51 protein-coding genes and 1 tRNA gene (2 of these 52 running past the window's edge) are annotated in these 57,671 nt (G+C 73.1%); 29 read left to right on the forward strand and 23 right to left on the reverse strand.

What is annotated here, in order from left to right:
- Window positions 1-284 carry the 5' portion of an MFS transporter gene (locus O7546_RS00285; protein ID WP_194802029.1) on the reverse strand. 907 nt of this gene lie to the left of the window's left edge, so 284 of the gene's 1,191 nt are visible here — the first part of the coding sequence; it begins with the start codon at window positions 282-284; its stop codon lies off the left edge, out of view.
- A 153-nt stretch (window positions 285-437) separates the two neighbouring features.
- Between O7546_RS00285 and O7546_RS00290 the strand changes: the two genes are divergently transcribed.
- Window positions 438-1,220 carry a helix-turn-helix domain-containing protein gene (locus tag O7546_RS00290; protein WP_269698025.1) on the forward strand — a complete coding sequence of 261 codons (783 nt, stop codon included), beginning with the start codon at window positions 438-440 and terminating at the stop codon, window positions 1,218-1,220.
- A 118-nt stretch (window positions 1,221-1,338) separates the two neighbouring features.
- Here the strand turns inward: O7546_RS00290 and O7546_RS00295 are convergent, their stop codons facing one another.
- The gene (locus tag O7546_RS00295; RefSeq protein ID WP_281600338.1) at window positions 1,339-3,465 is read right to left on the reverse strand and encodes a PhoX family phosphatase; all 2,127 of its coding nucleotides are present in this window, start codon (window positions 3,463-3,465) and stop codon (window positions 1,339-1,341) included.
- A gap of 244 nt (window positions 3,466-3,709) precedes the next feature.
- Between O7546_RS00295 and O7546_RS00300 the strand changes: the two genes are divergently transcribed.
- The gene (locus tag O7546_RS00300) at window positions 3,710-4,204 is read left to right on the forward strand and encodes a sigma-70 family RNA polymerase sigma factor (RefSeq protein WP_030274508.1); all 495 of its coding nucleotides are present in this window, start codon (window positions 3,710-3,712) and stop codon (window positions 4,202-4,204) included.
- Window positions 4,201-4,890, forward strand: coding sequence for a zf-HC2 domain-containing protein (locus O7546_RS00305; RefSeq protein WP_269698027.1), 690 nt, complete (start codon window positions 4,201-4,203; stop codon window positions 4,888-4,890). Before O7546_RS00300 ends, O7546_RS00305 begins: the two co-directional genes overlap by 4 nt.
- Window positions 4,891-4,972: 82 nt before the next feature.
- On the opposite strand, the gene rarD is transcribed toward O7546_RS00305, so the two are convergent.
- The 4 genes from rarD to eccE form a co-directional block, all read right to left on the reverse strand.
- Complete coding sequence (gene rarD / locus O7546_RS00310; protein WP_269698028.1) at window positions 4,973-5,899, reverse strand: EamA family transporter RarD; 927 nt, start codon at window positions 5,897-5,899, stop codon at window positions 4,973-4,975.
- The gene (locus O7546_RS00315; protein WP_194802024.1) at window positions 5,896-6,384 is read right to left on the reverse strand and encodes a GNAT family N-acetyltransferase; all 489 of its coding nucleotides are present in this window, start codon (window positions 6,382-6,384) and stop codon (window positions 5,896-5,898) included. The genes rarD and O7546_RS00315 overlap by 4 nt, the downstream gene beginning before the upstream one ends.
- A 104-nt stretch (window positions 6,385-6,488) precedes the next feature.
- Complete coding sequence (locus O7546_RS00320; protein WP_013283623.1) at window positions 6,489-6,875, reverse strand: phage holin family protein; 387 nt, start codon at window positions 6,873-6,875, stop codon at window positions 6,489-6,491.
- Between the two features lie 67 nt (window positions 6,876-6,942).
- Window positions 6,943-8,745, reverse strand: coding sequence for a type VII secretion protein EccE (gene eccE, locus O7546_RS00325; protein ID WP_269698029.1), 1,803 nt, complete (start codon window positions 8,743-8,745; stop codon window positions 6,943-6,945).
- Between the two features lie 244 nt (window positions 8,746-8,989).
- Between eccE and O7546_RS00330 the strand changes: the two genes are divergently transcribed.
- Window positions 8,990-9,307: a WXG100 family type VII secretion target gene (locus O7546_RS00330; RefSeq protein WP_018787788.1), complete on the forward strand. Its 318-nt coding sequence runs from the start codon at window positions 8,990-8,992 to the stop codon at window positions 9,305-9,307.
- Window positions 9,308-9,327: 20 nt separating this feature from the next.
- The gene (locus O7546_RS00335) at window positions 9,328-9,621 is read left to right on the forward strand and encodes a WXG100 family type VII secretion target (RefSeq protein WP_135242906.1); all 294 of its coding nucleotides are present in this window, start codon (window positions 9,328-9,330) and stop codon (window positions 9,619-9,621) included.
- Between the two features lie 61 nt (window positions 9,622-9,682).
- Here the strand turns inward: O7546_RS00335 and mycP are convergent, their stop codons facing one another.
- The gene (gene mycP / locus O7546_RS00340; RefSeq protein ID WP_194802022.1) at window positions 9,683-10,906 is read right to left on the reverse strand and encodes a type VII secretion-associated serine protease mycosin; all 1,224 of its coding nucleotides are present in this window, start codon (window positions 10,904-10,906) and stop codon (window positions 9,683-9,685) included.
- A gap of 152 nt (window positions 10,907-11,058) precedes the next feature.
- Here mycP and O7546_RS00345 point away from each other — a divergent pair, with 152 nt between their 5' ends.
- On the forward strand, window positions 11,059-14,268 hold the full coding sequence (locus O7546_RS00345; RefSeq protein ID WP_281600339.1) for an SseB family protein: 3,210 nt from the start codon (window positions 11,059-11,061) through the stop codon (window positions 14,266-14,268).
- The gene (locus O7546_RS00350) at window positions 14,265-14,630 is read left to right on the forward strand and encodes a hypothetical protein (protein WP_281600340.1); all 366 of its coding nucleotides are present in this window, start codon (window positions 14,265-14,267) and stop codon (window positions 14,628-14,630) included. The genes O7546_RS00345 and O7546_RS00350 overlap by 4 nt, the downstream gene beginning before the upstream one ends.
- A 1-nt stretch (window position 14,631) precedes the next feature.
- Here the strand turns inward: O7546_RS00350 and O7546_RS00355 are convergent, their stop codons facing one another.
- The 5 genes from O7546_RS00355 to acs form a co-directional block, all read right to left on the reverse strand.
- A complete protein-coding gene (locus tag O7546_RS00355) occupies window positions 14,632-15,564 on the reverse strand; it encodes an alpha/beta hydrolase (RefSeq protein ID WP_281600341.1) in 933 nt (310 codons plus the stop codon).
- 132 nt (window positions 15,565-15,696) lie between these two features.
- Window positions 15,697-16,035, reverse strand: a complete 339-nt coding sequence (locus tag O7546_RS00360; RefSeq protein WP_281600342.1) for a hypothetical protein — start codon at window positions 16,033-16,035, stop codon at window positions 15,697-15,699.
- 168 nt (window positions 16,036-16,203) lie between these two features.
- Window positions 16,204-18,606, reverse strand: a complete 2,403-nt coding sequence (locus O7546_RS00365) for an immune inhibitor A domain-containing protein (protein WP_194802201.1) — start codon at window positions 18,604-18,606, stop codon at window positions 16,204-16,206.
- Window positions 18,607-18,962: 356 nt separating this feature from the next.
- The gene (locus tag O7546_RS00370) at window positions 18,963-21,746 is read right to left on the reverse strand and encodes an immune inhibitor A domain-containing protein (protein WP_228532548.1); all 2,784 of its coding nucleotides are present in this window, start codon (window positions 21,744-21,746) and stop codon (window positions 18,963-18,965) included.
- Between the two features lie 233 nt (window positions 21,747-21,979).
- Window positions 21,980-23,968, reverse strand: a complete 1,989-nt coding sequence (gene acs, locus O7546_RS00375) for an acetate--CoA ligase (protein WP_194802017.1) — start codon at window positions 23,966-23,968, stop codon at window positions 21,980-21,982.
- Window positions 23,969-24,190: 222 nt separating this feature from the next.
- Between acs and O7546_RS00380 the strand changes: the two genes are divergently transcribed.
- On the forward strand, window positions 24,191-24,937 hold the full coding sequence (locus O7546_RS00380; RefSeq protein WP_194802016.1) for an oxidoreductase: 747 nt from the start codon (window positions 24,191-24,193) through the stop codon (window positions 24,935-24,937).
- A 13-nt stretch (window positions 24,938-24,950) separates the two neighbouring features.
- Here the strand turns inward: O7546_RS00380 and O7546_RS00385 are convergent, their stop codons facing one another.
- The 3 genes from O7546_RS00385 to O7546_RS00395 all read right to left on the reverse strand — a co-directional run bounded on the left by O7546_RS00385 (window position 24,951) and on the right by O7546_RS00395 (window position 27,786).
- The gene (locus O7546_RS00385) at window positions 24,951-25,757 is read right to left on the reverse strand and encodes an HAD-IB family hydrolase (RefSeq protein ID WP_194802015.1); all 807 of its coding nucleotides are present in this window, start codon (window positions 25,755-25,757) and stop codon (window positions 24,951-24,953) included.
- A gap of 325 nt (window positions 25,758-26,082) precedes the next feature.
- Window positions 26,083-27,048 (reverse strand): aminoglycoside phosphotransferase family protein, encoded by a 966-nt coding sequence (locus O7546_RS00390; protein WP_269695947.1) that lies wholly within the window; start codon window positions 27,046-27,048, stop codon window positions 26,083-26,085.
- 42 nt (window positions 27,049-27,090) lie between these two features.
- On the reverse strand, window positions 27,091-27,786 hold the full coding sequence (locus tag O7546_RS00395) for a hypothetical protein (RefSeq protein ID WP_281600343.1): 696 nt from the start codon (window positions 27,784-27,786) through the stop codon (window positions 27,091-27,093).
- A 247-nt stretch (window positions 27,787-28,033) separates the two neighbouring features.
- On the opposite strand from O7546_RS00395, the gene ssd reads away from it, so the two are divergent.
- From ssd to O7546_RS00430, 7 genes are all read left to right on the forward strand, one after another.
- A complete protein-coding gene (ssd, locus tag O7546_RS00400; protein ID WP_194798947.1) occupies window positions 28,034-29,137 on the forward strand; it encodes a septum site-determining protein Ssd in 1,104 nt (367 codons plus the stop codon).
- Window positions 29,134-30,345: a TadA family conjugal transfer-associated ATPase gene (locus O7546_RS00405; protein ID WP_194798946.1), complete on the forward strand. Its 1,212-nt coding sequence runs from the start codon at window positions 29,134-29,136 to the stop codon at window positions 30,343-30,345. Before ssd ends, O7546_RS00405 begins: the two co-directional genes overlap by 4 nt.
- Window positions 30,342-31,244 (forward strand): hypothetical protein, encoded by a 903-nt coding sequence (locus tag O7546_RS00410; RefSeq protein ID WP_269695950.1) that lies wholly within the window; start codon window positions 30,342-30,344, stop codon window positions 31,242-31,244. Before O7546_RS00405 ends, O7546_RS00410 begins: the two co-directional genes overlap by 4 nt.
- The gene (locus tag O7546_RS00415; protein ID WP_269695951.1) at window positions 31,244-31,972 is read left to right on the forward strand and encodes a type II secretion system F family protein; all 729 of its coding nucleotides are present in this window, start codon (window positions 31,244-31,246) and stop codon (window positions 31,970-31,972) included. Before O7546_RS00410 ends, O7546_RS00415 begins: the two co-directional genes overlap by 1 nt.
- Before the next feature lie 23 nt (window positions 31,973-31,995).
- Window positions 31,996-32,163, forward strand: a complete 168-nt coding sequence (locus O7546_RS00420; protein ID WP_013283643.1) for a DUF4244 domain-containing protein — start codon at window positions 31,996-31,998, stop codon at window positions 32,161-32,163.
- A gap of 98 nt (window positions 32,164-32,261) precedes the next feature.
- On the forward strand, window positions 32,262-32,636 hold the full coding sequence (locus tag O7546_RS00425) for a TadE family type IV pilus minor pilin (RefSeq protein WP_194798977.1): 375 nt from the start codon (window positions 32,262-32,264) through the stop codon (window positions 32,634-32,636).
- 134 nt (window positions 32,637-32,770) lie between these two features.
- Window positions 32,771-33,157, forward strand: a complete 387-nt coding sequence (locus O7546_RS00430; RefSeq protein WP_194798943.1) for an Rv3654c family TadE-like protein — start codon at window positions 32,771-32,773, stop codon at window positions 33,155-33,157.
- Window positions 33,158-33,221: 64 nt separating this feature from the next.
- On the opposite strand, the gene O7546_RS00435 is transcribed toward O7546_RS00430, so the two are convergent.
- The 3 genes from O7546_RS00435 to O7546_RS00445 form a co-directional block, all read right to left on the reverse strand.
- Complete coding sequence (locus tag O7546_RS00435; RefSeq protein WP_194798942.1) at window positions 33,222-33,800, reverse strand: hypothetical protein; 579 nt, start codon at window positions 33,798-33,800, stop codon at window positions 33,222-33,224.
- Between the two features lie 115 nt (window positions 33,801-33,915).
- Window positions 33,916-34,122, reverse strand: coding sequence for a hypothetical protein (locus O7546_RS00440; RefSeq protein WP_013283647.1), 207 nt, complete (start codon window positions 34,120-34,122; stop codon window positions 33,916-33,918).
- A 256-nt stretch (window positions 34,123-34,378) separates the two neighbouring features.
- Window positions 34,379-36,910, reverse strand: a complete 2,532-nt coding sequence (locus O7546_RS00445; protein ID WP_281600344.1) for a DEAD/DEAH box helicase — start codon at window positions 36,908-36,910, stop codon at window positions 34,379-34,381.
- Between the two features lie 134 nt (window positions 36,911-37,044).
- Between O7546_RS00445 and O7546_RS00450 the strand changes: the two genes are divergently transcribed.
- The 6 genes from O7546_RS00450 to topA all read left to right on the forward strand — a co-directional run bounded on the left by O7546_RS00450 (window position 37,045) and on the right by topA (window position 44,827).
- The gene (locus tag O7546_RS00450; RefSeq protein ID WP_013283649.1) at window positions 37,045-37,395 is read left to right on the forward strand and encodes an STAS domain-containing protein; all 351 of its coding nucleotides are present in this window, start codon (window positions 37,045-37,047) and stop codon (window positions 37,393-37,395) included.
- The gene (locus O7546_RS00455; RefSeq protein ID WP_013283650.1) at window positions 37,395-37,832 is read left to right on the forward strand and encodes an ATP-binding protein; all 438 of its coding nucleotides are present in this window, start codon (window positions 37,395-37,397) and stop codon (window positions 37,830-37,832) included. Before O7546_RS00450 ends, O7546_RS00455 begins: the two co-directional genes overlap by 1 nt.
- Window positions 37,833-38,152: 320 nt before the next feature.
- Window positions 38,153-40,501 (forward strand): sodium-translocating pyrophosphatase, encoded by a 2,349-nt coding sequence (locus O7546_RS00460; protein ID WP_194798940.1) that lies wholly within the window; start codon window positions 38,153-38,155, stop codon window positions 40,499-40,501.
- Between the two features lie 101 nt (window positions 40,502-40,602).
- The gene (locus tag O7546_RS00465) at window positions 40,603-41,145 is read left to right on the forward strand and encodes a hypothetical protein (RefSeq protein ID WP_194798939.1); all 543 of its coding nucleotides are present in this window, start codon (window positions 40,603-40,605) and stop codon (window positions 41,143-41,145) included.
- Entirely contained in the window at window positions 41,136-41,744 is a 609-nt protein-coding gene (locus O7546_RS00470; protein WP_194798938.1) for a hypothetical protein, read from the forward strand. The genes O7546_RS00465 and O7546_RS00470 overlap by 10 nt, the downstream gene beginning before the upstream one ends.
- Before the next feature lie 269 nt (window positions 41,745-42,013).
- Window positions 42,014-44,827, forward strand: a complete 2,814-nt coding sequence (gene topA / locus O7546_RS00475) for a type I DNA topoisomerase (RefSeq protein WP_194798937.1) — start codon at window positions 42,014-42,016, stop codon at window positions 44,825-44,827.
- A 46-nt stretch (window positions 44,828-44,873) separates the two neighbouring features.
- Here the strand turns inward: topA and O7546_RS00480 are convergent, their stop codons facing one another.
- Together O7546_RS00480 and O7546_RS00485 are read right to left on the reverse strand one after the other, a co-directional pair.
- Window positions 44,874-45,794, reverse strand: a complete 921-nt coding sequence (locus tag O7546_RS00480; protein WP_194798936.1) for a DUF559 domain-containing protein — start codon at window positions 45,792-45,794, stop codon at window positions 44,874-44,876.
- 111 nt (window positions 45,795-45,905) lie between these two features.
- Entirely contained in the window at window positions 45,906-47,222 is a 1,317-nt protein-coding gene (locus O7546_RS00485) for a D-arabinono-1,4-lactone oxidase (protein ID WP_194798935.1), read from the reverse strand.
- A 219-nt stretch (window positions 47,223-47,441) separates the two neighbouring features.
- Here O7546_RS00485 and O7546_RS00490 point away from each other — a divergent pair, with 219 nt between their 5' ends.
- Entirely contained in the window at window positions 47,442-48,017 is a 576-nt protein-coding gene (locus tag O7546_RS00490; RefSeq protein WP_047893935.1) for a TetR family transcriptional regulator, read from the forward strand.
- Between the two features lie 78 nt (window positions 48,018-48,095).
- Here O7546_RS00490 and O7546_RS00495 read toward each other — a convergent pair whose 3' ends face one another.
- Complete coding sequence (locus O7546_RS00495; protein WP_194798934.1) at window positions 48,096-49,304, reverse strand: amino acid deaminase/aldolase; 1,209 nt, start codon at window positions 49,302-49,304, stop codon at window positions 48,096-48,098.
- A 307-nt stretch (window positions 49,305-49,611) separates the two neighbouring features.
- On the opposite strand from O7546_RS00495, the gene tmk reads away from it, so the two are divergent.
- From tmk to ricT, 6 genes are all read left to right on the forward strand, one after another.
- Window positions 49,612-51,678: a dTMP kinase gene (tmk, locus tag O7546_RS00500; protein ID WP_281601131.1), complete on the forward strand. Its 2,067-nt coding sequence runs from the start codon at window positions 49,612-49,614 to the stop codon at window positions 51,676-51,678.
- Window positions 51,675-52,946 (forward strand): DNA polymerase III subunit delta', encoded by a 1,272-nt coding sequence (locus O7546_RS00505; RefSeq protein WP_281600345.1) that lies wholly within the window; start codon window positions 51,675-51,677, stop codon window positions 52,944-52,946. The genes tmk and O7546_RS00505 overlap by 4 nt, the downstream gene beginning before the upstream one ends.
- Window positions 52,947-53,074: 128 nt before the next feature.
- Complete coding sequence (locus tag O7546_RS00510) at window positions 53,075-53,404, forward strand: YbaB/EbfC family nucleoid-associated protein (protein ID WP_013473591.1); 330 nt, start codon at window positions 53,075-53,077, stop codon at window positions 53,402-53,404.
- Between the two features lies 1 nt (window position 53,405).
- Window positions 53,406-53,711 carry a hypothetical protein gene (locus tag O7546_RS00515; protein ID WP_194798932.1) on the forward strand — a complete coding sequence of 102 codons (306 nt, stop codon included), beginning with the start codon at window positions 53,406-53,408 and terminating at the stop codon, window positions 53,709-53,711.
- Window positions 53,711-54,379, forward strand: a complete 669-nt coding sequence (locus O7546_RS00520; RefSeq protein WP_194798931.1) for a hypothetical protein — start codon at window positions 53,711-53,713, stop codon at window positions 54,377-54,379. Before O7546_RS00515 ends, O7546_RS00520 begins: the two co-directional genes overlap by 1 nt.
- Before the next feature lie 260 nt (window positions 54,380-54,639).
- Window positions 54,640-55,482 carry a regulatory iron-sulfur-containing complex subunit RicT gene (ricT, locus tag O7546_RS00525; RefSeq protein ID WP_269695958.1) on the forward strand — a complete coding sequence of 281 codons (843 nt, stop codon included), beginning with the start codon at window positions 54,640-54,642 and terminating at the stop codon, window positions 55,480-55,482.
- 125 nt (window positions 55,483-55,607) lie between these two features.
- Here ricT and O7546_RS00530 read toward each other — a convergent pair whose 3' ends face one another.
- Window positions 55,608-57,338: a metallophosphoesterase gene (locus O7546_RS00530; protein ID WP_281600346.1), complete on the reverse strand. Its 1,731-nt coding sequence runs from the start codon at window positions 57,336-57,338 to the stop codon at window positions 55,608-55,610.
- Window positions 57,339-57,471: 133 nt separating this feature from the next.
- On the opposite strand from O7546_RS00530, the gene O7546_RS00535 reads away from it, so the two are divergent.
- Window positions 57,472-57,545, forward strand: a tRNA-Thr gene (locus O7546_RS00535).
- A 52-nt stretch (window positions 57,546-57,597) separates the two neighbouring features.
- On the opposite strand, the gene O7546_RS00540 is transcribed toward O7546_RS00535, so the two are convergent.
- On the reverse strand, window positions 57,598-57,671 hold the 3' end of the coding sequence (locus O7546_RS00540; protein WP_194798928.1) for a hypothetical protein. It continues 595 nt past the right edge of the window; only the last 74 of its 669 coding nucleotides appear in the window; its start codon lies off the right edge, out of view — the gene reads right to left on this strand; its stop codon occupies window positions 57,598-57,600.

The following is a 57,671-nucleotide window of genomic DNA, read 5'->3' on the forward strand; positions in this document are numbered from 1 at the left end:
GCGGCGGAGAGCAGGATGGCGGCCCGGGCGACCGGAGCCGAACCGAAGCGCTCGACCAGGGCGCCGGAGGGCACCGAGGCGAGCGCGCTCACCCCGAAGTAGATCGAGACGGCCAGGCCCAGCCCGGCCGGGCTGAAGCGGAGTTCGTCAGCGAGCTGGACGGCGAGACCACCGACCAGGAAGACGGGCAGGACGCACACGATCGTGGTGAGGGTGGCGCCGGCGCCGACCGTGACGGCGTGCCGGGACGCCGGAGGGGCGGCTCGCGAAACTGTTTCAGTCATCGCGAGCACACCTTACGCCCGGACGTTTTGGCTGCTCATCGTGTCCGTCGACACACTGTCTGTGTCCGGTCTTCTGGCATCCTCCATCCGAACAGGCATTTCGCACTCGGCCGGTTTTTCATATGGTGTAAGTCCCCGGCGGCGGAGGTGGTTGTGCGCGACCCCTTGGCGGAACCTTCGGACCTGATCCGCAGCGTGTCCCGCGCGCTTCGAGTGCTCGAGTCGGTCGGCCGTGCGCCGAGAGGGCTCACCGTGAAGCAGATCGCCCGGCGCTGCGAGCTGACCGTCGCCACCACGTACCACCTGGTGCGCACGCTTGCGTACGAGGGCTACGTGATCCGGCGCGAGGACGGGACGTACGTCGTGGGGTTGGAGGTGGCCGACCGCTACCGCGAGCTGGTCACCGCGTTCCGGGGGCCGCCGGCGGTCGGTGAGGCGCTGCGCCGCGCGGCGTCGGACACCGGCTGGAGCCACTACCTCGGCCGTTTCGTCGGCGGGCAGGTGGCGGTGACCGCGTCCGCCGAGGGGCCGCGCTCGCCCTACATGGAAGACCTGGTGCCGGGCTTCGACGAGGGCGCGCACGCCACCGCGCTGGGCAAGAGCCTGCTCGCCACGCTCACCACCGAACAGCGCTTCCGCTACCTGCGCGAGTACGGCATGCGCCCGTTCACCACGGCCACCCTCACCACGGTCGAGGCGTTCGAGGCGGACCTGGCCGCCGGTGACCGGCGCGGCATGCAGCTGGAGCTGGGGCAGTTCCGGCAGGGCGTGGCGTGCGCCGCGGTGCTCGTCAACCCGGACAAGGACATCGAGCGCCGGGTGGTGCTGGCGTGCGCGCTGCCCGCGGGCGAGATGATGACCTCGGCCCGGGTGGTCCGCGCCAAGCTGCTCACCGCCGCGCGCGCCATCGCCGACGGCATCGCCACCGAGAACTGACCCGCCGCGCGGGCCGATCGCCTGCGGATCGCCTCAGAGCACTGACGAGGGGCCGCCGACCTGGTGGGTCGGCGGCCCCTCGCGAGGCGGTCCAGCGCCGGACCGCCCCCGGGGTGGGTCAGCTACCGACCGGGCCGCCGTCGAGGCGCCAGGTGACCACTACGCCGGGCTTGGCGAAGTCGCCGTCCGGCCAGGTGGAGGCGGGGTTCTCCACCGACGCGCCGGTGACCTCGCCCGGGTGCTGCACCGCCACGAACACCGAACGGTTGTCGCCGGTGATGAACGGGCCGCAGGTCTCCGCGCCGAGCGGCACGGTGAGGAACTGCTTCAGGTGGCCCCGCTCCGGGCCCTCGACGGCGGTGGCGAACAGGCCGTCGTTGCTGCCCAACGCGTTGCCGTCGGTCGAGATCCACAGGTTGCCGGTGGCGTCGAAGGCGACGTTGTCCGGGCAGGAGATCGGCGAGACCTTGGTCTTGTCGTACCCGGCGAAGTAGGTGGAGGCGTCGGCCGGGTCGCCGCAGACGATCGGCAGGGACCAGGCGAAGGTCTCCGCGGTGTTGTCGCCGCGGTCCTCGACCAGCTCCAGGATCTGCCCGTGCCGGTTGCTGTTGCGCGGGTTCGCCTCGTCGGCGGGCGCCTTGCCGGCCTTGCCCCGGTCGCTGTTGTTCGTCAGCGCCACGTAGACCTTGCCGGTGAGCAGGCTCGGCTCGACGTCCTCGGGGCGGTCCATCTTGGTGGCGCCGACCTTGTCCCCGGCCAGCCGGGTGAAGGTGAGCACGTCCGCGGCGGTCATGCCGTCGACGTACGAGCGGTTGCCGCTGACCAGCTTGATCCAGCGGCCCCGGCCGCCGAACCCGCCGTCGGCCGGGAGCTTGCCGGAACCGTCGATCTCGGCGGCCGGGCTGTCGCCCTCGATCTTCGCCACGTAGAGCGTGCCCGACTCCAGCAGCGTCAGGTTGTGCCGCCGGGCCACCGAGGACTTCCCCGGCATGAACTTCTTGTCCGAGACGAACTTGTAGAGGTAGTCGAAACGCTCGTCGTCGCCCATGTACGCGACCACCCGGCCGTTGCGCGCCACGATGACGTTCGCGCCCTCGTGCTTGAACCGGCCCAGCGCGGTGTGCTTGCGCGGCTTGGCCTGCGGGTCGAACGGGTCGATCTCGACGACCCAGCCGAACCGGTTCGCCTCGTTGGGGTGATCGGCCAGGTCGAAGCGCTCGTCCGCCCGCTCCCACTTGCGGCTGCCGCTCGGGTAACGCACGTCGGTCGGGATGCCGTACCGGGCCAGCTTCGGCTTCTGCTCGTCCGGCACGCCGTCGCCGCCGACGAAGTACTGGTTGAAGTTCTCCTCGCCGGAGAGCACGGTGCCCCACGGGGTGACGCCACCGGCGCAGTTGTTGAGCGTGCCGATCACGGTCCGGCCCTTCGGGTCGGCGGCGGTACGCAGCCACGCCGAGCCGGCCGCCGGACCGGTCAGCTCGAACTTGGTGGCGAGCGCGGTGACCCGGCGGTTGTACTCGCGCCGGCCGCGCCGTACCGGCCGCCACTGCCCGGTGTTCTCCACCCGCTCCAGCTCGACCACGGACATGCCGTGCGCGGCCATCGCCACCCGTACCTGCTCCACCGTGAGCGCGTCCTGGCTGGTGAAGCCGGGGAACATCAGATCCTCGTTCGTGTACTCGTGGTTCACCACGAGCAGCGCGCGCCGACGGTCGATCGGCAGTACCCCGACGAAGTCGTTGTTGTAGCCGAACTGCTTGGACTGGGCGGCGGCGGTCTGCCGATCCAGGCTGAAGGCGGGCGCACCGGGCACGACCTCGTCGCCCCAGCGGATCACCACGGAGTGGTCGTACCCGTTCGGGACCACCAGGGTGTCGAGCTTGTTCGGGGGAATCGGCTTGAAGGTCAGCGCGCCGCTGCCAGGGCGGCCCGCGCCGGCGGGCGGCACCTCGCCGCCGCCGGGAACCGGCGGGGCGGCGGGTGCCGCGGCGGCCGGTGCCGCGCCGGCGAGTGCGCCCGCGGCGGCGCCGCCGAAGCCGAGCACCAGCGCGCCGACCGCGCCGGCCCGGACCACGCCGCGCCGGGAGATCTCGGTGCCGACCACATCCCCGAAGTACGGGTTGTCGGTCGGGTTCGGCACCGGGTGGTCGCACGCGTTGCCGCACCGGTACAGACAGGTCATCGCGTCGCGGCTGCCGTGGCGGGTGCCGCCCAGCAGCGGAAGCAGGCGAGGCCGGTCGCTCATGAGGTGGAGCCTCCTGATCTCAACGTCGGAAGGCGCGCGGGTGATCGGCTCGCGCGCTCACCCGCCGGACGCTGCCAGGGCGCGGTGAGCGGGGATCGGCCCGGACCTGAACCGGACGTGAACAGCTCCGCGTTGACCTGCGGATGAACCGTTCGGCGTCACGGCACGTATGGAAGGGCGAACGCATCGCCGGTTTCCCCGCCGCCGGAAGCGAGGTACCGCCATCAGCGACCACGACGCCCAACTGCTGCGCGCGCTGCACGACGAGCATGCCGACGCGCTGTACGCGCACGCCCTGCGGCTCGTCAACGGCGATCGGCCCCGGGCCGAGGACCTGGTGCAGGAGACGCTTCTGCGCGCCTGGCGGCACCCCGAGTCGCTGGACCCGCGGCGCGGCTCGGTACGCGCCTGGCTGTTCACCACCGCGCGGAACCTGGCGATCGACGCCTGGCGGCGGCGCTCGGCCCGGGTCGGTGAGGTGTACACGGACGAGCTGCCCGAGACCGCGGAGACGGTCGACGAGACGGAGCGTGCGGTGGAGGCGTGGACCGTCGCCGAGGCGCTCAACCGGCTCAGCCCGACCCACCGGGAAGTGCTTGTCGAGTGCTTCTACCAGGGGCGTTCGGTGGCGGAGGCGGCGGCGCGGCTGGGCGTACCACCGGGGACGGTGAAGTCGCGTACCCACTACGCGCTGCGCTCACTACGGTTGGCGCTGGCCGAGATGGGGGTGACCGGGTGACAGGCTGCGAGTTCGCGCACGACGACGGGGCGTACGTGCTCGGCGCCCTCGCCCCGGCGGACCGGGTCGCCTACGAGCGGCACCTGGCCGGGTGCGCGCAGTGCCGGGAGGCGGTGGCCGAGATCGCCGTGCTGCCCGGCCTGCTGGGCCGGCTCGACCCGGCCGGGCTGGAGCAGTTCCTGGAGGTCGGGCCGGAGACGTCGCGGGTGCCGGCGCTGCTCGACGCCGCGCGCGAGCGCAAGCGCCGCGAGCGGTCCCGCTCCCGCCGACGGTACGCGCTGACGGCGCTCGCCGCCGCCGCGCTCGCGGTGCTGGCGGGCATCGGCGTGGGGCTCGTGCAGTCGCCGGCCGAACCGTCCAAGCCGCCGGTGGCGCTGGCCTCGATGCGGCCGGTGGCCGGGACGGTGCCGGTGCACGCCGAGGTGGGGCTGACCGAGACACCGTGGGGCACCGAGGTCACCATGCACTGCGGTTACGACAGGCGGGCCGGGCACCGGGAGGCGTACACGTTCCGGCTGGTGGCGCACGGCCCGGACGGCGCGACGGAGCAGATCGGCTCGTGGCTCGCCGCCCCCGGTGACGACCTGCGCTTCTCCGGCGTCACCCGCTTCACCAAGGGCGAGCTGGTCCGCCTGGAGCTGCTCCGAGGAACGAACTCCCCCGTCCTGGCCTACGACCTCCGCTGACCCTTTCCCTTCCCGTTGATCTTGCACTTGTGGCCCTCGTTCCGGGCGGTTCGCCCCTTTCGCCGGGGCGGAAAGTGCAAGATCAGCGAGACGGGGTGGGGGTGGGGACGGCTGGGGTGCGGGTGGCCCGGCGGGTGCGGTGGGAGTGGCGCAGGGCGTCGGCGGTGAAGACGACCAGGGCGAGCCAGACCAGGGCGAAACCGGCCAGCCGGGCCGGCGGCATCGGCTCGTGGAAGATCAGCACGCCGCAGCCGAGCTGGAGGATCGGCGCGAGGTACTGCAGCATGCCGACAGTGGACAGCGGCAGCCGGTTCGCCGCCCCGGCGAACAGCAGCAGCGGGATCGCGGTGGCGGCCCCCGCCAGCACCAGCAGCGCGGTGTGCCCGGCCGACACGTGCCCGAACGTCGAGTCGCCGCGCGCCGACAGCCACCCCAGGTACGCCAGCGCGGGCAGTGCCAGCACCGCCGACTCGACGAACAGCCCTTCCGTGGCGGGCAGCGCGAGCCGCTTCTTGACCAGCCCGTACCCGGCGAAGCTGAACGCCAGGGTGAGCGCCAGCCAGGGCAGGCGGCCGTAGTCGACGGTGAGCACCGCCACCGCGAGCGCGCCCACGCCCAGTGCCGCCCACTGCGCCCGGCGCAGCCGTTCCCGGAGCACCAGTACGCCGAACAGCACGGACACCAGCGGGTTGATGAAGTAGCCGAGCGCCGTCTCCACCACCCGGTCGGAGTTGACGCCGTAGATGTACGTACCCCAGTTGACGGCGATGAGCGCGGCGGCGAGCCCGATGCCGGCGAGCGCCCGCGGCCGCCGGGCCAGCTTGCGCAGGAAGCCGGCGTGCCGCGTGGCGGCCAGCAGCAACGCCACGAACGCCACCGACCAGAGGATCCGGTGCGCGAGGATCTCCACCGGCCCGGCCGGGCGCAGCAGCTTCAGGTAGATCGGGAAGAAACCCCAGATCAGGTACGCGCCGACGCCGTACAGGTAGCCGAGCCGGAGCTGGTTCACCGCTCCACCGTAAGTGGTGGATCCTTGTCTTGGTCCTTATCGGTGACCGGCGTCACCCGCTGATCCAGCTCCATCCACCGATCCGCCGCGACCGGCCGGAAGCCGATCTTCGCGTAGACCCCGTGCGCGTCGAGCGTGGCGAGCAGGATCCGGCGTACGCCCAGCTCGTGCAGGTGGTCGCGAACCGCCCCGGCCAGCCAGGTGCCCAGCCCGCCACCCCGCTCGGCCGGGTCCACGTACACGTCGCAGAGCCAGGCGAACGTGGCCCCGTCGGTGACCACCCGGGCGACGGCGACCTGCCGGCCGTCACCCGGCCGGTAGACGCCGAAGGCGATCGAGCCGGCGAACGCGCGCGCGACAGTCTCCCGCTCGCGCCCCAGTGCCCAGTACGCGTCGGTGGAGAGCCAGACGTGCACCCGGTCCAGGTCGATCCGGGCCGGGTCGGTGCTGATCTCGTAGCCGTCCGCGCGGGTCACTGTGAACACGCGGCCGAGGCTAGTACCGCCGCCCCGCCCTCTCGCCAGCCAATTCCCTCCTGCTGGCCTGGTGAGCCCGGCCGGCCGCCGGGGCGACCGGCCGGGGCCCGGCGTCAGTCGCGGTCGAGGACGGCGCCGAGGATCCAGGTGACGATGCCGACGAACAGCGCGCCCAGCACCGCCTCCGGCCAGAACCCGTCCACGTGGAAGGGCAGCCCGGCCTCACCGGCGATCCAGCTGGTGAGCAGGAAGAGCAGGCCGTTCACCACGAGCGCGATCAGGCCGAGGGTCAGCAGGTAGAAGCCGCACCCCACGGTCTTGATGATCGGCTGGAGCACCGCGTTCACCACGCCGAAGATGACCGCGACGAGCACCAGCGTGATCACCGTCTCGGTGGCCGAGTCGGAGTCGAGCGAGATGCCCGGGATGAGCAGGGTGGCGAGCCAGAACGCCACCGCCGTCGAACCCACGCGAATCAGAAGACCCTTCAGGAAATCCATGGCCGGGATCGTGCCACGGCCGTACCACCAGGGGAAGGCTCGACCTGGTACGCGGCGGCGCGGCTCGTCAGTGCCGGGCCGGGCGACCGACCAGTTGCGACTCGACGGGCGTGGGCGAGAGCAGCGCCCAGCGCAGGGCCCGCCGGTTGACCACCGCCACCATGTCGTCCCGGATCCGGGTCAGCCACTCCGCGGAGCCGCCCAGGCCCAGCGCCGCGCCCGCCAGCGCGGCTTCGTCCGGGTCGAGCGGCTGGAGGATCGCCAGGTCCGCGCGGGCCAGCGCCTGCGTGTCGGCCGGGGTCAGCTCGTCGCGGACCAGCAGGACCGACTGCCAGGCGGCGGCCGGGCCGGCCGCCGGCGGCACCGGGCCGGCGTCCACCACCACCAGCAGCGGGTGCAGCGGCGAACCGGGCGCGCCGCCGACCGGACGACCCGGCGGAAGCAGCGGTACGCCGCCACCGAGCGTCCCGACACCCCGTACGAACGGCTCCCAGAACCGGGGACGGCCGGTCTGCACCACCACGCGCGCGCCGAGCGCCAGTGCCCGCAGCACGAGCAGTTGCGCCGCTGCGACGCCGCCGACGAGCAGCACCCGGGTCGTGGCCGGACGGAACAGGCGGACGGTGAGCGCGGCACCGTGCCGGTTCGCGCCCACCATCAGGCCGGCGGTGGCAGGCGGCAGGTCCAGCGCGGGCGGAGGCGAACCGGCCGGAGGCGCGGCCCCGCCGGTCACCGCCAGCGGCAACGTAGCCGCCAGCCCGGCCAGGTGCTCACCGTCGAGCCGGCGCAGCTCGCCGCCGACGTCACCGGCGACCCGGCGCAGCGTGCGCTCCGCGGTCGACAGCTCGGCCGCGCTGCCGGCCGCCACCCGTACCGCCAGCTCGGCCGGGACCGGCGTCGCGCCGACGCGCGGACCGGCCGTGAGCGCGACTGTGGTGGCGGTGGCGGGTAGCGCGAGCAGCCGTCCCACCAGCCCGCGGGCCGCCTCGCCGCGCGGATCCGGCCACCGGCGCAGACGCCAGGTGGCCTGCGCCAAGCCACCGACGGCGAGCAGCGGCCAGGTCTCCCGCACCGGGGCGCCGGGCTCGTGGTGGGCCAGTTCGGCGATCACCCGCAGCGCCGCGTCGCCGCCGAGCGGCCGTGCGGTGAGCGGGCCCAGCCGGCGGACGAGCCGCCGCAGGGTGCCGGACAGCGCCCGCAGCAGATCCTTGTCCGGCCAGCCATCGGCGCGCAGCACCTGGACGGCCAGCACCACCCGGGTCCGCCCAGCCACCCGGCCGTCGGTGAGCTGACGGTACGACGTACCCGCCGGGCCCCCCGCGACGGCGGGCGCGGGTGCGGGCGACGCCGAGAACACCAGCTGCAACCGGATCGCGGGGGCGTCCGGGCCGGCCGGGGGAAGCAGGTCGAACGGCGTGGGCAGCTCGGGCGCGTGGTCGCCGAGCAGGTCGTCCGGGTCGCCCAGCTCCAGCAGCGCGGTCAGGCCGGCGGCGTCGTGCACCACTGCCGCGCCGCCGGGCGCCTCCGTCGCGCCGACCACCGCGCCCGGCCGGAGCAACTCCAGCAGCGCCGCCGGCCCGGCCGCCGCCGGCAGGGCGCGGCGCCGGGTCAGGTACGCGGCGGCGGTGACGAGCCACTCGTGCAGCCAGCGGCCACGCACCCGCACCCAGGCGCCCGGCAGCAGCAGGGCCGCGACCAGCAGCGAGACGGCCGTCGGCACGACACCTCGACCGGCGGCCGCTACCAGCACCGCCACCGCGACCTGGGTCGCCACGATCTGACCGGCGCGCAGTCGCGCTGCCGGGCGGCTCGTCCATTGTGGTGTCCGAACCGGGACGGACGCGGGCCGCTCCGGCGCACTGACGGTCACCGCACCTCCTCGCCGGGCCTCCGCGTGACGTTGCCGTGGCTCATCGTAGTGGCCGAGTTGTCCACAGGGGAGCCCGAAGGGGTAGCAGAACCGAAGTCGGACGGCTACCGTCAGCGACGAAATCGTCGAGTTGCGTGTCCGCCGCCGCCGGGCTTCCCCCTCCACCGGCCCCGGGCCCCGCCGACGAGTCCACGGTGGTCACACGGTGGCCAGCCACGACCGAGGAGACGAGGTGACGTCCGGGATGTCCCAGACCCAGGCAGAAGCCGCGGTGATGCAGCAGACCGCCGCGAAGTTCGAGCAGGTCGACCAGTCGCTCCAGACCATGCTCAGCGGCCTGATGGCCGAGCTGGAGGTGCTGCAGCAGGCCTGGCGGGGCGCCGGTGGGCGCTCGTTCGCGCAGGTCAAGCAGCAGTGGGCGCAGGATCAGGCCGCCCTTCAGCGGGCGCTGCGCGAGACCGCCACCGCGATCCGCAGCGCCGGCCGCCACTACGACGTCTCCGACACCGAGGCCGCCGGCCGGGTGGCGGGCACCAACCGCGGCATCCAGCTGCCTCTCTGACAACCGGAAGGATCGAATTCATGGAGCACGGTGTGCTGGTCGTCAACTTCGCCGCCCTGCAACAGGCCGGCGCCGACATCCAACGGGCCCTGTCCACCCTGGAGAGCCAGCTCGGTCAGCTCGAACGCGACGCCGCCCCGCTGGTGGCGAGCTGGAACGGCGAGGCCCGCGAGGCGTACGAGGTGCGGCAGTCCCGGTGGCGGGCCGCCTCGCAGGACCTCCAGGCGATGCTGCGTGACATCAAGCTCGCCGTGGAGGACTCCGCGGCCGACTACCTCGACACCGAGAAGCGCAACGCCAACCTGTTCCAGTGAACCGACGCCGCGCGGCCCGGGCAGGTGACCCGGGCCGCGCGGCTTCACACGTGACCTGTTGTCATCTCGGCGTGACAGTGCCGGCCGGGTCGGCGGCCCGCCAGCGTCGCCGCGCGCCGCGCGGCAGCACCAGAGTGAGCGCCGCCACGAGCACCACCGCCCCGCCCGCCACGGCGGCGGCCAGCAGCGCCCGGTCCCGGGCCGAGTCCCGGCGGGACTGACGGGCCAGCGCGGCCGGATCCGGGCGGTCCTCGGGAAGCGTGGCACCCGGCCGGGTGCGGGAATCCGTCGCGCCGGCCGACTCGGTCACCGCCCGGTACGGGTTCAGCACCCCCGCGCCGTAGCCCGCGTCCCGCCCCGGCGCGGGGTCGGCGGCGGCCACGATCCGCCCGGCCACCTCGTCCGCGCTCAGCCGTGGCCGGTACTGGCGCAGCAACGCCGCCGTACCCGCCACGAACGGGGTGGCGTAGCTGGTCCCCTCCGCCCGTTGATGCCCCGACCGGGGCGCCGCCATCAGCACCTCGCTACCCGGGGCGACCACGTCCACGTACGAGCCGGTCTGGGAGAACGCGGAACGTGTCCCGTCCCGCCCGATCGAGCCGACGCCGAGCACCCCGTCGTACGCCGCCGGATAGGGCCGGGGATCACCGTTGTCGTGCAGGTTCCCGGCGGCGGCCACCACCACCACGTCCCGCCGCACCGCGTAGGCGACGGCGGCGCGTACCGCCGGGTCGTCCGCGTACAGGACGACCGAGAGGTTCAGCACGTCGGCGTCGTGGTCCACGGCCCAGCGGATGGCGCGGGCGAACCCGGCCGCGTCGACAGTACGCCCCGACTCCCGTCCCTCGACCACCTGCTGCTCGCTGACCCGTACCGGCAGGATGCGCGCGTCCGGCGCGAGGCCGCGGAACGCGACGCCGGGCTGCGGGGCGGCGGCGATGATGCTTGCCACCCCGGTACCGTGCCCGGCGCAGTCCCGGGTGCCGTCCCCGCCGCCGTCGAGGAAGTCGGCGCCGTCGAGTACGCGACCGGCGAGCTGCGGATGGGACCGGTCCACACCCGAGTCGACGACCGCGACGACGACTCCGGCGCCCGTCGCGAGCGGGGTGAGCCGGTCCGGGGCGTACCGCTGCTGCGGCCACGGCTGGTCCGCGACCGGGCGGGCCGGCGCGGGCGGCGAGGCGCAGCCGGCCGGCGCGCGAGCCGCCGACGCGGTGGCCGGAACTCCGGTGACGAGGAGCGTCGCCAGGGCGGCCACGACGGGGTACGCGACTGGCCGAGACATCGACGACCTCCGTAGCGTGTCGGCTCCGGAACGGGATGTTAGCGCCTCTCTCACTCCGGGGCCGCCCGTCGATGGGCAGAAGTCCTGATCTTGCCGCCACCTTGTAGGTTGTATGCGATGCCTGTGGCCTGTTCGCGGAAGGAGAGGTGGCCGTGACCGGATGGGAGCCGGCCACCGAGGCCGAGGTGGCGATGCGGGATGCGCTGCGCGCGCAGGACCAGCAGCAGTACTTCCGCGTGCTGACCCGTGTCGATCTCCTGCTTCCGATCGCGAGCGGGCCGTCCGCCGGGTGGGGCACCTGGACCGCCGGGGGTCGCACCCACGTCCTGGCCTTCACCTCCGTCGCCGCGCTGCGCGCGAGCCTGGGGGAGAACGCGGGTGCCACCCGCCGCGTCCCCTACCCGGATCTGGCGGCCGGCTGGCCCAACCCCGAATGGTGGCTGGCGGTCAATCCCGGCCTGCCGATCGAGGGCTACCTGCCCGCCTGGTACGTGGCTCAGCTCTCCCGGGGCGACGTCCGCCTCCCCGGCCGCACCATGGGCGCCCGCGCCCGGCTGGAACGGGTGGAGAACGCCACCCGGGGGGCCCGGAACACGGTGCCCGAGGCCGCGCCCCGGCCGCCTGCCGTTCCCGTCCCCCCGGCCGCCGTCACGCCCGCGACCGTGCCCCATGCCGCCGTCCCGCCGGCCGCTGTTCCGCCACCGGCCGTGCCGCCACCCGCGATGCCGCCCCCGGCCGTGCCGCCACCCGCGATGCCGCCCCCGGCCGTGCCGCCACCCGCGATGCCGCCCCCGGCCGTGCCGCCGGTCGCCGGTGCGCCCGGCCGGGACGAGCGGCTGATGGAGGCCGGTGAGCCGCCCACGGTACCGATGCGGGCCGCCTCGGTCCTGGGGCGACGGCTGCCCACGGTGCCGCCCCGCCGCCGAGGGCCGGACGGCGACGTCCCGAGCCGGACCGCTCCCGGTGCCGAGCCGGACACGGACGCCCTCGACGGCTGGCTCACCGACCTGCGCCGCCGCCCGGACGAGCCGGACCCGTTCGCCGCCGCCCCGGAGGCAGCCGCCGACGAGCCGCCGCCGACGGCCGCCGCCGCTCCGCCGCCGGCCCGCTCCTTCTTCGAGCCCTCGTCCGGTGGCCGTTCGGCCCGTCGCCCGTCACCGCTGGATCCGTCGCGCCGGGCCGGTGAGCGTGCCGCCCCGCCGACCCGGTTCGCCGGCGGACAGCCGTTTCCGCGCCGGCGGCCGCTGAACGAGCCGGTACGCGAGGGCCCGACCGAGGCCTTCCCGACACGGACGGACGAGCCGTCGACCGTGCCCCGATCGGAGGAGGCCACCCAGGCGTTCCGGCCGACCCGCCCGTCCGAGGACGCGACCGAGGCGCTGCCCCGGCGGCACGCCGGCCCGGCCCCGGCCGCGCGGACCGCCCCGGCCACTGCGGCGCAGGCCGGACCGGCTACCGCCGCGCACGTCGGACCGGCCACTGCCGACGGGTGGGGGGCCGCGCCGGGCAGCACGGATGGTGACACCGCGCGGTGGGAGACGCTCGACGAGCCGATGGAGGAACTGCCGCCGTCGATCGCCGAACCGGTGTCCGCGCCGCCCGTGTCGCGCCGCGATTTCACCCCCATCGTCATCGAGGGCACCGTCATCGAGGCCCGCGACCTGACCGAGCCGGAGCCGGTCCGGTCCGCGCAGCCGACCGGCCCGATGCGTGCGGAACCGGCCGAGGGCGGGCCCTGGGCCGGCACCGCCGACCCGACGATGCCGCTCTCCGTGGACCGTCCGGTCGCCGACGACACGGTGAACCTCGCCGAGCCGGCGCCGACCCACCTCGGTGGACCGGACCGGAGTTCGGAGCCCGACGAGTCGACGGTGTCGCTCGCGTCCGCGTCCGAGCCCACCACGTCGCTGTTCGAGCCGTCGTCCTCGGCCGGCGAGGTCACGGCGCCGCTGTTCACGTCGTCATCGGCCGAGCCGACCGTCTCGCTGTTCGACCCGGCGCCCGCCGAGCCGACCGCGCCGCTGACCGGTCCGGCTGAGGGCGAGCCGACTGCGCCGCTGTCCACGTCGCCGGCTGAGGCTGAGCCGACGGTGTCGCTCACGTCGGCGCCCGAGCCGACCACGTCGCTGTTCGAGGCGTCGTCCTCGGCAGACGAGGCCACGACGTCGCTGTTCGCGTCATCGCCGGCTGAGCCGACGGTCTCGCTGTTCGACCCCGCACCGACCACGCCGCTGTCCGATCCCGCTCCGGCGGAGCAGCCGACCGTCTCCCTCTTCGAGCCGGCGGCCAGCGACGACGAACCTGTCACCACGTCGCTGTTCGCGTCCAGCGACGCCACCGTCGCGCTGTCCCCGCCGACGGCGGAGCCCGCGGCACCCGCCACGCCAGACGATCCGCCGGCCGCCGAGTTCGTACCGGCGAACGACGTCGAGGAGGACCTGCTGGCCGCCGCGGGCAGCGGCAGCACCGACGGTTTCCTCACCACCCTGCTGCTGGCCCGGGTGCTGCTGCCGGTCGCGCCCGACTCGGCCACCGGCAGCCGGCCGGGCGACGCCGGCTTCGTCTGGCATGCCGACCACGTCGACGGCGAGCGGTGCGTCTCGGTCTACACCTCGCCGGAACGCCTGGCCGAGCACACCGAGGGCCAGATCGAGACGGTACGGGTCAAGTTCGTGCAGCTCATCCGCAGGTGGCCGGACGCGGCCTGGTCGTTCCGGGTGAACCCGGGCAGCCCGGTCGGCGCGACGTACCCGGGGGAGCAGGTTCTGGCGCTCGCCAACTGGGCGGCCGAGGTGGGTCTCGGCGACGACCCGGAGCCGGCCGCCGCGCCGCAGCCGGCGGAACGACAGCGCCCGGAGGCGCCCACCATCGCCGCGAACCGGCCGGTGACCATGCAGAAGGCGATCGCGGCGAGCCAGCTCGCGTACTACCTGGAGCGTGGCTACGACCGGGTCTCCGGATTCGTGCACCGGGCCGGGGAGCTGGCGCATCTGCGTACCCCGGCGGAGCTGTACGGCGCGCTCGGGCTCGGCCACCCGGGCTCGCCGTTCTCCCCCGACGACGAGGAGATCTACCTGCTGCGCTGGCCCGCCTACCGGCCGAGCCTCTACCGGATCCCGTACGGCGGCCCGAACGAGGCGGCGATGCGGGCGATGGAGGGCTGGGTGATCGAGCGGCCCCCGTTCCGCGGCAACGGCTTCGCGCCGGGGGAGAGCAGCGACGTGATCGCCGAGTTCAAGGTGGACAGCGCCCGGCTCCCGCACGGCGCCGAGCTGTGGCGGGTCGGCGCCGACGGCGACAGCAGGCTGGCCGCGGTCCTTGACACCGACGAGCTGCTGTGGCGGAAGGCGGGCGAGGCGTGAGCCGCGACGGCTACGTGGCCCGCTGGCGGGGCCGGGAGTACCAGGCCAGCCCCGACGGCGACGACATCCGCCTCTACCAGCCCGGCCCGGACGAGGGATTCACCGAGGTACGCCCCGGCCGGTACGTCCGGGTGGTGCCGGCCGCCGAGGTCGACGATCTGGCGTACGTGCGGACCACCTGCACCTGGCAGGGGCAGCCGTTCATCGTGCTGGCCGAGCACGAGGGCTGGCTGCGGGTCGAGTACACCGGTGGGCGCTGGCCGGTGGCCGAGGCGATGGGGCTGGAGGCGTTCGACTTCGGCGTCTACCAGGGCTGGGCGCCGGCGGCCGAGGTGGCCGACCTGGGCGAGCAGCGGGTCTGAGTCAGGACTTCGCCCAGCGCAGAATCTCGCCGAGCACCAGGTCGCGCGCCTCCACGTGCGGGAAGTGGCCCACGTCGTCGAGCAGCCGCCACTCGTACGGTGCGGTGACGTAGCGGCCGGAGCCCTGGGCGGTACGGGGAAGTGAGGCCCGGTCGAGGGCGCCGTGCAGTTGCAGGGTCGGCGTGACCAGCGGCTTCTGCATCAGCTTCACGAAGCGGTAGCCGTGCAGCCGCAGCACCGAGCGGAATGCCCAGCGGTAGCCCTCCATCGCGCAGAACGCGGCCTGCGGTATCTGCATCGCCACCCGGCAGCAGTGCGCGTAGTCGGCGAAGTCGGGGCCGGACACCCAGCGCGGCCCGCCCCACCGGCGCAGGATCTCCTCCACCTCGGCGGCGTCGTCGCGGGTCAGCACGTGCTCGTAGCGGGGGAGCTGGAACTTCAGCGTCGCGGTGGCCGCGGTGAACTGGCCGCGCGGGTCGGCGAAGATGGCCGCCCGCAGCCGCAGCGGGTGCGGCGCGCCGAGCACCACGAGCCGCCGGACCAGGGTCGGGTGGAAGGAGGCGGCGGTCCAGCCGATCAGCCCGCCCGCGCCGGTGCCGACAACGGTCGCCGACCGCTCACCGAGCGCCCGGATCAGGCCGGCGACGTCGGCGGCGAGCGTGTAGCCGTCGTACCCCCTGGGTGGTTTGTCGCTCGCGCCGTAACCGCGCAGGTCGACCGCGACCGCCCGGAAGCCCGCGTCGGCGACCGCCGGCAGCATCTCGTGCCAGGCGTACCAGTATTCGGGGAAGCCGTGCAGGAAGAGCACCATCGGACCGGTGCCCGCCTCGACGACGTGGAACCGGCTGCCGTTGGCGCCGACGAACCGGTGCGTCCACGGCCCTTCGGGCAGGACGCAGGAGTCGTCGACGGGTCCGCCGCGCTGGTCGGTCATGGGGCACAGCCTAGGGCCGCCGGTCACCCACCGGACCCGCAGGTGACGAGGATCAGGGATTTCTCCGGGCGGTCACCTGGAACCGCGCACCCGGGCCGACTCCCGGCGTCGTCCGCGGCCTGCCACCGGCTGTCACTCCTCGATGATCCGCATGGGGATGCCCGGTCCGCAGTCGACGGAGCGGTCCCGTGCGGTGAGCCGCAGCGTGACCAGGTCGCCCTTGCGCAGCTCACCGGCGTTCGGGCCGTACACCGCGTACTCCGTGCCGTTCTCGTCGATCAGGCCGTAGCACGGCCCGGAGCCGGCCCGGGTGATCCAGCCGGCGACGACGCCCGTCGGCCGGTTGTCGGTCGGCGTCTTCGGCGGCCCGGTGGGCCGCCGAAGCGTCGGCAGGTCGGTCGCGGACAGCGGGGTGGGGTGATCGGCGGGCGAGGCGGGGCCGCTCGCGGCCGGCTGGTGGTCGTCGGACACGGATCCTCCGTCTCGGCCGCGCCGGCGATCAGCCCGTCGCGGGGCGGCCGGCAGCGTGGTGCGGGTGTCGAACGGATGGGACGCGGGCGGGGTACGCCGGGTTCCCGGAAAGGGCGATGCCCGGGCGGGTGAACCGCCCGGGCATCGTGTGGTGCGTCGATCAGTGGATCAGGAGAAGCGGACCTTCAGCGAGGTGCCGTTCTGCTCCAGAACCTTGATCTTGGTGCCGGTGGCCGGGAGCTTGACACCGTGGTTCGGCAGCTCCGGATACCAGTACTGCTTGGTGTCGTCGAACAGCGGCTGCGCCGCCTGGCCGCGGATGTACTGCGGCTGGCTGTTGAGGTGCAGCGTGAACGAGTCGGCCTTCTTCAGGCTGAACGGCGCGTCGTAGACCTGGACGCGGGCCCGCCAGGGCGCCCCGGTCAGGTTGTAGATCGGCCGCGGGTGCGCGTCGATGATCATGTTCCGACCCTCACCCGGGTGCGCGAACGTGTCGTTGTCCGCGAACCGGAGGTTCCAGTAGGAGATCAGCAGACCCTCCTGGTACGCGTAGTGGTCCACGTAGTCCGGGCGGGTGTTCGCGTAGCCGAAGAAGTACGGGCCGGTCTTGAGGTACTTGTCGTACGAGACGTACGACCGGTTGCCGGCGATGTAGTAGTTGTCGAACTTACGGGTGTAGGTCTCCTCGACGATGCTGAAGCCGCTGAGGGTCCAGCCGTTGGCACCGGCCTCGGCGCCGTCGGTGAGGAGGGTCTGACCGTCGGCGGTCACGGTGATCGCGTCACCGTAGAAGCCGCCCTCGGAGACACCGCCGTCCGTCTGGTAGCGCAGCCGGAACTGCACGACGTTGCCGGCGACCGCGTCCATCGGGATGTTGACGTCGACCCACTGGTCGTTGCTGGAGCCGTCCAGGGCGTAGCGCCCGGGGGAGATCTCCTTCAGCGGGGTGCCGTTGGCCGTACCGGGCAGCGAGGTCCAGGTCTGGCCACCGTCGGTGGACGCCTCGAAGAACAGGTAGTCGTAGTCCGCCTCGATGCTGTAGCGACCCTTCATCGACAGCGCGGCGCTGGTCTTCCCGGTGAGGTCGACAGTGCGCGTCATCGTGGTGTTCAGGTCGTCGTCGTTGCCCGAGAAGAACTGCTTCGTACCCTCGAACGGCTTGCCGTTCTGGAACGTGTACTCCCGCTGCGGCAGCACCACCACGGCGCCCTGGGCCTTATTGGAGTTGTACTCCTGCGGGCCCAGCTCCAGGGTGCGCTTCTGGCCGGCCACGACGACCTCGTAGTCGAGCCAGCCGAGCTGGAGCTTGTTCCAGGCGCCGAGGTCGCCACCGCGCTCGCCGATGCCGCCGTCGTTCTTGGCGCCGAGCCGGCTCTGGGCCATCAGGGTCCAGTGCTCGTTGTTGTTGTCCCCACCGCTGACCACGTTGTAGTCGTCCGGCAGACCGAGGTCGTGGCCGTACTCGTGGTAGAAGACGCTCCGGCCACCGTTCTCCGGCTGGATGGTGTAGTCACCGATCCAGACGCCGGTGTTGCCGATCTGGGTGCCGCCGGCCGGGAAGTTCTCCGGGCCGGTGTTGCCCTGGTCGCTGGCGAAGGCGTACCACCGGTGGCTCCAGATGGCGTCCTCACCCTGGTACGGGTCACCGTCGGCCTGGTCGCCGCCGGCGTGGACGATCTGGAAGTGGTCGATGTAGCCGTCCGGCTCGTTGAAGTTGCCGTCGCCGTCGAAGTCGTACCGGTCCCACTCGTCCATCGCCTTGACGTCCGCGGCGATCTCCGCGTCGGAGCGGCCCTGCGCCTTCTGGTCGGCGACCCACTGGTTGGCGGCGTCGCGGACCAGCGCCCAGGTGTTGGTGCAGACGTTCGAGGCGCACGGGTAGCCGTCGGAACGGCCGTAGCGAGCCTCGTTGTACCGCACCTTCACCCAGTTGGTGACCTCGCCGTCGACGCTGTACCGACCCGAGGACTGGGCCTCGTAGTACTGCTTCAGCGACTCGTCACCCGGGTTGGTGCCGAAGTACAGCTGCCGGTAGTGGTCGGCGCTGTAGTCGGCCTGCCAGACCGTGGAGTTGTCCACCGCCCGGTTGGGCTGCGGAATCTGGTTGCGGAGCGGGCCGTCGAACCGGGTCGGGCCCGGGGTGTCCGGGTCGGTGTCCTGGTCCGGGTAGCTCGGGTGCCGCTCGTCGCCGAACTCCGCGAGGATGACGAAGATCTTGTCGGTCCGTTCGCGGGAGAGTTCGACGTACTGGTCCTTGGTCGGACCCTTGCCGGCCTTGGTGCTCTTGGCGGACCTGCCCGCCGAGGGGCCTTCGGCAGCGCGCTCGCCGACCTTGACGACCGTGCTGCCGTTGATCTTCTGGGCCTTCGCCCTGCCGGACAGGACCTCGCTCAGGCCCTCCTGGCGCAGCGCGCGCCGCTTCTCCTCGAGCGGGTTGGGCAGGTCGTGCTCAGCCTGCGCAGGCTCGGCCACCGACGGAGCGGCGGCCGGCAGCTTCGGCGTCGGCGCGGCGCTGGCGGCCGTGCCTGCCACCAGCCCCGTCGCGGTCAGCGAAAGCCCGAGCAGACCCACTGCGACTTTGCGCACGTGGTACCTCCGGTGTGAGGGAACCGGCCCAACTGGGGGTACGGGCCGGTGGAACGTCCCACTAGTGGGACCAAGGGTGAACATAGACACTGCTGCGACTGGTGGGAAGATGTGTGCGTCGATTTGTAGCAACTTTTTGTTGGGGATGCTTTTCACCGTCACACGTCGCACCGTCTGCGAGGCGTTGACCAGCAGTGATGCGTGGATCATGTAGTGCAGTGACAGTCATGGATCAATTGGTTACGCGGAAGGGCCGGGAGCGCTCACGCTCCCGGCCCTTCCCTCATCGGCACCGTTCAGATCATTTTTCGGTCATTCCGGTTCCGCTTTGACCGTACCGTTCAGCTACGCGGCGGGACCACGTACACCTGGGCGTACGAGTTGTCCTTGGCGGCCCGCTTGATGATGATCGAGACGCCGTACTGCACGCCCGCGTCACCCGGGTTGCCTGTGCCGAGCACGATCGCCCCACCACCCAGCGTCGAACCGTAGTAGTCCGTCGCGGGAGTGCCGTCCGGGTTCACCACCCGGGTCGTGTACTGCTGGTTGCCCCGCGACGGGATGACCACCGAGGCGTCGTTGTCCCGCGAGTACGCGGCGCCGTCACGGATCTCGATGCCCGGGTACCAGCCCTTGGCGTCGGTGAAGCCGCGCACCGGAGCCTGCGGGCCGAACTTCGTGCAGTACTCGCTGTACGGCTCGTCCGCCGCCTCCAGGCACTCCTTGAACGGGTACGTCGGCTTCAGGCCGAACGCGGCGTTGGAGGACTGCGGCCGGCTGGGCAGGTTCTTCAGCACCGACGGGTCCTTCTCGGCCGCGACGCCCTTGCGGCGCAGCGGGTCGTTGTGCGAGTCGACGATCAGCAGACCGCCCTTGGCGCCGTAGCTGGGCAGCGCGGTCATCTGCGCGGTGACGTGGTTGACGTCGCCGAGCTGGGTGTCCCGGTACCAGACCAGCATGCCCGGCGCGTTGTACGCGATCCGGTCGACCTTCCAGGCCTCGTGCGAGTAGACGGTGTCGTAGGTGTACTTCAGGCCCTTGTCGAAGCCGTCGAAGTTACGCCACTCGGCCAGGTAGTAGTGCGACTTCACCTGGGTGCCCGAGTCGATGTACCAACCCGCGCCGCTGGTGTCGGTGAAGGTGCCGCCGGTCTGGGTCCAGCCCGCCGCGCCGCTCTCCACGTCGTCGCTCCAGGTGGTGGCGCCGCCGCCGGTCACCGAGAAGTCGTCGGCGAACCAGCCGCGCTCCACGAACGCCTCGTCGGTGGCGTACCGCAGCCGCACCTGCACGGTCTGCCCGGCGTACGACGACAGGTCGACGTAGTCGTGCCGCCAGCCGCCCGTGCTGCCGGTCAGGCCGTACTTCTTGTTGCCGAAGTCGACCATGCGGCCGTTCGGGTCGGCGTAGCCGTCGTTGGTGGAGACCAGCGCGCCGCCCTCGGCGTACACCTTCTGCTCGTTCCAGGTGGTGCCGCCGTCGGTGGAGACCTCGACGAAGCCGAAGTCCCAGTCCGCCTCGATGACGTAGTTGTTCCACATCCAGAACTTCGCGTCGGCGGCGTTCGGGACGGTCACCGTACGGCTGAGCTTGACGTCGGCCCAGTTCTGGTCGGCGCCGGAGTACCACATGTTCCCGCCGCTGTGCGGCGTCGCCAGTGAGATCACCTTGTCCGGCAGGTCGATCTTGATGCCGTCCTCGGTGCCGACCGGCGTACGCGACGTCTGCCCGAGGTTGACCAGCTTGGACCGGTCACCCGGTCCGAACGTCTTCGGCTCGGCCCAGCCCAGCACCCACTTGTCCCACAGGCCCATGTGGGTGGGCAGCGCCTGGAAGATCTCGCCGGAGTGCGAGCCGGACGCCATCAGGTCCCAGAAGTCCACGTCCGAGTCGGCGTTGCCGGACGTGTCGTAGAGGTCCGGCAGACCCAGGTCGTGCCCGAACTCGTGGGCGAAGACGCCGACGCCGGCGTCCTCCGGCTGCACGATGTAGTTCGACACCTTCAGGTTGGTGCCCGGGATCGTGTAGCCACCGGCCACCGTCGAGGAGTGCGCCCAGACCGAGTAGATGCCGACGTCGCCGCCACCACGGGACTTGCCCTGGTTGGCGTGCACCAGCACGAGGTGGTCGATCACGCCGTCCGGTTCGTGGTAGTTGCCGTCGCCGTCGCGGTCGCTCTGGTCCTCGATGTCGTAGTCGGCCCAGGGGAAGTCCGGGTCGGCCGCGGCCAGCGCGTCGATCGCGTCGGTGGCGAGCCGGCCGGCACCCTGCGGGTTGTCCGGGTGGCCGTTCATCGACTGCTCACGCCCGGCGACCCAGTTGCCGTTCTCGTCCTGGAAGCAGCGGGAGGCGGCGTACCAGCCCTCCGAGTGCGGCACCGTGATCCACGGGCTGGCCTGCCCGTCCACGGTGTACGCGCCCTTGGACATCTCCAGGTACATGTTGTGCATGGTCCGCCCGGCGAGGCTGATGCCCGGCTTGCCGTCCGGCCCCTTCAGGTCCTTGCGGACCCGCTCGGTGATGCCCTTCTTGCTGTAGAGCATCTTGTCGTAGTGGGCCGGGGAGAAGTCCGGCACCCACATCGAGTTGTTGTCCTTGTGCGGCAGCGTGGCCGGGTTCGGGATGGTGTTGTGCCGCGGCCCGTTCTGCACGGTGCCGGGAACGCAGGTGCGGTCCTCGAACACCGTCTTCGGGACCATCACGTTCGTGAAGTCGTCGTTTGCGTTGTCGTTGAACTCGACGAGCAGCGTCAGCAGCTTGGCGGTCTGCGTACTCTTGGCCTTCTTGATCTTGCGAGGGCTCTGGCCGGTCCGGATGGACTTGGCCTCCAGCTTGGCCAGCTCGCGCGCCGCGATCGGGTTGCCCCCGGCGTACTTGCGGTCGTAGGCGCGGGCCTCGTCCGCCGGCGAGGAGAAGATGCCGTCGCGGCCCTTGACCTCCTTGCCGCCGGTGTCCGGCTGGACCTCGGGCTCGGCGTAGTTGATGTAGTGCTCGTCCGCCCCGATCGTGACCGGTGCGGACCGGGCCGGCTGAGCCGCCGCGCTGCCCGTCACGGTCAGCGACGTGGCCGCGAGCGCGATGGCGGGCAGTGCGACGAGTAAGCGTCGCCGTGCCCTGTGCTGCGACATGGGGAGCATGCCACTCCGTTCGTAGGGAATGGTGAGGGACCGGCCGTCTCAGTGACGCTCGTCGAAATCCGCCGGCTGGCTGAACGTAACCGACGACGAGCGACATCGACAGAGTTGATCAGGCCCTCTGGCCGATCAGGTCAGTCCCGGCTCCCCCGATCGACCGGCGCGGATCCCGGATGCGACGAGGGGGCGGACCGCCCGGCGGCCCGCCCCCTCGTCATCGCTCGACGTCAGTCCTCGTCGGACTTCCCGCCGCTCATCCCCGACGAGATCAACTCCATCACCGAGGAGTCCTGGAGCGTGGTCACGTCGCCGAGCGACCGGTTCTCCGCCACGTCCCGCAGCAGCCGGCGCATGATCTTCCCGGAGCGGGTCTTCGGCAGCTCAGGCACCAGCATGATCTGCCGCGGCTTGGCGATCGGGCCGAGCGTCTTCGCCACGTGGTTACGCAGCTCGGCGATGAGCTGCTCGCCCGCGTCACCGGAGATCTCCGCGCTGCCGCGCGGGATGGCGAACGCGACGATCGCCTGGCCGGTGGTCGGGTCGGTCGCGCCCACCACCGCCGCCTCCGCCACCGACGGGTGGCTGACCAGCGCCGACTCCACCTCCGTGGTGGAGATGTTGTGGCCCGACACCAGCATCACGTCGTCCACCCGGCCGAGCAGCCAGATGTGCCCGTCGTCGTCCTTCTTCGCGCCGTCACCGGCGAAGTAGACCCACTCGTCGCCGGTGTTCGCGCCCGCGCCGAACCGGGACCAGTACGTCTCCAGGAACCGGTTGTCGTCGCCCCAGATCGTCCGCAGCATCGACGGCCACGGCTCCTTCAGCACCAGGTATCCGCCGCCGCCGTTCGGCACCGACTGGCCCTGGTCGTCGACGACGTCGGCGACGATGCCGGGCAGCGGGCTCATCGCCGAGCCGGGCTTCGCCTCGGTCACACCGGGCAGCGGCGAGATCATGATGGCGCCGGTCTCGGTCTGCCACCAGGTGTCCACCACCGGCAGTTCGCCGCGGCCGACGTGCTGCCGGTACCAGATCCACGCCTCCGGGTTGATCGGCTCACCGACGCTGCCGAGCAGGCGCAGCGACGACAGGTCGTACCCGGCCGGGATGTCCTCGCCCCACTTCATCATGGTGCGGATCAGCGTCGGCGCGGTGTACAGGATGGTCACCTTGTACTTGTCGACGACCTCCCAGAACCGGCCCTTGTGCGGCGTGTCCGGGGTGCCCTCGTACATGACCTGGGTGGCGCCGTTGGAGAGCGGGCCGTACACGATGTAGGAGTGCCCGGTCACCCAGCCGATGTCGGCGGTGCACCAGTAGACGTCCGTCTCCGGCTTCAGGTCGAACACCGCGTGCGTGGTGTACGACGCCTGGGTCAGGTAGCCGCCGGTGGTGTGCAGGATGCCCTTCGGCCGGGCGGTCGTGCCGCTGGTGTAGAGGATGAACAGCGGGTGCTCGGCGTCGAACGCCTGCGCCTCGTGCTCCGGCGACGCCGTCTCCACCGTCTCGTGCCACCAGTGGTCCTTCGCCGACCAGGCGACCTCCTCACCGGTACGCCGGACCACCAGCACGTGCTCCACCGACGGGCAGTTCGCCACCGCCTCGTCCACGGTCGGCTTGAGCGCCGACGGCTTGCCCCGGCGGAAACCGCCGTCCGCGGTGATCACCACCTTGGCGCTGGCGTCCTGGATCCGGTTGGTGAGCGCGTCGGCGGAGAAGCCGCCGAAGACCACGCTGTGCGTGGCGCCGATCCGGGCGCAGGCGAGCATCGCCACCGCCGCCTCCGGGATCATCGGCAGGTAGATCGCCACCCGGTCACCGGCGGTCACGCCCAGCTCGGTCAGCGCGTTCGCCGCCTGACAGGTGAGCTTGTGCAGGTCGGCGTAGGTGACGGTACGGGTGTCGCCCGGCTCGCCCTCCCAGTGGATCGCCACCTTGTCGCCGAGGCCCGCCTCGACGTGCCGGTCCAGGCAGTTGTACGCCACGTTGAGCCTGCCCCCGGTGAACCACTTCGCGAACGGGGCGTTCGACCAGTCGAGCACCTGCTCCCACGGCTGGGCCCAGGCGAGCCGGCCGGCCTGGCGCTCCCAGAAGGCGAGCCGGTCACCGGCCGCCTCCTCGTACGCCTCGACGGTCACGTTGGCGTTCGCGGCGAGTTCAGCCGGCGGCGGGAACTGGCGCGTCTCGTTCAGCAAGTTGGCCAATGCCTCGCTCATGCGGTGACTCCTTCGTCGCGTGACCTGCGTCTCCTGATGCGGGGAAGGTTAGTCCCGGCGTACCCCGGCCGCGACCGCCCGGCCCCTCACCGCGCGCCCAGTGGCCCTCCCCTCGCGCCGAGGTGTAAGGAAGGGCACCTCATTAACGCCTCCGGTGGAGGAAGGGCCCCTTGTTGACAACCCCGGGCCTGGGGGGAGCCGGGCGGTCGCTAGCGTGACGGGGTGACCACCGATCCGCTCGCCCCGCTGCTCGCGCTCGCCGACGTCGCCACCGCCGTCGAGCAGGCCCGCGAGCGGGTCGATCTGGCCCACCGGCACCGCGCGCTGCGCCGCCAGGGCGGCCAGGTCGCCGCCGAGGTCAGCCTCCGCTCCGCCGTGGCCAGCGCCGCGCTGGAGGGCCGCGTCCACGACCGCGAGGAGGTACGCGCCGGCACCGTCACCGACCCGGTGCTCCAGGGTGCGCTGCGGGTCGCCGGGGCGCTGCCCGGCCTCAGCGACCTCTGGCCGAAGGCCCCCCGGCAGGTGATGGCCCGGCTGCACGTACTCGCCGCCCGCGACGTGGTGACCGAGGAGGAACTGGGCCGGCCGGTCGCCGACCCGGTGGTCGCGGCCCGCCTCGACGGCCTGGCCGCCCTGGTGGCCGGTGGCACCAAGGTGCCACCGCTGGTGCTGGCCGCCGTCGTACACGGCGAGTTGCTGAACCTGCGCCCGTTCCCGGGCCCGTCCGGGGTGGTGGCCCGCGCCGCCGCCCGGCTGGTGCTGATTTCCACCGGTTTCGACCCCCGCGGGCTGGTCGCGGTGGACGTCGGTCACCGCGAGCGCGAACCGGAGTACGTGGGCGCGGCCGGCGCGTTCGCCACCGGCACACCCGACGGCCTGCGCTCCTGGCTGCGGCACTACATGACGGCGGTGGAGGTCGGCGCCGAGCAGATCACGCTGATCGGAGACGAGATCCTCGCCGCGTCCTGACGGGCGCGAGGCGTCAGGCGGTGGGTGCGGCGGCGCGGGTGCGGCGGTGCCGGCCGTACCAGGCGATGCCGATGGCCACGCCGACGCCCACGCCGAGTGCCGCCGCCGCGACCGGCACCGCCGGCCGCTCGCGCAGCCGGCGGCCCAGCGGGATCGGGTGCCGGAACTCCAGCACCGGCCACGCGTTCTCCAGCGCCAGCTTGCGCAGCGCCCGGTCCGGGTTGACCACCGTCGGATGCCCCACGCACTCCAGCAGAGGCCGATCGGAGTACGAGTCGGAGTACGCGTACGAGTCGGCCAGGTCGTAGTCGCGCTCCAGGGCCAGTTCGCTGACCGCCTCGACCTTGCTCGGGCCGGCGGCGTAGAACTCGACCTCTCCGCTGTAGCGGCCGTCCACCACGCCCATCCGGGTGGCGATCACGTCGGTGATCCCGAGCAGCTCACCGATCGGCCGGACCATCTCGTCGCCGGACGCGGAGACCAGCACCACGTCCCGCCCGGCGGCCTGGTGCTCCTCGATGAGGGCGGCCGCCTCGGCGTACACATAGGGGTTGATCAGTTCGTGGAGTGTCTCCGCGACGATCTGGCGGACCTGTTCCACCGGCCAGCCCTTGCAGAGCGTGGCGAGGTAGTCCCGGGTGCGGGCCATGGTCTGCTCGTCGGTGCCGCCCAGCCGGAACATCAACTGCGCGTACGCCGACTTGACCACGTCACGCCGAGTGATCAGCCCGTCCCGGTAGAACGGCCGACCGAACGCCAGGGCGCTCGACTTGGCGATGACGGTCTTGTCGAGATCGAAGAAAGCGGCGCTACGGCCCACGGCGCGAAAGTCTAGCCCGACCGGAGGCGTCGAGGCGTCCGCCCGGGTCGCGAAAGCCGACGAGCACCCGGCGGAGTGACGGTGGTCACAGGTAGCTATCGATGAATTTAGCTTTGCGTGGAGTGAACAACACTCGACGTATAAGGGTCGACTGCGGCATGCTTGTCCTCGCGACGGGAGTTCGCATACCCGGCGTCGATGGGCCTCGGCGGTTGCACCCCCCGTAACCGCTGAGTCGGTTCGGCTCGACCCCCCCCGGAGCCGAACCACAAGACGACCCCCGTCTCCCCCCGACGGGGGTCGTCCCTTTGCGTCCGCAGTGAGATCAGGGCGCGTACCCGGGGCCGGCGACCGCCTCGGCGATGCGGGTGAGCCAGTGCAGATCGTTGGCCCGGGACTCCGTACTGGCCTCCGGATCGAGGATGCTGCCCAGAAACGCCGCGACGTCGTCGAGGTGCCGCTCGCTGCGGTAGTAACGCAGCAGGACCGGGTCCGGCTCCAGCGGTCCGTAGCCCTCGCGGAAGAGTTCGGCCCGGCGCCCGTTGATCGGGTGGTCGCCGAAGTCGGCGCTGTAGACGAACATCAGATCCCGCTCGCGCGGCGCGAGGATCGGCGCGTCCCAGTCCACGACGTGCAGCGGCCCGTCGCCGTCGGCGATCAGGTTGCCCGGATGGATGTCCGCGTGGCAGATGACGTGCTGCCCTGGCGCCACGCGCGACGCCAGGTCGTCGACGGTCTCCGCCAACCGGTGCAGCGCGGCGCCGTGCCGCGCCCAGAAGGCGCCCAGAACCTCGCTCGTCGCGGCCTGCCCGCCGAGGGTGCGCAACCGCTCGGCCGCGCTCGACCGGTACGTCTCGGCCGGCAGGACGGCGGCGACCTCTGCGCTCGGCGTGACCCGGTGCAGCCGGCCCAGGAACTCGCCGTACTCGATCCACTGGCGGTCGGTGAGGCCGCGCCCCCACAGGCTGCCGCCGTCGTGGAACGGGTAGAGCAGTAGCCGATAGTCCCCGAACCCGCGCCCGGCGCCATCGTCGGGACGGTCCAGCGGCGCGACCACCTGCCGAAGGCCCTGCGCCCGGAGTAAGCCGGGCAGCAGGACGGCGGCCGGCGTGAAGTCACCCCGCCGCACCTTCAGGAAGTAGCGCCCGCCGTCGGACGTCTCCACCCGGTACGCCCACGCCTGCCCGTCGAGTCCGACCGGCATGAACACCAGGTCGACGACGTCCACCGGCCAGGCGGCGGCGACCTCGGCCGCCAGCGTCCGCTCGTCGATGTCCGGCTTGTCGATCACCCGGCGGAGCGTCGCAGCCGCCGGTCGGGCCCGGCAAGGGAGTTACCGGATCACCGCGCGCAGCGTCCGCCGGTCCGGCTCGAAGCACACCAGGCCTCGGCCCCGCTCGTCGGTCACGACCCACGGATGACCGACGTACGTCTGCTGCCGGTAGGACTGCCCGGGGCGCAGAACCGCGTACTGCTGTCGACGGCCGTCGTAGTTGATCCAGTGGACCACGACTGTCGACTCCCGGGCGTTGACGAAGTCGATGAAGGTCGACGGACCACCGCCGTGCGAGCGCAGCCGCGACTCGCGTGAGGCCGGCAGCGGGGCCAGCTCCCCGGGCCCGACCATCGGCGGCTTCGGCCGGGGAGGCGTGGGCTTCGACGAGGTCGGCCGGCTGCCCGGGGTGGGGCGGCGGGTCGGTGCGGCGGTGCGGCTGGGCGCCACGGCACGGCTGGAGAACGACACCGACGGCGGCGCGTAGGACTCGGCGGGCGTCTCCGTCACCGACCCCGCCCTCGTCGGGGACGCCAGGATCGCCTGGCCTTCGAGCGGCGGCGGGAGGTCGGGGCGACGGGGTGTGGCGAAGACGCTGACGATGCTCGCCAGCACCACGACCACGAGTCCGATGGCGACGGCGGTGAGCAGTGTCGGCGACGGATCGCGGAGCCAGATCTCGTTGCCGGCCGTGGGGGCGGACCGTGAGTGGGGTCGTACCGAGGGGGGCGTGAGGGGGTGCGGTGAATCGGTCATGGCCTCGACTCCGCAAGCCGGTGCCGTTCATCGAGCGGCGAGGGGCCCCGATTATCCGTTATTGATCGTCCCCGTCGTCAATGGCCGGCGGGCCACTCGTTGTCTCCGTCTCCGGCGCATAGCAGATCAACCGGTCCACCGAGGTCTGTCCACAACGCCCTCCGTTGTCCACAGGGCACCGATCTCGCCTCCTCCGGCCGGGCAGGCTGCACCCCGGCACGTCCGAGTTCGACTGATGGAGGCCGCCATGCCGCCCCGTACCCCGCTCCCGCCGTACCGTCGCCTGCCCCTGCTCGTCACCTCCGACGGCGACCTTCTCGACGAGCTGTTGCGACTCGCGGCGGCTGGCGGCACCGAGGTCGAGCTGGCGGCCGACCCGGCCGCCGCCCGGGCCCGCTGGGCGCCGGCGCCGCTGGTGCTCATCGGCGCCGACCAGGCGGCGGCCTGCCTGCGGGCGCGCCTGCCCCGCCGCGCCCGCACGGTCCTGGTCGGTCGCTCCGGAGAGCTCGATCCGGGTACGGAGTTGGCCGAACTCGTCGGCGCGGAGCACGTCGCGACGTTGCCGGCGGCCGAGCCCTGGCTGGTCGACCGGTTCGCCGAGTGCGTGGCCGGTCCGGCGGGCCCGGGTCAGGGCCGGGTGGTGGCCGTCCTCGGCGGCCGGGGCGGCGCCGGAGCCAGCGTGCTGGCAGGTGGGCTCGCCGTCAGCGCGGCCCGGTCCCGGCTCCGCACGCTGCTCGTCGACGCCGACCCGCTCGGCGGTGGTCTCGACCTGGTGCTCGGCTGGGAGCAGCTCGACGGGTTGCGCTGGCCCGAGCTGGCCGGCACGGACGGGCGGGTCGACCCGCCGTCGCTGATCCGTGCGCTGCCCAGCCGGGGTGACCTGGTGGTGCTCTCCTGGGACCGGGGCGACCTGCGGCACCTGCCGGCCGAGGCGATGGCCGCCACCGTCGACGCCGGCCGACGGGGGCGGGACCTGGTCGTGCTCGACCTGCCCCGGCACCTCGACGACGCGGCGGTGATCGCGCTCCAGGCCGCCGACCGGGCTCTGCTCGTCGTACCGGCCGAGCTGCGGGCGGCAGCCGCCGCGGCCCGGGTCGCCGCCGTCGCCGCGCCGCACTGCGTCGACCTGTCGGTCGTCGTGCGCGGTCCAGCGCCCGGACGGCTGCGCGCGGCCGAGGTGTCCCGGGCGCTGGGGCTGCCGCTCGCCGGCACGCTGAGACCCGAGCCCGGGCTGTGCCGTGGGCTGGAGCGGGGCGAGGCGCCGGGCGCGAGCGGGAAGGGGCCGCTCGCCGTGCTGTGCCAGCGGCTCGTGGACGAGATGGTCGGGCCGTCCGCAGCGGGTGCGGCGTGACCGCGCTCGCCGACCAGGGGGAACTGGCCGCGCGGGTCCGGCACCGGTTCGCCGCCGAGGCCACCCCGGTCACGCCCGCGGCGATCGTCTCCGCGGTACGCGCCGAACCGGCGACGGCGGTGCTCGGCGACACCACGCTGCTGCGGATCGCCGACCGGGTGCACGACGACCTGGTCGGCGCCGGTCCACTGGCACCGCTGCTCGCCGACCCGCAGGTCACCGACGTACTGGTGAACGGGGTGCGGGTCTGGGTCGACAGGGGACGGGGCCTTCAGCAGGTCGCCGTGCCGTTGGGCACGCTCGACGACGTACGCCGGTTGGCGCAGCGCCTCACCTCGGCGGCCGGTCGGCGGCTCGACGACGCCTCCCCGTACGCCGACGCGCGCCTGCCCGACGGCACCCGCCTGCACGCGGTGCTGCCTCCGGTGGCGACCGACGGGCCCTACCTGTCGCTTCGTACCTTCCGGCAGCGGCCGTTCACCCTTGACGAACTCGTCGAGCGGGGCACGGTGCCCCGGCCGGTCGCGCCACTGCTCGCCGCGCTCGTGGCGGCCCGCCTCGCGTACCTGGTCAGCGGCGGCACCGGATCCGGCAAGACGACGCTGCTGAACACGCTGCTCGGGCTGGTGCCCGGCACCGAGCGGATCGTGCTGGTGGAGGACGCCGCCGAGCTGCGTCCGGTGCACCCGCACGTGATCGGCCTGCAGGCGCGGACGGCGAACGTGGAGGGCGCCGGTGCCGTCGGGCTCGGTGACCTGGTCCGGCAGGCGCTGCGGATGCGGCCGGACCGGCTGGTGGTGGGCGAGTGCCGGGGCGCCGAGGTGGTCGACCTGCTGGCCGCGTTGAACACCGGCCACGACGGCGGGGCGGGGACGCTGCACGCGAACGCGCCGGCCGACGTTCCGGCCCGGCTGGAGGCGCTGGGGATGCTCGGCGGCCTGCCCCGGCTCGCGCTGCACGCCCAGGTCGCTGCCGCGTTGCAGGTCGTTCTGCAGCTCCGCCGCACCGGCGAGGGACGCGTCCTGGACTCCATCGGCCTGCTGCTGCCCGACGGGCCCGACCGGGTGGTGAGAGTGGTGCCGGCCTGGGTGCGAGGCAGAGGTCTCGGTCCGGCGGCGCGGGCGCTCGCCGACCTGGTGCGCGAGCGGGGAACGCCGGTGCCGCCGATGCTCCAGGCGGCGTGGCCCACCCCGGCGGAACCGTCGTGACCGGCCACCTCTGGCTTGCGGTGCTGCTCCTGGCCGCCGCGGCGGTGGCTGTCGCCTGGCCGGTGCGGGCCGGTCGCGCCCGGCGGCTGGCGGTCCTGGGCGAGGCGGGCACCCCGGCCGAGCGGGCGAAGGGCGCGCGTGCAGCACCGCCGGACCCGCCACGTCGGCCGCTCGACTCCGGGCCGAAGGCGTTCCCCCGTCCGCCCGGCCGGGGCCGGGATCGGCGTCGCCCCGGGCATCAGATACGGCGGTGGACCGAGCTCGTGCCGGTTCCGGTGCCACCCTCCGCGGCATCGTCTCCTGCTCCGGCGCTCTCCGCCGGACGTGTGCTGCCGGTGGCGGCGCTGTGTGGCGCCGTGGCCGGGGCGCTGCTCGGTGGCCCGGTGGCAGCCGTGGTGCTCGCCGCCTATGGGGTGCTCGGGGCCCGGGCGGTGCTGCGCCGGCGTACCCACCGGACGGCCGCCCTCGCGCACCGCCGCGATCTCGACCGGCTCGCCGCCGTCGCCGCCGACCTGCGGGCCGGGCTACCCGCCGACGGCAGTGTCGACGACGGCCCGGGACGCGTCGCGCGGCTGGCCCGAGCCGCCGGAAGGCTGGCTGACCGGACCGGCGCGCCGCTGGCCGATCTGCTGGAACGGATCGAGGCGGACGCCCGCGCCGCCGACCGGGGACTTGCCGCTGCCGCCGCCCAGGCCGCAGGGGCGCGGGCGACCGCCTGGCTGCTCGCCGCGTTGCCGCTCGGCGGGATCGGGCTCGGCTACGGCATCGGGGTGGATCCGGTGGCGGTGCTCCTGCACACGCCGGTGGGTGCGGGTAGCGCGGTGGCGGCGGTCGTGTTGCAGGTCGGCGGTTTGCTCTGGGCCGAGCGGCTCGGCGTCACGCCCGGGCGGGCCGCCTGATGTCGCGCCAGGTGCTGGCCGCCGTCTGCCTCGGCGGCGCCGCGTCGTTCCTGGTCGTCGCCGGTCCGGTCGTCCGCCCGGTACGGCGGCTGCGCCGGCTCGCCCCGGCACCGCCGCCGACTCGCCCGGCGTGGTGGCCGGATCGGGTACGCCTCGGCGCAGCGCTGGCCGGGGTAGCCGTGGCCGTGGTCGTCGGCGGGGTGACGGGCGTGGTCCTCGGGCTGCTGGCCGGTGTCGTCGCCGACCGTCTGCTGCGCCGGATCGAGCCGCGCGCTGCCCGGGAACGGCGACTGCGGGAGACCGCCGACCTGCCGCTGGCCGCTGACCTGCTGGCCGCCGCGCTGCGGGCGGGCGCGCCGGTCGACCGCTCGGTGCTGGCCGTCGCGGAGGCGCTCGGCGGGCCACTCGCGGACCGGCTCGGCCGGGTGGGCCGGACGGTCCGGCTCGGTGGCGGCCCCGGCGAGGCGTGGGCGCACCTGGACGGCGTCGCCGGTGCCGAACCCGTGGTCGCGGCGGCCGTCCGCTCGTCGAACAGCGGCGCCGCCCTGGCCCGCGCGCTGACCCGGCTGGCCGACGAACTGCGTGCCGAACGGTCGACCGCGGCCGAGGCGGCGGCCCGTCGCGCGGGTGTGCTCATCGTGCTGCCGCTCGGGCTGTGCTTCCTGCCCGCCTTCATTCTCGCCGGTCTGGTGCCGGTGATCGTCGCCGTTCTCGGCGACGTGCTGTGAACCATCGAGAAGGGACGTACGACATGCGCAAGCTCCTCACCCGCCTGCGAGGTGACGCGGGTATGAACACCGCCGAGTACGCGGTGGGCACTCTCGCGGCGGTCGCCTTCGCTGGGATCCTGCTGAAGGTGCTGACCTCCGGCAACGTGCAGTCCGCGCTGACCGCCGTCATCGACCGGGCCCTGAAGTGATCGGGCGCCGGCGGGCCGGCCGTGGTGGCCGGTCGGCCCACCCGCTCGACGTGCCGACCGAGCCCGCCCGGGACACCGTCGGCCGCCGGGCCGGGGCGCTGTGGCGCCGGTGGCGCTCGCGGATCGCGTGCGAGCGGGGTTCGTTCACCGCCGAGTTGGCGGCCGGCCTGCCGGCGCTCATGCTGCTCCTCGTCGCCGGGCTGACCGCGGTGAACGCGGTGGGTACCCGGGTCGCGTGCGTCGACGCGGCCCGGGAGGCGGCTCTCGCCGCGGCCCGGGGCGAGTCCGGCACGGTCGCCGGAACCCGCTACGCCCCGGGCGGCGCCGAAGTGGCAGTGACGGTGGCCGGTGATCGGGTCACCGCGGCGGTCCGGGCACCGGTCCGGACGTTCGGCACGCGGCTGCCCCGACTGGTCGTGTCGGCGGAGGCGGTGGCCGCCGTGGAACCCGGCGCGCCGGGCCCGGTGCCGTGAGTCCCAGCAGTGCCGGGGCCGACTCCTCGTTCCGCCGGCTCGCCGTGGAAGGGCCAGCCGACACGAGCAGGCTCAGAACGAGCAGGCTCAGAACGAGCGGGCCCGGGACGACCACATCCCGGGTGGACGGGACCGTGGGGAGCGGAGAGCGCGGGGAGCCCGTTGGTAGGGCGCCCTCGGCCGACCGGGGCGGGGCCACGGTCTGCCTGCTCGCGATCGGACTGGTGTTCGTGCTGGTCGGGGTGTTCGGCGCCGCGGTCGGGGCGGCGCGGTGCGCGCGGCATCAGGCCCGCAGCGCGGCGGACTTCGGTGCGCTGGCCGGTGCCGGTCGGGTACTCGACGGGGCGGACGCCGCCTGCGCTCGCGCGGCCGACCTGGTCTCGGCCAACGGCGGCCGGATGACCGGATGCCGGGCCGACGGACTGGACCTGATCGTCACGGCACGGGTACGCGTCGCGCCGCTGCCGGGACTGACCCGGGACGCCACCGCGACGTCCCGAGCCGGCCCGGCCCGCTCCTGACACGCGAAGACCGTGCCTGAGCCGCGAGCCGGGCCCGGCTCGGCGGGTGAGCCGTCGGGCCAGGTCAGCGGGACTGGAGGGCGTCCAGTCCGACCGACATGGCGATCACCAGCCGACGGTCGATCTGCGGGTGCTGGATCTCCACCGAGTACCGGTCCCGCAGACCCCACTTCCGGTCGACCGAGAACACCGGCTGGCCGCCGGCCATGAAGTCGAAGTGGTACGGCAGCCAGGAGAGCGAGTCGACGAACCGGCGCAGCAGCGCCACCGGCAGGCTGCGCTCCTGCCCGGTGGCGGGCGGCAGGCCGGGCTGCTCGACGTGCCACGTCGAGCGCAACAGCGACTGGGCGAAGTCCTTGCGGAACAGCCCGATGGGGTTGCCCGCGTGATCGGTCACGTCGTAGGTGGCGCCGAGGTCGAGGCGCTGACGGGCCTTGAAGCCGAGAAGGGGGTACTGCTTGGAGTCATCGGTGTAGATGGTCACCTGCTCCTTGAAGGCGAGCCGCTTCTGCTGCGCGAACGCGAGCAGCCCGCCCTCGGAGCCGTCGGGCGCGACCGAGTGCACCTCGTACTGGTTGACCATCATCCGGAGCCGCTGACGGATGATGAACCGGTGCTGGGCCTGCAGGTTGTCGGGCGACATGGGATCTCCTTCGAGGGGTCGCCGGAGTCTTGCACAGCAGACCGACCACCGCTCACCCGATCGCACCCACACACCCCGACGCCGGCACACCGGGCGAGGCGCAAGGTCAGCGAGGTCAACGACCGCCGTCGACCGTGGCCTTCATCGCCCAGCTGTTCAGCACCTGGTGGATGCCGCGCAGGCGCTCGTTGATCTGCTCCAGCCGTTCCGCCTGGGCGAGCGTGGCCATCGCGGTGCCCAGCGCTATCTGCTGGTCGGGCGTGAGGTTCTCCTGGTCGATGGTGTAGAGCAGCTCGACGGTCTCGGCGATCGTGTCGGCCACGGCGGCACCTCCGGCGGGACGGGTCTCGGGTCACCTGTGCGCTACCGGAAATGATGCATGGAAGCGCTCCCATACATCAATGCCCCGACGGCCCTACCCTCATGCACCCGTCCCACCAACCAGACACCTGGGCACCCGCGGAGCCGCACGGCCCAGCTTGATCGACACCAGTTCGGGGAAGTGGCGGGGTCCAGCACCTGTCGATACCGCAACCTCCCCGAAGTGGCGGCGGGCAGCCCCAATCGGCCTGGTGCGGTCAGGCGGGTGGGGCACCGGCCGCCTGAGCTGGGCGGGCCGCCCGGTCGTCCTGCCGGGGCAACACCTCGCCGCGCTCCGGGCCGCCCGAGTCCGGGCCGGCCACCGCCTCCGGGCCGGCCACCGCCTCCGGGCCGGCCACCGCCTCCGGGCCGGCCACCGCCTCCGGGCCGGCCACCGCCTCCGGGCCGGCCACCGCCGCCTCGCCGCCGGCCGTGGCGAGGTTGGTCAGCACCACGTCGAGGACCTTCACCGCCTCCGCCTTGGCCAGCGGGTTGTTGCCGTTGCCGCACTTCGGGGACTGGACGCAGGACGGGCACCCGGTCTCGCACCCGCACTCGGCGATCGCGTCCCGGGTGGCGCGCAGCCAGGCGGCGGCGGTGGCGTACGCCCGCTCGGCGAAACCCGCGCCGCCGGGGTGACCGTCGTAGACGAAGACGGTGGGCGCCTCGGTGTCCGGGTGCAGCGCGGTGGACAGCCCGCCGATGTCCCACCTGTCGCACGTCGCCATCAGCGGCAACAGACCGATGGCGGCGTGCTCGGCGGCGTGCAGCGCGCCCGGCACGTCCGCCGCCTCGACACCGGCGGCGGTCAGCGACTCGGGGGAGAGCGTGAACCACACCGCCACGGTGCGCAGCTCCCGGGCGGGCAGGTCCAGCGGGCGCGTGTCGATCACCTCGCCGGTGGCGATGCGCCGCCGCTGGTACGACACCACCTGGCTGGTCACGTCCACCTCGCCGAGGAACAGGCCGACCGGGCCGGCGTCCACGTACGAGCGGACCGACACCACGGACAGCGAGGTCACGTCGCGGGCGTGGGTGGACCAGTCCGGCTCCTCGGCGTGCACCAGCGCGCACCCGTCGGCCAGGTCGAGCGAGTCGACCACGTACGAGACGCCCTGGTGCAGGTAGACCGCGCCGGTGTGCAGCAGGAAGTGCGCCGACCCGCCGTCGACGGTGCCGAGCAGCCGTCCGGTGGACTCCTCCACCACGCACACCGGGGCGCCGCCCTCGCCTCGCAGGTCGACCTCGGGGCGTTCCCGGTGCCGCCAGTACCAGCCGGTGGGCCGCTGCCGCAGCGCCCCCGCCTCGACCAGCGAGTCCACCGCCTCCTTCGCGCCCTCACCGAACAGGTCCAGGTCGGCCGGGGTGAGCGGGGACTCGTGGGCGGCGCAGGCGAGTTGCGGCGCGAGCACGTACGGGTTGGCCGGGTCGAGCACCGTCGCCTCGACCGGCCGCCCGAACAGTGCCTCCGGGTGGTGCACCAGGTAGGTGTCGAGCGGGTCGTCCCGCGCCACCAGCACGGCGAGCGCCTCGTCGCCGGAGCGCCCGGCCCGCCCGGCCTGCTGCCACAGCGACGCGCGGGTGCCGGGCCAGCCGCAGATCAGCACCGCGTCCAGCCCGACCAGGTCGACGCCGAGTTCGAGCGCGTTCGTGGAGGCGAGCCCGAGCAGGTCGCCGTGCAGCAGCGCCCGTTCCAGCTCGCGGCGCTCCTCGCGCAGGTAGCCGGCCCGGTAGGCGGCCACCCGGTCGCCCAGCCCGGGCACCGCCTCGTCGAGCGACCGCCGGGCGTTCGCGGCGACCACCTCGGCGCCCCGGCGGGACCGTACGAACGCGAGCGTGCGTACCCCCTCGACCACGCTGTCGGCGAGCAGGTCGGCGGTCTCCCGCAGCGCCGAGCGCCGGACCTGGACGAGGTCGGCGTCGGCTGACGAGTCGGTGGGCGGCAGCAGCGGCGGCTCCCAGAGCGCGAACGTCACCCCGCCGCGCGGCGACGTGTCCTCCGTGACGGCGGTGACGGGCAGGCCGGTGAGCCGCCCGGCCGCCGTCGCCGGGTCACCCGAGGTCGCCGAGGCCAGGAGAAACACGGGGGTACGCCCGAAGCGCGCGCACTGCCGCCGCAACCGCCGCAGTACGTGCGCGACGTGTGAGCCGAAGACCCCCCGGTAGGTGTGGCACTCGTCGACCACCACGTACGCGAGTCGGCGCAGGAACCCGGACCAGTGGGCGTGCCCGGGCAGGATGCCGTGGTGCAGCATGTCCGGGTTGGTCAGCACGAACCGGGAGTGCCGGCGGATCCACTCCCGCTCGGCGCGCGGCGTGTCCCCGTCGTAGGTGGCGGGGCGTACCCCGTCGAGTTCGAGACCGGCGACGGCGCGGAGCTGGTCGGCGGCGAGCGCCTTGGTCGGCGCCAGGTAGAGGACCGTGGCGCGCGGGTCGGCGAGCAGCGTGCTCAGCGCGGGAAGCTGGTACGCCAGGGACTTGCCGGACGCCGTGCCGGTGGCGACCACCACGTGCCGGCCCGCGTACGCCAACTCGGCGGCCTCGGCCTGGTGCCGCCACGGGGCGGTGACGCCGCGCCGCGCGAACGCCGCCCGCAGTTCCTCCGGCGCCCAGCCGGGCCACCCGACCGGCTCGCCGGCGCGGGCCGGGACGCGTTCGACGTGGGTGACCGGGTCGGTGCTGTGACGCAGCCGCAACCGGCGCAGCAGCTCGCCCGGCGCACGCCGCGGGCCGGGGCTGTGGTCGGTCACGTCCTGCACTCTCGCACTGGTGTTCGGAATTGGGAACCGCAGGGTGGGGGTATGGGGAGGGCGTGGCCGGTGACCCGAGAGGGCCGCACGGGGGGATGGTTAGATGCCCAGGAGAGTTTACCGAGGAGGGACCGATGGAGCTGTCGCTGGCGACCCGCGCCGTGGGGGAGCACACGGTGCTCGAGGTCGGTGGTGAGGTGGATGTCTACACCGCCCCCCGCCTGCGGGAACGGCTCCTGGAGTTGATCGACGGCGGGGCCCGCCACGTGGTGGTCGACCTCGGCCGGGTGGACTTCCTCGACTCGACCGGGCTCGGTGTGCTCGTCGGCGCGCTCAAGCGGCTGCGCTCGGCCGGTGGCTCGTTCGCGCTGGTCTGCGACAAGGAGCCGCTGCTCAAGATCTTCCGGATCACCGCCCTGGACCAGGTCTTCCCGCTGCATCCGACGGTCGACGCGGCCATCGCCGCCGACTCCACCGGCGCGTGATGGCGACCGTCAAGCTGTCCTTCTCTCCGGCCCCGGTGCACGTGCGCACCGCCCGCCTGGTCGGCGTCGCGGTGGCCCGGCGGGCCGGCGTACGCGAGGACCTGCTGGACGAGGTGCGCCTGGCCATCGGTGAGGCGTGCACCCGGGCGGTGGCGCTGCACCGGCAGTACGGCCTGGCCGACCCGGTGTACGTGGAGATGTCCGACGGTGGCGGCTACACGGTCCGGGTGGTGGACCGGGCCCCGATCGAGGCGGGTCTCGGCCTGGCCGCGCTCGGCCCGGACGAGCTGGCCAAGGAGTCGCTCAGCGAGGACGCGCTCACCACCGGCGTGGGCTTCGCGCTGCTCGCCGGTTTCGTGGAGGACCTCCAGGTCCGCCCGGTCGACGACGGCGTCGGCACCGAGGTACGGATGTCCTGGCCGGCCGGCCGCGCCTGACCGATTCGCACACGCAGGCCGCGTTCCCCGCGAGGGGGGCGCGGCCTCGTCGTATTGGCCGCGCCATATATCAGATTTCTTCGCATAACACAGTTACGAAGATCATCGAGACACGGTGCCCCCTCGGTGTGACCTCCGCCACGCCGGAGGGCTACAGTACGCGGGTTGTCAGCAAGTGATCCCATCCCGTAGCCAGCGGGAACGGGAGTTCATCGCTGGTCCGCCGGGGTGGGTTGGCGCGCGCTTGCGAGTCCGCATCCAGGCGTCGGCCCGTGCGTCTCCACAGGTCGGCGCGAGTTGTTCGGTACAGGAGGACATAGATGTCCGGGACCTTGGCCGCCGACGGCGGCGCACTGTCCCTTACCGGAGCCAACGTGACGTACGTCGTCATCGCCGCGGTCATCGCGCTGGTGGCGCTCGTCTTCGCGGCCGCCCTCACCAGGGCGGTCCTGGCGGCCGGTAAGGGAACCACAAACATGCAGGAGATCTCCGGCGCGGTGCAGGAGGGCGCGTCGGCGTACCTGCTGCGGCAGTTCCGCACACTGGCGATCTTCGTGGTGATCGCCGTCGTGCTGCTCTTCCTGCTGCCGGTGCACGACACCGACGGCAACGAAACGCTGGTGAAGGTCGGCCGCTCGGCGTTCTTCGTGGTGGGTGCGCTGTTCAGCGCGTTCATCGGCGGCGCCGGCATGTGGCTGGCCACCCGCGCCAACCTGCGGGTGGCGGCGGCCGCGCGGGAGCGGGAAGGCGGGCGCGAGGGCGCCATGAAGATCGCCTTCCGCACCGGCGGCGTGGTCGGCTTCCTCACCGTCGGCCTCGGCCTGTTCGGTGCGGCGCTGGTCGTGCTGATCTTCCGGGGTGACGCCCCGACCGTGCTGGAGGGCTTCGGCTTCGGTGCCGCGCTGCTCGCCATGTTCATGCGGGTCGGCGGCGGCATCTTCACCAAGGCCGCCGACGTCGGCGCCGACCTGGTCGGCAAGGTCGAGCAGGGCATCCCCGAGGACGACCCGCGCAACGCCGCCACCATCGCCGACAACGTGGGCGACAACGTCGGCGACTGCGCCGGCATGGCCGCCGACCTGTTCGAGTCGTACGCGGTCACGCTCGTCGCGGCGCTGATCCTCGGCCGGGCCGCGTTCGGCGAGACCGGCCTGGTCTTCCCGCTGATCATCTCCACCATCGGCGTACTGGTCGCGATCGTCGGCGTGTTCATCACCCGGCTGCGTGCCAGCGACCGCAACGGCCTGACCGCCATCAACCGGGCCTTCTACCTGTCCGCGCTGATCGCCGCGGTGCTCGTCGCGATCGCCGCGTTCGCGTACCTGCCCGCGACGTTCGCCGAGCTGGAGGGCGGGCTGACCGACGTCGACCGCAACCCGCGGCTGGTGGCGATCGGCGCGGTCGTGATCGGTATCGTGCTGGCCGCCGCGATCCAGGCGCTGACCGGGTACTTCACCGAGACCAACCGGCGCCCGGTGCAGGACATCGGCAAGAGCTCGCAGACCGGCGCGGCCACCGTCATCCTCGCCGGTATCAGCGTCGGCCTGGAGTCGGCCGTCTACTCGGCGCTGCTGATCGGCGCCGGCGTCTTCGGCGCATTCCTGCTCGGCGGCAGCTCGATCACGCTGTCGCTGTTCGCGGTAGCGCTGGCCGGCACCGGCCTGCTCACCACCGTCGGCGTCATCGTCGCGATGGACACGTTCGGCCCGATCTCCGACAACGCGCAGGGCGTGGCCGAGATGTCCGGCGACATCGACGAGCACGGCGCGCGGACGCTCACCGAGCTGGACGCCGTCGGCAACACCACGAAGGCGATCACCAAGGGCATCGCGATCGCCACCGCGGTGCTGGCCGCGACCGCGCTGTTCGGCTCGTACACCGACACGCTGCGCTCGGCCTACGAGGACGCGGGCGTGGGCGACGTCGGCACCGAGATCCTCAACTCGCTCAACGTGTCCAACCCGCGCAACCTGGTCGGCCTGATCATCGGCGCGGCGGTGGTCTTCCTCTTCTCCGGCCTGGCCATCAACGCGGTCTCCCGCTCGGCCGGCGCCGTGGTGATGGAGGTACGCCGCCAGTTCCGCGAGCTGCCCGGCATCATGGACCGCACTCAGCGGCCCGAGTACGGCAAGGTCGTGGACATCTGCACCCGGGACGCGCAGCGCGAGCTGATGACCCCCGGCCTGCTGGCCATCCTGGCCCCGATCGCTGTCGGCTTCGGCCTCGGCCCGGGCGCGCTGGCCGCGTACCTGGCCGGCGCGATCGGCGCGGGCACGCTGATGGCGGTGTTCCTGGCCAACTCCGGTGGAGCCTGGGACAACGGCAAGAAGCTGGTGGAGGACGGCGCGTACGGCGGCAAGGGCTCGGACGCACACGCCGCCACCGTCATCGGCGACACCGTCGGCGACCCGTTCAAGGACACCGCCGGCCCGGCGATCAACCCGCTGATCAAGGTGATGAACCTGGTCTCGCTGCTGATCGCCCCGGCCGTGGTGGCCTGGAGCGTGGGCGACGACCAGAACAACCCGCTGCGCATCACGATCGCCGTGGTGGCCGCGCTGATCATCGCGGCCGCCGTGGTGTTCAGCAAGCGCAAGGGTGTGGCGATGACCGACGAGGACAGCGGCGCCGGCACGCCCGACCAGCGTCCGGAGACGGTGAACGCCTGATCGCACGCGACGGTTCCCGGCCGGCCACGGCCGGCCGGGAACCCCGTACCCGGCAAACCTGACCGGTGGCGGTTCCGCCCGGAGGTCGTACGCTGCTTCGCATGCGTACGCGCCGGGCGGCAACCGCCGGAAAGCTCACGGTGGTCCTGGCCACGCTGGTCCTCGTGCTCACCGGGTGCGGTGGCGGTCCCAGCCCTCGGGTCTGGGCCGCGTCGGTGTGCCAGGCGCTCACCCCGTGGCGCGCGGAGATCTCCAAGCTGACCAGCAGCACGCAGCAGCAGATGACCGCGCAGACCACCCCTGCGCAGGCCAAGGAGAACCTGGTCCGGCTCTTCGCCGGCGCCGAGCAGGCCAGCGAGACGGCCCGGCGCAAGGTCGAGGAGGCGGGCGTACCAGAGGTCGAACGCGGCGCCGAGGTGTCCGCCGGATTCCTCGGGTCGCTGAGCAAGATGCGCGACGCGTACGGCCGGGCCCGGGGCGCCATCGACCGGCTCGACACCGCCCAGGCCGGGCCGTTCTACGACGGCGTGCGCGCCGCCGTGGACACGCTCAACAAGGAGTACGACGCGAGTGCGCTGGACACCAGCAAGCTCAACTCGACCGAGCTGAAAGAGGCCTTCGACGAGGTCCCGGAGTGTCGCTGACCCCTCCCACCCCGAACCCCGCCCGCCAGCCCTCACTGTTCTCCACCGAGGCGGCCGATCCGGCCCTGGCGGATCTCGCCGGCCTGCTCGCCGGGCCGGGTGAGGTGGGGCGGATGGGCGGCACGGCCCGGATCTCCGTGGTGGTCGACGCCGCCTGGCGGGTGCACGTGCTGGTGGCCGAGCTGGGTGCCCGGGGCGTGCCGGCGAGCTGGGAGCCGACCGAGGACGGGCGGCACCGGGTGCGCACCGCGTACACGAGCATGCTGGCGCCGCTCGCGCGGGCCTGGCTGCGCGGTGGTGTGAAACGGCCGCCGGCCCGCTTCCACCTGGACGGACGGCGGCTGCGGCTCTGGGCGGCCGCGGCCGGCACGGCCGAGCCGGCCGGGTTCCGGCTGCGGCTCGGACCGGCCGACGAGCCGTCCTGGCCGGTGGTCCGCGCCGCGCTGGCGGCGGTCGGCCTGCCGGCCGCGTTCGTGGAGCCGGACGACGGCGGACCCGCGTTCCGGATCGGCGGGCGGCGCATGTCACGGCTCGCCGAACTGGTGGGGGAACGGCCGGCCACGGCGCCGGCGGCCGAGTGGCCGGGCTCGCCCGGCTGACCGCCGGGTGTCCGAAGCCGGACACCCGGCGACGGCTGCGCCGGGTGTACGCGATCGTCACAGTGACCCGCCTGTCGCCCTACCCACGGTGTACCGTGACGCCGTCCGGCAGGGTGCGGCCGGCGGTCGCCGGGAGGGCGGCCCGTTTGCCGCCCACGAAACCCGGAACGCGGACGGCGCGTTACGTTGGACATCCGGACCGCCTCTGGTCCGGGTGGCGCAACACGGCCCGAAGCGGGCATGGCGTAGGAGTGAGGTCGGGGAGAGACGTGCCGAGCAACGCTGGAACCACCCGTCTGGTCATCGTCGAGTCACCGGCGAAGGCCAAGACGATCTCGGGCTACCTCGGCCCGGGGTACGTCGTGGAGGCCAGCTTCGGCCACGTCCGGGACCTGCCCCGCAACGCCGCCGACGTCCCGGCGAAGTACAAGGGCGAGCCGTGGGCGCGCCTCGGCGTCGACGTCGACAACGGCTTCCACGCCCTCTACGTGGTGTCGCCCGACCGTAAGCAGCAGATCAGCAAGCTGGTGAAGCTGGCCAAGGAGGTCGACGAGATCTTCCTGGCGACGGATGAGGACCGCGAGGGCGAGGCCATCGCCTGGCACCTGGTGGAGACGCTCAAGCCCAAGGTGCCGGTCAAGCGGATGGTCTTCCACGAGATCACCAAGCCGGCCATCCAGGCCGCCGTGGCGAACCCCCGGGAGATCGACCGCGACCTGGTCGACGCCCAGGAGGCGCGGCGCATCCTCGACCGCCTCTACGGCTACGAGGTCTCGCCGGTGCTGTGGAAGAAGGTCATGCCGAAGCTGTCGGCGGGCCGGGTGCAGTCCGTGGCGACGCGGATCGTGGTCGAGCGGGAGCGCCAGCGGATGGCGTTCCGCACCGCTGAATACTGGGACATCCTGGCCACGCTCGCGGTGGCGAAGCCGGGCGAGGGCCCGCGCACGTTCAACGCCACGCTGGTCGCGCTGAACGGTGACCGGATCGCCACCGGCAAGGACTTCGAGCCGACCACGGGTCGTGTCCGGGCCGGTGCGGGTGTCGTCCACCTCGACGAGGGCGGGGCCCGGGGGCTGGCCGCGCGCCTGGCCGACCGGCCGTTCACCGTCACCCGGGTCGAGGAGAAGCCCTACCGCCGCCGCCCGTACGCGCCGTTCATCACCTCCACGCTCCAGCAGGAGGCGGCCCGCAAGCTGCGGTTCTCGTCGCAGCAGACGATGCGCACCGCGCAGCGCCTGTACGAGAACGGCTACATCACCTACATGCGTACCGACTCGGTGAACCTGTCCGAGACGGCCATCGCGGCCGCCCGTCGGCAGATCGTCGAGCTGTACGGCGAGCGCAGCGTGCCGCCGGAGCCGCGCCGCTATACCGGCAAGGTGAAGAACGCGCAGGAGGCGCACGAGGCGATCCGCCCGGCCGGAGACAACTTCCGCACCCCCGGCGAGGTGGCCAAGGAGCTGTCCGCCGAGGAGTTCAAGCTCTACGAGCTGATCTGGCGGCGCACCATCGCCTCGCAGATGACCGACGCGGTCGGCTCCAGCGTGTCGGTGCGCATCCGCGCCGTCTCCTCCGCCCAGGAGGAGGCCGACTTCGGCGCGACCGGCAAGACCATCACCGACCCGGGCTTCCTGCGTGCGTACGTCGAGTCCAGCGACGACGAGAACGCCGAGGCCGAGGACGCCGAGCGGCGGCTGCCCACGCTGGTCAAGGACCAGCCGCTGACCGCCGACGAGCTGGCTGCGCAGGGCCACCACACCCAGCCGCCCGCCCGCTACACCGAGGCGTCGCTGGTCAAGGCCCTCGAAGAGCTGGGCATCGGCCGGCCCTCCACGTACGCGTCGATCATGCAGACGATCCAGGACCGCGGGTACGTGGTGAAGCGCGGTCAGGCCATGATCCCGTCGTTCCTGGCGTTCGCGGTGATCGGGTTGATGGAGCGGCACTACCCGCGCCTGATCGACTACGACTTCACCGCCAGCATGGAGAACGAGCTGGACGAGATCGCCGGTGGTGACCATGCCGCCGTCGACTTCCTCACCTCCTTCTACTTCGGCAGCACAAACGGCACCGGCGACCAGGCCATCGCGCACGCCGGTGGCCTGAAGAAGCTGGTCACCGAGAACCTCAGCGAGATCGACGCGCGCAGCGTCAACTCCATCCCGCTGTTCACCGACGACGAGGGCCGCGAGGTCGTCGTCCGGGTCGGCCGGTACGGGCCGTACCTGCAGCGGGCGCTGCCCGGCTCGGCCTCGGGCCCGGCCTCGGCCGCGGGTGAGGGTGAGGGCGAGGAGAGCGGCTCGCAGGGCGACCGGGCGCCGATCCCGGAGGGCCTGGCGCCGGACGAACTGACCCCGGAGAAGGTGCACGAGCTGTTCCTGGGCGGCGGCGGTGAGCGCAAGCTCGGCGACGACCCGTCAACCGGCGAGCCGATCCTGCTCAAGTCCGGCCGGTTCGGCCCGTACGTGGCCAGCGGCGAGCGCAAGTCGTCGCTGCTGCGCTCGCAGACGCCGGACAGCCTCACCCTGGAGCAGGCGTTGCAGCTGCTGCGCCTGCCCCGGCTGATCGGCGTGGCCCCGGACGGTGCCGAGGTCGTCGCCAACAACGGCCGCTACGGCCCGTACGTCAAGCGCGGTGACGAGTTCCGGTCGCTGGACTCGGAAGACAAGATGTTCACCGTCACGCTGGACGAGGCGCTGGCGTTGCTGGCCGCCCCGAAGACGCGTCAGCGCCGGGCCGCCGCGCCGCCGCTGCGGGAGATGGGCAACGACCCGCTCACCGAGAAGCCGCTGGTGATCAAGGACGGGCGCTTCGGGCCGTACGTCACGGACGGCGAGTTCAACGCGTCGCTGCGGCGCGGGCAGACGCCGGAGGAGCTGACGCTGGAGCAGGCGTCGGAGATGCTGGCCGAGAAGCGCGCGAAGGGCCCGGCGCCGAAGAAGAAGGCCGCGAAGAAGGCCGCCCCGGCGAAGAAGGCGGCGGCTGCGAAGAAGACCACGGCGGCCAAGAAGACGACGGCCGCGAAGAAGACGACGGCCAAGAAGGCCGCCCCCAAGAAGGCGACCTCAACCCCGAACGAGTGATCTTGGTACGGAGGCGCCCCTGGAAGGGCGGGTCCGTACCAAGATCTCAGCCGGGCCAGCCTGAGGATCGCAGGGCGGCGCGCAACTGGGTCACGACGCGGGTCGGGTCGTTGCGGACGGCCCACGCGGGGAAGCGCAGGACCCGGTCACCGGTGGCCCAGACGTCGTTCTGCCGCTGCATGTCCGCCCAGGCGGTCTTCGGGTCGAGGTGCTGCCCACCGTCGATCTCGACGTGCACCCGCCACCGCTCGAACCAGACGTCCAGGTAGCGCCGCCGCCCGGTGGCGTCACGCCGGACGACCTGGAGGGACGGTTCGGGTAACCCGGCCCGCCGGACGAGATCGAGGAAGTCGATTTCGGCGAGGGAGTGAGCGCCGCCGGCCGCGTCCGTGGCGGTCGCCAGGATCAGCCGGCGCCGACGTGCGCGAGGGAGCCGCTCCAGCACCCGATGCAGGTCGTCGCCCCAGACCAGGCGTTGCTGGAAGCCTGCCGCGATGACAGCCCGTGCCTCCTCGTCGGTCGCCGCCCACTGTGCCGCGTCGACGAGCGAGCGGGCCGGCATGGTCCGGCGGGGCTTGCCGACGTCCAGCACGTCCTCCGGCGGCAGTGCGGTGGTGCGATGGATCCGCACACCCGGTGGCAGGGTTCGCGTCTGATGCCGGGCCGGCAGCAGCAGATGCACCAGCCGGCTCTCGTAGCGCCGCAGGCCCCATGCCTGGGCCGCGGTGAGTCCACCCAGCGTCGCTGCCGGTCCCGCCGCGAGCACCGCCACCCAACGCCACTCTTTCGGACCCACCGGCCCGTTGTGGGTGACGTAGACGCGCCGGTGCGCCTGCCGCCAGCGCCCGCTGCCCAGCCGGTGCCGGATCGCCTTCTCGGACAGGAACCGTCGAGCCTGCGTCGCTTCGAGCACCCGTTCCTGATGGAACAGCAACCAGCTCAACTCGTCCGCGTCATCCCCCGGCATCTCCACACATGAATCTCACCCGCTGTCCCGTCGTCCCTGCTGCCCCTGTGGACAGCCGCCGAGATCTTGGTACGGGAACGCCCCTCCAGGGGCGCCCTCGTACCAAGATCTTCAGCTGCCCAGGACCTGGGACAAGTACGGGTTCTGGAAGATGCGGGACGGGTCCAGGCGGGTGCGGACGGACTGGAAGTCCGCGAACCTCGGGTAGGCGGTGGCCAGCGACTCCGCGTCTCGCCAGTGCAGCTTGCCCCAGTGCGGCCGGCCGCCCAACTCCGCCGCCACCTCCTCGAACGCGCGGAAGTACGGCTCGTACGGCATGCCCACGTACTGGTGCACGGCGATGTACGCCGAGTCCCGCCCGTACGAGTGGGACAGCCAGATGTCGTCGGCGGCGGTGAACCGGACCTCGACCGGGAACAGCACCTTGAACGGCAACCGGTCCACGATCCGGCGCAACTCCGCCAGCGCGGTGGGCAGCGCCTCGCGTGGCAGGCCGTACTCCATCTCCACGAAGCGGACCCGGCGCGGCGTGCAGAACACCCGGTCGGAGCGGCCGGTGTAGGTGCGTTCGGTGAGCGCGCGTGCGGAGACGGCGCTGATCGTGGGTGCGAGGGCGGGCACGGCGCGGCCGAGGCGGCAGGCCCCGGCGAAGACGGTGTTGGAGAGGAACTCGTCGTCCAGCCAGCCGCGCCAGCCGGGCAGTGGCTGGTCGTCGGCGGGTACCCGGTCGTTGGTCTTGACCTGCACCCGGTCGGTGTACGGGAACCAGTAGAACTCGGCGTGGTCGTGCGCGTCGTAGAGGCCGGGCAGGTCGTCGAGCACCTCGGCGAGCGGGGCCGGGCGTTCGTGTGCGCGCAGCACGAAGGCGTCCACGCAGCGCAGCGTGACCTCGACCAGCACGCCGACCGCGCCGAGCCCGACCCGGGCGGCGTCGAACACGTCACGGTTCTCCTCGGCCGAGCAGCGCAGCACCTCGCCGGTGCCGGTGACGAGCGTCAGCCCGACCACGAAGGTGGACAGGCAGCCCAGTTTCGCCCCGGTGCCGTGGGTGCCGGTGGAGAGCGCACCGGCAATGGTCTGGGCGTCGATGTCGCCCAGGTTCGGCATGGCGAGGCCGTGCCCGGCGAGCAGTTCGTTGAGCGTGTGCAACGTCATCCCGGCCGGTACGGTGACCAGGCGGCGCGCCACATCGACTTCGACGTCCGTCTCCAGCGCGGCGAGGTCGATCCGGTGCCCGTCGGCGACGGCGGTGGCGGTGAAGGAGTGGCCGCTGCCGGTGGCCCGGATGGTCCGGCCCGCCGCCGCGGCCTGGCGCACCGCCTCGGCTACGTCGGAGACGCTGTGCGGGCGCACGGTGAGGAGCGCGGTGCTGTGCTGGTTGCCGGCCCAGTTGGACCAGGTGGCGGTGGTACCGGTCATCGCGGCCACTCCTCGACATGAATATGAACTGAATTCATATCAGGAACGTTGTGCCTGGTAAATACCGCAATCGAGCCCGGCTCGTTGTACCGGTAGTCACAGACTCGTGACGTGCAGATATGTTCATCCGTCGAAGGGGGGTGGCGCCGAGTGTCCACACCAGCCGCCACGACCGGGCCGCTGCGTCGGGTACCGGTGCAGGGTCGAAGTGTCGCGCGGGTCCAGCGGATGCTGGACGCCTGCGCCGAGCTCGTCGACGAGGTGGGGTACGAAGGGCTGACCACGACCCTGCTCGCCGAGCGTGCCGAGGTGGCGATCGGGTCGGTCTACCAGTTCTTCCCGGACAAACGGGCGATCGTGCAGGCGCTGACGCTGCGCACCATGGAGTCCTACCTCCAGCGGCTCGACGAGCGGTTCTCCTCGGACGACCTGACCCACTGGTGGGACGGCGTCGACGCGGCGATCGACGAGTACATCTCGATGCACCGCACCGTCCCCGGCTTCCGTACCCTGCACTTCGGCGACGTGGTCGACCTGCACCTGCTGGACGACCAGCGGGACAACAACGGGGTCATCGCGGAGCAGCTCGCCCGCGTCCTCACCGAGCGTTTCGGCCTGGCCGGGGTGCCCGACCTGCGGTTCCACCTGGAGGTCGCGGTGGAGGCCGCTGATGCCCTGATCAAGCTGGCCTTCCGCCGCCGCACCGACGGCGACGAGCGGGTGCTGGTCGAGGCGAAGGCGCTCATCCGGGAGTACCTGCATCGGCAGGTGAACGCCCCCACGGAGGCCGCCCACCAGGGCTGAGCGGCACGCCGAGCGGCGGGTTCCCGGGTGCGCCGGGGCCCGCCGTCGTCACGTGGTGGGGCAGAGCCGCGGGGCGGCTCAGAGGAAGGCGTGCCCCTCGCCCCGGTAGGTCGGCACGGTGGCGACCACCGCGTCCCCCTCGATCAGGTGCACCTCGTTGACGTGCTCGCACAGCTCGCCCGCCTTGGCGTGGCGGAACCACACCCGGTCGCCGACGCGCAGGTTGTCGGCGGCCTTCCCGGCCAGCGGGGTCTGCACCTCGCCGGCGCCCTCCGCGCCGAGCAGCTTCAACCCGTCCGGCAGCCAGGGCCGCGGCAGCCGGCTGTCCGCCGCCGGGCCGGAGGCGATCCAGCCGCCGCCGAGCACCGTGGCCAGCCCGGGCGCCGGGCGGCGGACCACCGCGCAGGCGAAGAACGCCGCCGGGGTCGGCTGCCAGGCACGGTACGCGTCGAACAGCGTCGGCCCGTACAGGCCGGAGCCCGCGGTGACCTCGGTGACCGCGGGGTCCGCGCTGGTGGCGGCCACGCTGCCGGTGCCGCCGCCGTTGACGAACTCCAGGTCGGCGTGCTCGCGTACCGCACCGACCGCGGCCGAGCGGCGCGCGAGCAGTTCCCGGTACGACCCGCGCTGCGCGACCCGGATCGCCGAGCCGAGCATCGCCTGTCCGGGTGGTGCGTCGCCGAGGCCGGCGATCTGTGCCTCGTACGACATCAGGCCGACCAGCCGGAAGCCCGGCCGGCCGGCGACGGCGGCGGCGAGCGCGCCGGCCGCCGTGGCGCTGTGCACCGGGGAGCGGCGCACGCCGACGTGCACCCGGCCGCCGAGTGGGCGCCAGGAGGCGTCCAGGTCGAGGCAGATCCGCAGCGCGGGGCGGCGCGCGGGCGGGCACACCGCGTCGATCAGGTCGAGCTGTGCGGTGTCGTCGATCATCAGCGTCACCGCGTCGGCGAGCGCGGGGTCGGCGGCCAGGTCGGTGAGGCCGCCCCGGTGGGCCGTCGGGTACGCCACGAGCACGTCGTCGCTGACCCCGGAGCGGACCAGCCACAGCGCCTCGGGCAGCGTGAAGGCCATCACGCCGTGCCACCCGGGCCGCTTGAGCGCCCGGGTCAGCAGCTCGCGGACGCGTACCGACTTGCTCGCCACGCGCAGCGGCTTGCCGCCGGACCGGCCGGCGAGCGCCTCGGCGTTGGCGTCGAACGCGGTGAGGTCGACCACCGCGTACGGCGGGTCGAGGTGAGCGGTCGCCCGGTCGAGACGATCGCGAGTTTTGTCACGGTCGATGGCCACGTCTGCACGCTAACTGTCTGGACGGCAATGCGAAATACCCTCGCGTCTGTCCGGGCTGCGGGCGGTGGTCCCGGCGGCCTAGGCTCGGCGAGCAGGTGAATGTCGCGGGGGACGACCCTTCCTGCGCGACTAGAGTGTTCCACCGGGGATGCCCAGACCTGGGCCGGCACGTGGAGGTACGGCCATCGAAAGCCAGAACAACGGCGAGTCGCCCGGCGTGTCGTCGCCCGGGACAGCCGCCGACCACTCCGGCGTCGCCGCGATCCGCTCGGTGCTGCGCATCCGGCCGTTCCGCAGGCTGTGGATCGTGCTCAGCGCGGCCTCCTTCGGCGACTGGCTCGGCCTGCTCGCCACCGCGCTGTTCGCCGCCTCCCAGGTCTCCGGCAGCACCGCCCAGGGCGCCGCGTTCGGTGGCGTGACCGCGATCCGGCTGCTCCCGGCGCTGGTGCTCGGCCCGGTGGCCGGTGTGTTCGCCGACCGGTTCGACCGCCGGTGGACGATGGTCATCTGCGACCTGCTGCGCTTCGTGCTGTTCGCCTCGATCCCGCTGTACGCGCTCACCGGCGCCGCGGGCGGGCTGGTGGTCGGCTGGGCGCTGATCGCCACCTTCCTGATCGAGTCGATCACGTTGATGTGGATCCCGGCCAAGGAGGCGGCGGTCCCCAACCTCATCCCGCGTACCCGGCTGGAGGCGGCGAACCAGCTCACGCTGATCACCACGTACGGCCTCACGCCGGTCGCGGCGGCCATCGCCCTTGCCGTGCTGGACCGCGGCGTCCGCGGCGCGGTCGGCGGCGACCTGCCCGACTGGGCCGAACCCGCACAGCTCGCGCTCTGGTTCAACGCCTTCTCCCGGCTGGCCACCGCGCTCGTGGTGGCGTTCGGGATCAAGGAGATCAGCCACGCCCAGCGCGGCGAGGCCGAGCGCTCCGAGCAGAGCATGTTCCGGCAGTTCTCCGAGGGCTGGAAGTACATCGGCAAGACCCCGCTCGTCCGCGGCCTGGTGCTGGGCATCTTCGGTGCGTTCGCCGGCGGCGGCATCGTGGTCGGCACCGCCAAGTTCTTCGCCAACTCGCTCGGCGCCGGTGACGCCGCGTTCTCGCTGCTCTTCGGCGCGATCTTCGTCGGCCTGGCGCTCGGCATCGGCCTCGGGCCGATGATCGTGCGGGACATGTCCCGCCGCCGCTGGTTCGGCATGAGCATCGTGCTCGCCAGCGCCTCGGTGCTGGTGCTCGCGTTCGCCATCCACCTGTCGATGGCCATCCTCGGCGCGATCCTGGTCGGTGCGGGCGCCGGCATGGCGTTCCTGGCCGGCACCACGCTGCTCGGCGGCGAGGTGGCCGACGAGGTGCGCGGCCGGGTCTTCGCGGTGGTGCAGATCGGCACCCGGCTGGTGCTGATCCTGGCCATCGCGCTGAGCAGCCTCCTGGTCGGCGTCGGTGGCTCCCGCCAGCTCACCATCGCCGACCTGGGCATCTCCATCTCCTCCACCCGCCTGCTGCTGCTCGCCGCCGGCGCGGCCGGCATCATCGCCGGAATCAGCGCGTTCGGCCAGATGGACGACAAGAAGGGCGTACCGGTCCTCGCCGACCTCTGGGGCTCGATCCGGGGCCGCCCGCTGATGCCGGCCGAGCCGTTCGTCTCCAGCGGCCTGTTCGTGGTCTTCGAGGGCGGCGAGGGCGCCGGCAAGTCCACCCAGCTCGCTCAGCTCGCCGACCGGCTGCGCGCGCAGGGCCGCGACGTGGTGGTCACCCGGGAGCCGGGGGCCACGCCGGTCGGCGAGCGGATCCGCTCCCTGGTGCTCGGCACCGCCCCCGGCGAGGCGCCGTCGCCACGCGCCGAGGCGCTGCTCTACGCCGCCGACCGGGCGCACCACGTGGCCACCGTCGTCCGCCCGGCGCTCGTACGTGGCGCTGTGGTGATCAGCGACCGGTACGTCGACTCGTCGCTCGCCTACCAGGGCGCCGGCCGGACGCTTCCGGTGGACGAGGTCTCCTGGCTCTCGTCCTGGGCCACCGGCGGCCTCAAGCCCGACCTGGTGGTGCTGCTCGACGTCGAGCCGCGTACCGGCCTGAGCCGGGTCGAGGACCGCGCCGAGGGCACCGACCGGCTGGAGGCCGAGTCGCTGACGTTCCACGAGCGGGTCCGGTACGCCTTCCTCGACCTCGCCGCCGGCGACCCGAAGCGCTACCTGGTGCTCGACGCGTCCCGCCCGATCGACGAGACCGCCGACCTGGTCGCCCGCCGGGTGGGCGAGCTGCTCGCCGATCCGGCCGGCATCGTGCACCCCCGTCCGGCGCAGGGCCCGGACACCTCGGTCCAGCCCGAGTTATCCGACGCGGAGCTGGTGACGATGGAGCAACCCCGACGATGACCGACGTCTTCGGCGATCTGGTCGGGCAGGACGAGGCGGTGGCCATGCTGCGGCGGGCCGCTGCCTCGGCCGCCGCCCTGCTGCGCGCGCCGGTGACGTCCCCCGCGGGCGGATACGACGACCTCGACGCGCTCGCCGAGGAGCACGACGGTGACCCGGGCCCGGCTGCGCCGGCCGACCCGGGCGGCGGCATGACCCACGCCTGGATCTTCACCGGGCCGCCCGGATCGGGCCGCTCGGTGGCCGCCCGCGCCTTCGCCGCCGCGCTGGAGTGCGTGCACGGCACCGGCTGCGGCACCTGCCCCGGCTGCCACACCACGCTCGCCGGCACCCACGCGGACGTCCGTCTCGTGGTGCCCGAGGGCCTGTCCATCGGCGTCAACGAGATGCGCGCGCTGGTGCTGCGGGCGGCCAGCGCGCCGTCCGGCGGCCGGTGGCAGATCGTGATCATCGAGGACGCCGACCGGCTCACCGAGGCCGCCGGCAACGCGCTGCTCAAGGCGATCGAGGAGCCGCCGCCGCGTACCGTCTTCCTGCTCTGCGCCCCGTCCACCCATCCGGACGACATCTCCGTGACCATCCGGTCGCGCTGCCGGGTCGTACCGCTGCGGCAGCCGCCGCCCGCAGCGGTGGCCGAGGTGCTGGTCCGCCGCGACGGCATCGCGCCCGACGTGGCCGAGTGGGCCGCCGCGGCGGCGCAGGGGCACGTGGGCCGGGCCCGGCGGCTGGCCCGCGACCCGGAGGCCCGGCAGCGGCGCGACGCGGTGCTGGCCGTACCGCGTCGGCTGACCGGCGTGGGCGCGGCGTTCGACGCGGCCTCGGCGCTGATCGAGGCCGCCGAGGCGGAGGCCGCCGCCTCGGTCGCGGAGATCGACGAGGCGGAGCGTACGGCGTTGCAGACCGCGCTCGGCGCGGGCGGCACCGGCCGGGGCGCGGCCGGCGCGATGCGCGGCGCGGCCGGTCAGCTCAAGGACCTGGAGAAGCGGCAGAAGTCGCGGGCCACCCGCGCCCAGCGGGACGCGCTCGACCGGGCCCTTGTCGACCTGGCCGGGTTCTACCGGGACGCGCTCGTCATGGCGCTGCGGGCGCCGGTCGCCCCGGTGCACACCGACACCGCGTCGCTCGCCGGTGCGGGCGCGCAGAAGTGGGACGCCGAGGGCTCGCTGCGCCGCCTGGAGGCGGTGCTGGAGTGCCGCGCGGCGATCGAGGCCAACGTCAAGCCGCGGATCGCGGTGGAGGCGATGATGCTGGCCCTCTGGCGCGGCTGAGCCGGCCCCTTCCGCACTGTCCACAGGGCATCGACACGCGCGATTGGCGTGCGGTACGGTCCGGTGATGCCGCGGTGACCGAGGCGGCACGCTCAGTGAAGGCCGGACCGGCCGGGAGGAGTCCGCCGATGCCGCGGGGCGAGATCGACGAGGCCTGGATCGAGGAGGCGGTGCGGCGCTACCGCCGGATCGAGAACCTGCAGGCCGAGTTCGACCAGGCGGTCGCGACGGTCGAGGTCACCGTCCGCTCACCCGACGGGCTCGTCGAGGTGGTGGTGACCGCCGGCGGGCGCATCACCGACGTGCGCTTCCTCGGCCCGCTGCACCACCGCAGCCCGCGCGACGTCGCCGGTTCGGTGCAGGCCGCGGTGACCGCCGCCGCCGACGCGGCGCAGTGGGCGCGGGAGAAGCTGCACAACGAGACGTTCGCGGCCTACCGGCCGCTGGCGGGGGCCTGACATGGAGACGCTGCGTGCCCTGGCCGCCCGTCTCGACGAGGCCGGCGCTACCCTCGCCACCCTCGCCCGCACGGTGCCCGCCACCGACCCGCCGCATCCCGCATTCGGCGCGCACGCCACCGGCCGCCCCGGCGAGGTGGGCCGCGCACTGCACCGCCAGTGGACGCTTGCCACAGCCGACCGGGCGCGCGAGGCGCAGGCCGCCGCCGTCCGGCTCGCCGCCGCCGCGGCGGCGCTGCGCAGCGCCGCCGACCGCTACGCCGCCGCCGACGACGCGGTCGCCCGGCGGCTGGCCCGGGAGGCCTGATGGACGCGCTCGACCGCCTCGCCGAGCCGGGGCTCGACCTGCTCGCCCGCGTCGACACGCTGCTGGCCGCCGGCGCGCCCGAGGGGCACCGGCTCTGGCCGCTGCTGCGCCGCATGCAGGTGCTCCCCGGCGCGGCCGTGCGCGAGTTCCTCGACCTGCATCCCGCGCCGCTGACCGGCGCCGGCCACGCCGTGCGCCGGCTCGTCCGGGGGTACGACGACACCTGCGCCCTGCTGGCCGACCAGGTCGCCTGGTCCGGTGCCGCCGCGTCGGCGTACGACGAGGCACGTGCCGCCCTGCTGCGGCACCTGGACGAAGGCCCGGACAGCCTGGTCGGGCGGCTGGAGTCGACGGCGGGCTACGCCGACGCGCTGGCCGGCTGGGTGGAGGGCAGCCGGGCCGCGCTGGCCCGGGCGCTGGCCGAGGTGCTCGGCTCGGCCGAGGCGGTCGCGGTGCACGCGGCGACGAGGCCCGGCGCCGAGGCCGGACGGGCCGGGGCGTCCGCCGCGGCCGAGATCGCGACGAGGATCCTGGGTGTGCTCGGGGTGGCCTATGACGGTGCCGAGACGCTGCTACGCCAGTGGGGGCCGAGCCTGGCCGAGACACAGTGGCGGGACCGCGCCATTACCGGCCCGCGCTACGGCGGCACCACCCGGATCGGCTACTGACGGTCCACGGCGCCGCGCGCCGATCCGGCCGTGGCCGGGTGACGGCGGCGACGCCGTGGCCTTCCCCTGCACCCCCCGCAGGTATGCCTTCACTCAACGCGCCCGGGCGGTGTTTGTCAGGAGCCCCACGCAGATTCAGCCGTCCGGGCGAGGCGATGGGGCCGGTTCGGCCGGGTCGACGACAATGATCGCTGCGGTGGGTGACCGGGCGGCGACAGGTGCGCCGTGCGGCGGTCGTCGATCCGCGTAGGGTGTGGCGTATGGGCATGCTCTGCGCGGTCAGCTTCAACCGGTACGGGCGCCTCTACTACCTCGACCCGGGCGAGCTGCGCCCGCAGGTGGGCGACCGGGTGCTGGTGCCCACCGACGAGGGGCCCGAGGTGGCCGAGTGCGTGTGGGCCGCGCAGTGGGTCAGCGAGGACACCGACAGCTTCCCGAAACTGGTCGGGATCGCCGGCGACGACGACCTGCGCCGCGACGAGACGCTGCGCCGACGCAAGGCCGAGGCGAAGGTCGCCGCCAAGCGGCTGATCCGCGAACACGGCCTGCCGATGAAGGTGGTTGCCGTCGACCACGTCCTGGCCACGCCGGAGAACGGCAGTGACCGCACCACCATCTACTTCACCGCGCCGCACCGCGTCGACTTCCGCTCGCTGGTCCGCGACCTGGGCGCCACGCTGCACTGCCGGGTCGAGCTGCGGCAGCTCTCCGCCCGCGACTCCGCCCGGGTGCAGGGCGGCATCGGCTCCTGCGGGCGCGACCTGTGCTGCGCCACGTTCCTGACCGACTTCGAGCCGGTGACCATCCGGATGGCGAAGGACCAGGACCTGCCGCTCAACCCGCTGCGCATCTCGGGGGCGTGCGGGCGGCTGATGTGCTGCCTCAAGTACGAACACCCGCTGTATCAGAAATTCCAGGAGTCGGCCCCGGCGGTCGGCAACCGGGTGTCCACACCGCAGGGCGAGGGCAAGGTGGTCGGCCACAGTGTCCCGCGCGACGCGGTGACGGTCCGGCTGGACGCGGACGGCTCCCGCTCGATGTGCTCCCGCGCGTCGGTCTGCGGCCCCAGGCAGGCCCACGACCAGCACTACCCCCAGCCCTGACCCGCTGCCTCTCCTCCCGCCCCGGTCTTTCTCCGTCGATCATGAAGTTAGCGGTCGAAATGGTGATCGACTTCGCCGCCAACTTCATGATCGACGGAGTGAGGTCCGGTGTGTGCCGGGTGGGGTCAGCGGATGACGATGGGGGGTTCGGCGAGGCGGGGGGTCAGCGGGGTCTTCGGGGTCAGCCAGGAGGCGGTGGGGGACTGGTCGGGGTTCAGCTGCCAGTCGTGGGACACCTTGTCGACGGCGATCGGATAGATCGTCAGCGTGCCGTCCCTGTCGATCCGGAACCGCAGGAACGCCTTCGAGTCCTCGATGCCCTGCGCCGCGAACAACTCGTTCAGGTTCACCCCGAACGCGCCCGCCACCAGCAGGTAGAGCGCGACGAGCTGGCTGGCCACCAACCCGCTCACCGGCCCGTAGAGCACCACCGCGGCGACCGCCGGCATCGGCCACGGCCAGTCGTAGAACGGCAGCTGCAACCAGACCCACGTGCCCCCGGCGGCGAGGGCGATCTGGGCCAGCCCGTGCGTCACCCCGAGGATCCAGTGCCGGGCGTGCCGTTTCCCGCCCGCCGTCGGTGGCTTGGCGAAGAACACCGCACCCATCATCGCCACCACCAGCATGATCGCCAGCGGTACGCTGAACAGCCGCTGCTCGGTGGTGCCCACCCGCTGCACCGCCACCCCGGCCATCGCCAGCATCAGCAGCGTGTGCAGGGTGCCGAGCAGCGTGGTGAAGCCCGGGTTGCGGAACGGCAGCCGGGCGAAGATCCCCCAGCCGTACCGGCGGGAACGGGCCTTGTCCGGGTAGCGCGCGGCCAGGTCGTACTCCTGGGTGTTGCTGGCCCGGCGGGTCAGCGTGTCACGCGGCGGCACTTCAAGCTTCTCGGGCAGCCGGTGCGTGGGGTAGAGGTAGGCGCCGCCACCGCCGCACGTGATGAGCTGCCGGTCCGTCCCGGCATAGCGGGCGTAGTGGTGCAGGTCGCCGGAGATCAGCACCCGCACCTGCGCCCCGGTCGGTGCGACGAGGGTACGGATGAAGTAGTCGATCGAGTCGTACGCGTTGGGGTGGTCGACGGCCTTGACCCACGTCGGCGCCGGCACCGCCAGGATCACCTTGGACTCCGGGGTGAGCTTGCGGGCCACCTCGTCGAAGTAGGTGAGCTGCGGGTCGTCCAGGTACGAGCCGGACTGGTCGTCGAGGCCGAGCAGCCACCAGCCGGCCGGCAGCTCGACAGCGAAGTACGAGCGGGACTGGCCGGTGCCCCAGCCCCCGAAGTGCCGGTCCCGGGTACGTACGAACAGGCGCAGGAACGCGGTCAGCCCGTCGTACCAGTCGTGGTTACCCGGCACCGCGAACAGCGTCGGCTGCTCCGGCGGGGCGACAGGCAGCGCCGACTGGTACGGGCCCTTGCAGCGGTCCTCGTACGCCTCGTAGCCCGCCGCCGGGTAGACCTGGTCGCCGCCCATCACCAGCGTCTGCGCGCGGGGAAGGCGATGCCCGTCCACTGTCAGCTCGGGTTGGGCGAGCAGGTACGCCACCGAGTACGTGGCGTCGAAGCCGTCACCCAGGTCGGCCACGTAATCGAGCCAGAGCCCGCCGTCCGGCCCGACCTGCCGGAACGTGCCGTCGCCGAACGCGTTCTGCAACTCGCGCTTGTCCAGGTACGCCCCGAACAACATGGCCAGCAACGTCCGCAGGCCGGTGCTGATCAGCAGCAGCGGCGCGAGCCAGGGCACCGGCCGGCGCGGGGTGAAGCCCAGCTCCCGGGGGTCGATGCTGCGTGGGCGGCGGGTGGCCCGCTCGCCGGGATGCGCCTCGGGAGCCGGTGGTCGCGGCGGTTCGTCGGTCACCCGCCGCAGGGTAGTCCGGACCGGGCGCGAAGTCTCTCCCGTGGCGGGGCGGATGTGGCCCGGTGTCCGGGTTCGGCGACGGGGGGATCCGGTTCGGCTTCCGGCGGGGCGTGCCGTACACTTGACGATCGTTGCCGCCTTAGCTCAGTCGGCTAGAGCGACGCACTCGTAATGCGTAGGTCGACGGTTCGATTCCGTCAGGCGGCTCGGTACAGAAGCCCAGGTCATCGGCCTGGGCTTCGCCGTTTCCGAGGGCCGATCATCCCTCCGCCGACGGGGTGCCGGTCCGCGAACGCGGCCGGCCGACCAGGCCGGCGGCAGCCGCCCAGGCCA

This window comes from Micromonospora sp. WMMA1976 (genome assembly GCF_027497335.1).
GTDB lineage: Bacteria > Actinomycetota > Actinomycetes > Mycobacteriales > Micromonosporaceae > Micromonospora > Micromonospora aurantiaca.

Bases quoted from the DNA above. Each gene is read 5' to 3' on its own strand.
- O7546_RS00295 (WP_281600338.1), bottom strand. From the start codon at position 3,465: ATGAGCGACCGGCCTCGCCTGCTTCCGCTGCTGGGCGGCACCCGCCAC.
- mycP (WP_194802022.1), bottom strand. From the start codon at position 10,906: ATGTCTCGGCCAGTCGCGTACCCCGTCGTGGCCGCCCTGGCGACGCTC.
- O7546_RS00505 (WP_281600345.1), top strand. From the start codon at position 51,675: ATGACCGACGTCTTCGGCGATCTGGTCGGGCAGGACGAGGCGGTGGCC.
- O7546_RS00510 (WP_013473591.1), top strand. From the start codon at position 53,075: ATGCCGCGGGGCGAGATCGACGAGGCCTGGATCGAGGAGGCGGTGCGG.
- O7546_RS00330 (WP_018787788.1), top strand. From the start codon at position 8,990: ATGTCCCAGACCCAGGCAGAAGCCGCGGTGATGCAGCAGACCGCCGCG.
- O7546_RS00455 (WP_013283650.1), top strand. From the start codon at position 37,395: ATGGCGACCGTCAAGCTGTCCTTCTCTCCGGCCCCGGTGCACGTGCGC.
- O7546_RS00320 (WP_013283623.1), bottom strand. From the start codon at position 6,875: ATGGATTTCCTGAAGGGTCTTCTGATTCGCGTGGGTTCGACGGCGGTG.
- O7546_RS00450 (WP_013283649.1), top strand. From the start codon at position 37,045: ATGGAGCTGTCGCTGGCGACCCGCGCCGTGGGGGAGCACACGGTGCTC.
- O7546_RS00335 (WP_135242906.1), top strand. From the start codon at position 9,328: ATGGAGCACGGTGTGCTGGTCGTCAACTTCGCCGCCCTGCAACAGGCC.
- O7546_RS00395 (WP_281600343.1), bottom strand. From the start codon at position 27,786: ATGACCGATTCACCGCACCCCCTCACGCCCCCCTCGGTACGACCCCAC.
- O7546_RS00370 (WP_228532548.1), bottom strand. From the start codon at position 21,746: ATGTCGCAGCACAGGGCACGGCGACGCTTACTCGTCGCACTGCCCGCC.
- O7546_RS00355 (WP_281600341.1), bottom strand. From the start codon at position 15,564: ATGACCGACCAGCGCGGCGGACCCGTCGACGACTCCTGCGTCCTGCCC.
- O7546_RS00465 (WP_194798939.1), top strand. From the start codon at position 40,603: ATGCGTACGCGCCGGGCGGCAACCGCCGGAAAGCTCACGGTGGTCCTG.
- O7546_RS00460 (WP_194798940.1), top strand. From the start codon at position 38,153: ATGTCCGGGACCTTGGCCGCCGACGGCGGCGCACTGTCCCTTACCGGA.
- O7546_RS00415 (WP_269695951.1), top strand. From the start codon at position 31,244: ATGTCGCGCCAGGTGCTGGCCGCCGTCTGCCTCGGCGGCGCCGCGTCG.
- ssd (WP_194798947.1), top strand. From the start codon at position 28,034: ATGCCGCCCCGTACCCCGCTCCCGCCGTACCGTCGCCTGCCCCTGCTC.
- O7546_RS00480 (WP_194798936.1), bottom strand. From the start codon at position 45,794: ATGCCGGGGGATGACGCGGACGAGTTGAGCTGGTTGCTGTTCCATCAG.
- O7546_RS00515 (WP_194798932.1), top strand. From the start codon at position 53,406: ATGGAGACGCTGCGTGCCCTGGCCGCCCGTCTCGACGAGGCCGGCGCT.
- O7546_RS00420 (WP_013283643.1), top strand. From the start codon at position 31,996: ATGCGCAAGCTCCTCACCCGCCTGCGAGGTGACGCGGGTATGAACACC.
- O7546_RS00490 (WP_047893935.1), top strand. From the start codon at position 47,442: ATGCTGGACGCCTGCGCCGAGCTCGTCGACGAGGTGGGGTACGAAGGG.
- O7546_RS00520 (WP_194798931.1), top strand. From the start codon at position 53,711: ATGGACGCGCTCGACCGCCTCGCCGAGCCGGGGCTCGACCTGCTCGCC.
- O7546_RS00435 (WP_194798942.1), bottom strand. From the start codon at position 33,800: ATGTCGCCCGACAACCTGCAGGCCCAGCACCGGTTCATCATCCGTCAG.
- ricT (WP_269695958.1), top strand. From the start codon at position 54,640: ATGGGCATGCTCTGCGCGGTCAGCTTCAACCGGTACGGGCGCCTCTAC.
- acs (WP_194802017.1), bottom strand. From the start codon at position 23,968: ATGAGCGAGGCATTGGCCAACTTGCTGAACGAGACGCGCCAGTTCCCG.